At 60.9% G+C, this 57,478-nt stretch carries 48 protein-coding genes and 1 pseudogene (1 of these 49 only partly in view); 27 read left to right on the forward strand and 22 right to left on the reverse strand.

What is annotated here, in order from left to right; all coding sequences use genetic code 11:
* Positions 1 to 322: 322 nt before the first annotated feature.
* The gene (thiI, locus tag ACP7D9_RS16205; protein ID WP_426158539.1) at positions 323 to 1,777 is read left to right on the forward strand and encodes a tRNA uracil 4-sulfurtransferase ThiI; all 1,455 of its coding nucleotides are present in this window, start codon (positions 323 to 325) and stop codon (positions 1,775 to 1,777) included.
* Between the two features lie 139 nt (positions 1,778 to 1,916).
* Positions 1,917 to 3,737, forward strand: a complete 1,821-nt coding sequence (typA, locus tag ACP7D9_RS16210) for a translational GTPase TypA (RefSeq protein ID WP_101156749.1) — start codon at positions 1,917 to 1,919, stop codon at positions 3,735 to 3,737.
* A gap of 154 nt (positions 3,738 to 3,891) precedes the next feature.
* Here typA and ACP7D9_RS16215 read toward each other — a convergent pair whose 3' ends face one another.
* Positions 3,892 to 4,329, reverse strand: a complete 438-nt coding sequence (locus tag ACP7D9_RS16215; RefSeq protein ID WP_045122258.1) for a YkgJ family cysteine cluster protein — start codon at positions 4,327 to 4,329, stop codon at positions 3,892 to 3,894.
* 259 nt (positions 4,330 to 4,588) lie between these two features.
* Between ACP7D9_RS16215 and ACP7D9_RS16220 the strand changes: the two genes are divergently transcribed.
* The 5 genes from ACP7D9_RS16220 (at position 4,589) to ACP7D9_RS16240 (ending at position 14,085) form a co-directional block, all read left to right on the forward strand.
* Positions 4,589 to 7,039, forward strand: coding sequence for a glycogen/starch/alpha-glucan phosphorylase (locus tag ACP7D9_RS16220; RefSeq protein ID WP_101156746.1), 2,451 nt, complete (start codon positions 4,589 to 4,591; stop codon positions 7,037 to 7,039).
* A gap of 171 nt (positions 7,040 to 7,210) precedes the next feature.
* Positions 7,211 to 10,798, forward strand: coding sequence for a DUF2339 domain-containing protein (locus tag ACP7D9_RS16225; protein ID WP_426158542.1), 3,588 nt, complete (start codon positions 7,211 to 7,213; stop codon positions 10,796 to 10,798).
* A complete protein-coding gene (locus ACP7D9_RS16230) occupies positions 10,795 to 12,165 on the forward strand; it encodes a DUF3999 domain-containing protein (RefSeq protein WP_426158544.1) in 1,371 nt (456 codons plus the stop codon). Before ACP7D9_RS16225 ends, ACP7D9_RS16230 begins: the two co-directional genes overlap by 4 nt.
* A 303-nt stretch (positions 12,166 to 12,468) precedes the next feature.
* On the forward strand, positions 12,469 to 13,479 hold the full coding sequence (locus ACP7D9_RS16235; protein ID WP_426158546.1) for a class 1 fructose-bisphosphatase: 1,011 nt from the start codon (positions 12,469 to 12,471) through the stop codon (positions 13,477 to 13,479).
* Positions 13,480 to 13,482: 3 nt separating this feature from the next.
* Positions 13,483 to 14,085, forward strand: a complete 603-nt coding sequence (locus ACP7D9_RS16240; protein ID WP_426158548.1) for a DUF924 family protein — start codon at positions 13,483 to 13,485, stop codon at positions 14,083 to 14,085.
* Between the two features lie 89 nt (positions 14,086 to 14,174).
* Here the strand turns inward: ACP7D9_RS16240 and ACP7D9_RS16245 are convergent, their stop codons facing one another.
* Complete coding sequence (locus ACP7D9_RS16245) at positions 14,175 to 16,067, reverse strand: methyl-accepting chemotaxis protein (protein ID WP_426158550.1); 1,893 nt, start codon at positions 16,065 to 16,067, stop codon at positions 14,175 to 14,177.
* 281 nt (positions 16,068 to 16,348) lie between these two features.
* Here ACP7D9_RS16245 and ACP7D9_RS16250 point away from each other — a divergent pair, with 281 nt between their 5' ends.
* Positions 16,349 to 16,603 carry a hypothetical protein gene (locus ACP7D9_RS16250; RefSeq protein ID WP_016772095.1) on the forward strand — a complete coding sequence of 85 codons (255 nt, stop codon included), beginning with the start codon at positions 16,349 to 16,351 and terminating at the stop codon, positions 16,601 to 16,603.
* A gap of 29 nt (positions 16,604 to 16,632) precedes the next feature.
* Complete coding sequence (locus ACP7D9_RS16255; protein WP_101156732.1) at positions 16,633 to 17,202, forward strand: lipocalin family protein; 570 nt, start codon at positions 16,633 to 16,635, stop codon at positions 17,200 to 17,202.
* 119 nt (positions 17,203 to 17,321) lie between these two features.
* On the opposite strand, the gene ACP7D9_RS16260 is transcribed toward ACP7D9_RS16255, so the two are convergent.
* Positions 17,322 to 18,686, reverse strand: coding sequence for a formimidoylglutamate deiminase (locus tag ACP7D9_RS16260; protein WP_426158553.1), 1,365 nt, complete (start codon positions 18,684 to 18,686; stop codon positions 17,322 to 17,324).
* 146 nt (positions 18,687 to 18,832) lie between these two features.
* Here ACP7D9_RS16260 and hutC point away from each other — a divergent pair, with 146 nt between their 5' ends.
* The 15 genes from hutC to mdoH all read left to right on the forward strand — a co-directional run bounded on the left by hutC (position 18,833) and on the right by mdoH (position 38,477).
* Complete coding sequence (hutC, locus tag ACP7D9_RS16265) at positions 18,833 to 19,543, forward strand: histidine utilization repressor (RefSeq protein ID WP_178081150.1); 711 nt, start codon at positions 18,833 to 18,835, stop codon at positions 19,541 to 19,543.
* Positions 19,540 to 20,112, forward strand: a complete 573-nt coding sequence (locus ACP7D9_RS16270) for a HutD/Ves family protein (protein WP_426158555.1) — start codon at positions 19,540 to 19,542, stop codon at positions 20,110 to 20,112. The genes hutC and ACP7D9_RS16270 overlap by 4 nt, the downstream gene beginning before the upstream one ends.
* Before the next feature lie 445 nt (positions 20,113 to 20,557).
* Positions 20,558 to 22,246 (forward strand): urocanate hydratase, encoded by a 1,689-nt coding sequence (gene hutU / locus ACP7D9_RS16275; RefSeq protein ID WP_426158557.1) that lies wholly within the window; start codon positions 20,558 to 20,560, stop codon positions 22,244 to 22,246.
* Between the two features lie 141 nt (positions 22,247 to 22,387).
* Positions 22,388 to 23,860, forward strand: a complete 1,473-nt coding sequence (locus tag ACP7D9_RS16280; protein WP_101156713.1) for a purine-cytosine permease family protein — start codon at positions 22,388 to 22,390, stop codon at positions 23,858 to 23,860.
* 71 nt (positions 23,861 to 23,931) lie between these two features.
* A complete protein-coding gene (locus tag ACP7D9_RS16285; RefSeq protein WP_426158559.1) occupies positions 23,932 to 24,900 on the forward strand; it encodes an ABC transporter substrate-binding protein in 969 nt (322 codons plus the stop codon).
* 69 nt (positions 24,901 to 24,969) lie between these two features.
* Positions 24,970 to 25,821 (forward strand): ABC transporter permease, encoded by an 852-nt coding sequence (locus ACP7D9_RS16290; protein ID WP_101156706.1) that lies wholly within the window; start codon positions 24,970 to 24,972, stop codon positions 25,819 to 25,821.
* Positions 25,818 to 26,648, forward strand: coding sequence for a quaternary amine ABC transporter ATP-binding protein (locus tag ACP7D9_RS16295; RefSeq protein WP_016772086.1), 831 nt, complete (start codon positions 25,818 to 25,820; stop codon positions 26,646 to 26,648). Before ACP7D9_RS16290 ends, ACP7D9_RS16295 begins: the two co-directional genes overlap by 4 nt.
* A 162-nt stretch (positions 26,649 to 26,810) precedes the next feature.
* Positions 26,811 to 28,334, forward strand: a complete 1,524-nt coding sequence (locus ACP7D9_RS16300; protein ID WP_426158562.1) for an HAL/PAL/TAL family ammonia-lyase — start codon at positions 26,811 to 26,813, stop codon at positions 28,332 to 28,334.
* Between the two features lie 116 nt (positions 28,335 to 28,450).
* Positions 28,451 to 29,983, forward strand: coding sequence for a histidine ammonia-lyase (hutH, locus tag ACP7D9_RS16305; RefSeq protein WP_426158564.1), 1,533 nt, complete (start codon positions 28,451 to 28,453; stop codon positions 29,981 to 29,983).
* A gap of 131 nt (positions 29,984 to 30,114) precedes the next feature.
* Positions 30,115 to 31,320 carry an imidazolonepropionase gene (gene hutI / locus ACP7D9_RS16310; RefSeq protein WP_426158566.1) on the forward strand — a complete coding sequence of 402 codons (1,206 nt, stop codon included), beginning with the start codon at positions 30,115 to 30,117 and terminating at the stop codon, positions 31,318 to 31,320.
* Between the two features lie 10 nt (positions 31,321 to 31,330).
* Entirely contained in the window at positions 31,331 to 32,134 is an 804-nt protein-coding gene (gene hutG, locus ACP7D9_RS16315; protein WP_426158568.1) for an N-formylglutamate deformylase, read from the forward strand.
* 242 nt (positions 32,135 to 32,376) lie between these two features.
* Entirely contained in the window at positions 32,377 to 33,348 is a 972-nt protein-coding gene (gene pip, locus ACP7D9_RS16320) for a prolyl aminopeptidase (protein ID WP_101156690.1), read from the forward strand.
* Complete coding sequence (dtd, locus tag ACP7D9_RS16325) at positions 33,345 to 33,782, forward strand: D-aminoacyl-tRNA deacylase (RefSeq protein ID WP_101156687.1); 438 nt, start codon at positions 33,345 to 33,347, stop codon at positions 33,780 to 33,782. The genes pip and dtd overlap by 4 nt, the downstream gene beginning before the upstream one ends.
* 350 nt (positions 33,783 to 34,132) lie before the next feature.
* Positions 34,133 to 35,914, forward strand: a complete 1,782-nt coding sequence (locus ACP7D9_RS16330; RefSeq protein ID WP_426158571.1) for a glucan biosynthesis protein — start codon at positions 34,133 to 34,135, stop codon at positions 35,912 to 35,914.
* Positions 35,907 to 38,477, forward strand: coding sequence for a glucans biosynthesis glucosyltransferase MdoH (gene mdoH, locus ACP7D9_RS16335; RefSeq protein ID WP_426158573.1), 2,571 nt, complete (start codon positions 35,907 to 35,909; stop codon positions 38,475 to 38,477). The genes ACP7D9_RS16330 and mdoH overlap by 8 nt, the downstream gene beginning before the upstream one ends.
* A 253-nt stretch (positions 38,478 to 38,730) precedes the next feature.
* Here mdoH and ACP7D9_RS16340 read toward each other — a convergent pair whose 3' ends face one another.
* The 11 genes and pseudogenes from ACP7D9_RS16340 to ubiE all read right to left on the reverse strand — a co-directional run bounded on the left by ACP7D9_RS16340 (position 38,731) and on the right by ubiE (position 46,968).
* Positions 38,731 to 39,603: a methyl-accepting chemotaxis protein gene (locus ACP7D9_RS16340; protein ID WP_397479480.1), complete on the reverse strand. Its 873-nt coding sequence runs from the start codon at positions 39,601 to 39,603 to the stop codon at positions 38,731 to 38,733.
* Positions 39,586 to 40,647, reverse strand: a pseudogene (locus tag ACP7D9_RS16345) (methyl-accepting chemotaxis protein); the annotation flags it as partial. The pseudogene ACP7D9_RS16345 and the gene ACP7D9_RS16340, both read right to left, overlap by 18 nt.
* A 223-nt stretch (positions 40,648 to 40,870) precedes the next feature.
* Complete coding sequence (locus ACP7D9_RS16350) at positions 40,871 to 41,578, reverse strand: 16S rRNA (uracil(1498)-N(3))-methyltransferase (RefSeq protein ID WP_397479469.1); 708 nt, start codon at positions 41,576 to 41,578, stop codon at positions 40,871 to 40,873.
* Complete coding sequence (gene tatC, locus ACP7D9_RS16355; RefSeq protein ID WP_426158575.1) at positions 41,575 to 42,366, reverse strand: twin-arginine translocase subunit TatC; 792 nt, start codon at positions 42,364 to 42,366, stop codon at positions 41,575 to 41,577. The genes ACP7D9_RS16350 and tatC overlap by 4 nt, the downstream gene beginning before the upstream one ends.
* Positions 42,363 to 42,809: a Sec-independent protein translocase protein TatB gene (gene tatB / locus ACP7D9_RS16360; protein WP_312997883.1), complete on the reverse strand. Its 447-nt coding sequence runs from the start codon at positions 42,807 to 42,809 to the stop codon at positions 42,363 to 42,365. The genes tatC and tatB overlap by 4 nt, the downstream gene beginning before the upstream one ends.
* Positions 42,810 to 42,819: 10 nt before the next feature.
* On the reverse strand, positions 42,820 to 43,101 hold the full coding sequence (locus ACP7D9_RS16365; RefSeq protein WP_016772073.1) for a twin-arginine translocase TatA/TatE family subunit: 282 nt from the start codon (positions 43,099 to 43,101) through the stop codon (positions 42,820 to 42,822).
* 25 nt (positions 43,102 to 43,126) lie between these two features.
* Positions 43,127 to 43,459, reverse strand: coding sequence for a phosphoribosyl-ATP diphosphatase (locus ACP7D9_RS16370; protein ID WP_003220849.1), 333 nt, complete (start codon positions 43,457 to 43,459; stop codon positions 43,127 to 43,129).
* Positions 43,452 to 43,853, reverse strand: coding sequence for a phosphoribosyl-AMP cyclohydrolase (gene hisI, locus ACP7D9_RS16375; protein WP_397479470.1), 402 nt, complete (start codon positions 43,851 to 43,853; stop codon positions 43,452 to 43,454). The genes ACP7D9_RS16370 and hisI overlap by 8 nt, the downstream gene beginning before the upstream one ends.
* A 120-nt stretch (positions 43,854 to 43,973) precedes the next feature.
* On the reverse strand, positions 43,974 to 45,578 hold the full coding sequence (gene ubiB / locus ACP7D9_RS16380) for a ubiquinone biosynthesis regulatory protein kinase UbiB (RefSeq protein ID WP_426158579.1): 1,605 nt from the start codon (positions 45,576 to 45,578) through the stop codon (positions 43,974 to 43,976).
* Entirely contained in the window at positions 45,575 to 46,198 is a 624-nt protein-coding gene (locus tag ACP7D9_RS16385; protein ID WP_101156667.1) for a ubiquinone biosynthesis accessory factor UbiJ, read from the reverse strand. The genes ubiB and ACP7D9_RS16385 overlap by 4 nt, the downstream gene beginning before the upstream one ends.
* Complete coding sequence (ubiE, locus tag ACP7D9_RS16390; RefSeq protein WP_016772069.1) at positions 46,198 to 46,968, reverse strand: bifunctional demethylmenaquinone methyltransferase/2-methoxy-6-polyprenyl-1,4-benzoquinol methylase UbiE; 771 nt, start codon at positions 46,966 to 46,968, stop codon at positions 46,198 to 46,200. The genes ACP7D9_RS16385 and ubiE overlap by 1 nt, the downstream gene beginning before the upstream one ends.
* A gap of 154 nt (positions 46,969 to 47,122) precedes the next feature.
* Here ubiE and ACP7D9_RS16395 point away from each other — a divergent pair, with 154 nt between their 5' ends.
* The 3 genes from ACP7D9_RS16395 to ACP7D9_RS16405 all read left to right on the forward strand — a co-directional run bounded on the left by ACP7D9_RS16395 (position 47,123) and on the right by ACP7D9_RS16405 (position 48,955).
* Positions 47,123 to 47,398: a polyhydroxyalkanoic acid system family protein gene (locus tag ACP7D9_RS16395; RefSeq protein ID WP_056787308.1), complete on the forward strand. Its 276-nt coding sequence runs from the start codon at positions 47,123 to 47,125 to the stop codon at positions 47,396 to 47,398.
* Between the two features lie 230 nt (positions 47,399 to 47,628).
* Positions 47,629 to 48,051 (forward strand): phasin family protein, encoded by a 423-nt coding sequence (locus ACP7D9_RS16400; protein ID WP_101156663.1) that lies wholly within the window; start codon positions 47,629 to 47,631, stop codon positions 48,049 to 48,051.
* Between the two features lie 10 nt (positions 48,052 to 48,061).
* The gene (locus tag ACP7D9_RS16405; protein WP_426158582.1) at positions 48,062 to 48,955 is read left to right on the forward strand and encodes a phasin family protein; all 894 of its coding nucleotides are present in this window, start codon (positions 48,062 to 48,064) and stop codon (positions 48,953 to 48,955) included.
* Between the two features lie 195 nt (positions 48,956 to 49,150).
* On the opposite strand, the gene ACP7D9_RS16410 is transcribed toward ACP7D9_RS16405, so the two are convergent.
* The 8 genes from ACP7D9_RS16410 to ACP7D9_RS16445 all read right to left on the reverse strand — a co-directional run.
* Positions 49,151 to 49,771: a TetR/AcrR family transcriptional regulator gene (locus ACP7D9_RS16410; protein ID WP_397479474.1), complete on the reverse strand. Its 621-nt coding sequence runs from the start codon at positions 49,769 to 49,771 to the stop codon at positions 49,151 to 49,153.
* Positions 49,772 to 49,802: 31 nt separating this feature from the next.
* Positions 49,803 to 51,485, reverse strand: coding sequence for a class II poly(R)-hydroxyalkanoic acid synthase (phaC, locus tag ACP7D9_RS16415; protein WP_426158584.1), 1,683 nt, complete (start codon positions 51,483 to 51,485; stop codon positions 49,803 to 49,805).
* Between the two features lie 138 nt (positions 51,486 to 51,623).
* A complete protein-coding gene (gene phaZ, locus ACP7D9_RS16420; RefSeq protein ID WP_312997863.1) occupies positions 51,624 to 52,478 on the reverse strand; it encodes a poly(3-hydroxyalkanoate) depolymerase in 855 nt (284 codons plus the stop codon).
* A gap of 65 nt (positions 52,479 to 52,543) precedes the next feature.
* Positions 52,544 to 54,223, reverse strand: coding sequence for a class II poly(R)-hydroxyalkanoic acid synthase (gene phaC / locus ACP7D9_RS16425; RefSeq protein WP_426158587.1), 1,680 nt, complete (start codon positions 54,221 to 54,223; stop codon positions 52,544 to 52,546).
* A gap of 257 nt (positions 54,224 to 54,480) precedes the next feature.
* Positions 54,481 to 54,852, reverse strand: coding sequence for a gamma-butyrobetaine hydroxylase-like domain-containing protein (locus ACP7D9_RS16430; protein WP_041477560.1), 372 nt, complete (start codon positions 54,850 to 54,852; stop codon positions 54,481 to 54,483).
* 143 nt (positions 54,853 to 54,995) lie between these two features.
* A complete protein-coding gene (gene hslU / locus ACP7D9_RS16435) occupies positions 54,996 to 56,333 on the reverse strand; it encodes an ATP-dependent protease ATPase subunit HslU (RefSeq protein WP_090280386.1) in 1,338 nt (445 codons plus the stop codon).
* A 55-nt stretch (positions 56,334 to 56,388) separates the two neighbouring features.
* Positions 56,389 to 56,919, reverse strand: a complete 531-nt coding sequence (gene hslV, locus ACP7D9_RS16440; protein ID WP_090280391.1) for an ATP-dependent protease subunit HslV — start codon at positions 56,917 to 56,919, stop codon at positions 56,389 to 56,391.
* A gap of 232 nt (positions 56,920 to 57,151) precedes the next feature.
* Positions 57,152 to 57,478, reverse strand: the final stretch of a protein-coding gene (locus ACP7D9_RS16445; protein WP_016772059.1) for an SPOR domain-containing protein. 384 nt of this gene lie beyond the right edge of the window; only the last 327 of its 711 coding nucleotides appear in the window; its start codon lies off the right edge, out of view; its stop codon occupies positions 57,152 to 57,154.

A 57,478-nucleotide genomic window follows, 5' to 3' on the forward strand; every position in this document is an offset into this window, starting at 1 on the left:
CCTCCGGGTGAATTAGGGCGGGTAGTGGATGCCCTTAATAATGGTGATGCCGGCGCGAATACTCTGCCAAGGCAACCTGCCTCACAAGGGAGCAAATTGCATGCCAGTGCCCCAGCATGGGTTTTTTGCCCCGAATTCACGCTTATTAAGGTGCGTGAGGTACTGAATCGACAAATCTCGCCCCGTAATGTTGCGTTTAAATTGAGAAATGACCCGTTTTGGTGCGCGCAAAACCTTCTGCACATAAACTGGTTAAACCTTGAGCAATTTCCGCTATAATCCGCGCCCCCCTTTTTCGGCTGGCCGTTCGCGCGCTGTTTTCATGAAACTAATCGTAAAAGTCTTCCCCGAGATCACCATCAAAAGCCGACCTGTCCGGACGAAATTCATCCGCCAGTTGGCCAAGAACATCCGCACCGTGCTCCGTGACCTGGACCCGGCCGTGGTGGTGAACGGCGTGTGGGACAATCTCGAACTGGAAACCCGTGTAACCGACCCCAAAGCCTTGAAAGAGATGGGTGAGCGCCTGACCTGCATGCCGGGGATCGCGCACTTTCTGCAGATCGACGAGTACCCGCTGGGCGACTTCGACGACATCACCGAGAAGTGCAAGCAGCACTACGGCGATGCGCTGGCCGGGAAGATTTTTTCGGTGCGCTGCAAGCGTGCGGGCAAGCATGCATTCAGCTCGATGGACGTCGAAAAATACGTCGGCAGCAAGCTGCGTCGCGAGTGCGGAGCGGCCGGAATCGACCTGAAAACGCCGGAAATCGAAGTCCGAATCGAAGTTCGCGACAAACGGTTATTTGTCATTCACAGCCAGCACAACGGCATCGGCGGCTACCCGCTCGGTGCCCTGGAGCAGACGCTGGTGCTGATGTCCGGCGGCTTCGACTCCACCGTAGCGGCTTACCAGATCATGCGCCGCGGCCTGATGGCGCACTTCTGCTTCTTCAATCTCGGCGGGCGTGCCCACGAATTGGGCGTGATGGAAGTCGCGCACTTCATCTGGAAGAAGTACGGCAGCTCGCAACGCGTGCTATTTGTCAGTGTGCCGTTCGAGGAAGTGCTGGGCGAAATTCTCGGCAAAGTCGATAACAGTCATATGGGCGTGGTTTTGAAGCGTATGATGTTGCGCGCCTCGTCCGAGATCGCCGAACGCCTGCATATCGATGCGCTGGTGACCGGTGAAGCGATCTCCCAGGTGTCGAGCCAGACGCTGCCGAACCTGTCGGTGATCGACTGCGTGACCGACAAGCTGGTGCTGCGTCCGCTGATCGTCGCGCACAAGCAGGACATCATCGACACGGCCAACGAGATCGGCACTGCCGATTTCGCCCGGCACATGCCGGAATACTGCGGCGTGATTTCGGTCAATCCCAAGACCGCCGCCAAACGCGGTCGGGTAGAGCACGAAGAGAAAGAATTCGACATGGCGGTGCTCGAGCGTGCGCTCGCCAACGCCAAACTGGTGCCGATCGATCGGGTGATCGACGAATTGGGCCAGGATTTGCAGATTGAAGAAGTCAGCGAAGCGCTGGCCGGTCAGATCGTGATCGACATCCGTCACCCGGATGCCGCCGAGGATGACCCGCTGGAGCTCGCCGGCATAGAGGTACAGACGATGCCGTTCTATGCAGTGAACGCACGTTTCAAGGAACTGGACCCTACTCGCCAGTACCTGCTGTATTGCGACAAAGGCGTGATGAGTCGCCTGCATGCCCACCATTTGCTCAGTGAGGGGCATGCCAATGTGCGCGTTTATCGACCGAGCTAAGTGCCCGGGGCTGTTTGCCTGTGGCCTGCGTCACCGGCCCCCCGACACCGCCGTCAAGCTGTAACGGCCATGCCGGACACTACTGCTAATCGCTGCCATGACTTGTCAGCAAACCGAATCCTCTGATCGAGATACACAAGTGATCGAAAATCTACGCAACATCGCCATCATTGCCCACGTTGACCACGGTAAAACCACCCTGGTAGACAAACTCCTGCGTCAATCCGGCACCCTGGAGCGCAACGAGCTCAACGACGAGCGCGTGATGGACTCCAACGACCAGGAAAAAGAGCGCGGTATTACCATTCTGGCGAAGAACACCGCCATCAACTGGAACGGCTACCACATCAACATCGTGGACACCCCGGGCCACGCCGACTTCGGCGGCGAAGTTGAACGCGTAATGTCGATGGTCGACTCCGTTCTGCTGCTGGTTGACGCTCAAGACGGCCCTATGCCGCAAACCCGTTTCGTGACCAAGAAGGCTTTCGAAGCCGGCCTGCGTCCAATCGTGGTGATCAACAAGGTTGACCGTCCAGGCGCGCGTCCGGACTGGGTTCTGGACCAGATCTTCGACCTGTTCGACAACCTCGGTGCGACCGAAGAGCAACTGGACTTCCAGGTTGTTTACGCTTCGGCCCTGAACGGTATTGCCGGTCTGGACCACACCGCCATGGCGGAAGACATGACTCCGCTGTACCAGGCAGTAGTCGACCACGTTCCGCCTCCGGCCGTTGACCGTGATGGCGCGTTCCAGATGCAGATCTCCGCGCTGGACTACAACAGCTTCCTGGGTGTTATCGGCGTTGGCCGGATCGCTCGTGGCCGCGTCAAGCCGAACACCCCGGTTGTGGCGATCGGTGCCGACGGCAAGCGCCGTAACGGCCGTATCCTGAAACTGATGGGTCACCACGGTCTGCACCGCATCGACGTTGAAGAAGCTGCAGCAGGCGACATCGTTTGCATCAGCGGTATGGATTCGCTGTTCATCTCCGACACTCTGTGCCACCCGGACACCGTCGAGGCGATGAAGCCGCTGACCGTTGACGAGCCAACTGTTTCCATGACCTTCCAGGTCAACGACTCGCCATTCTGCGGTAAAGAAGGCAAGTTCGTGACGTCCCGTAACATCAAGGACCGTCTGGACAAAGAGCTGCTGTACAACGTTGCACTGCGCGTTGAAGAAGGCGACTCGGCTGACAAGTTCAAGGTTTCCGGCCGTGGTGAGCTGCACCTCTCGGTACTGATCGAAACCATGCGTCGCGAAGGCTTCGAACTGGCCCTGGGCCGTCCTGAAGTAATCATCCGTGAAGTTGACGGCGTGAAGCAGGAACCGTTCGAAAACGTCACCATCGACATCCCTGAAGAAGCTCAGGGCAAGGTGATGGAAGAGATGGGTCTGCGTAAAGGCGACCTGAGCAACATGGTGCCGGATGGCAAGGGCCGTGTTCGTCTGGAATACAACATCCCTGCTCGCGGTCTGATCGGTTTCCGTAACCAGTTCCTGACCCTGACCAACGGTGCTGGCATCCTGACCTCGATCTTCGATCGTTACGACACCGTCAAGTCGGGCCACATGTCCGGTCGTCAGAACGGCGTTCTGGTTTCGGTTGAAACCGGCAAGGCACTGACCTACTCGCTGGAAACCCTGCAGGCTCGCGGCAAGCTGTTCGTAGAACACGGCCAGGAGATCTACAACGGTCAGATCGTTGGTCAGAACAGCCGCGACAACGACCTGGGTGTAAACCCGACCAAAGGCAAGAAGCTCGACAACATGCGTGCTTCGGGTAAAGACGAAACCATCGCTCTGGTCCCACCTGTTCGCTTCACCCTGGAACAGGCTCTGGAATACATCCAGGAAGACGAGCTGTGCGAAGTCACGCCTAAGTCGATCCGTCTTCGCAAGAAGATCCTCGACGAAAGCGAGCGTACCCGCGCTGCCAAGAAAGCCAAGGCGTAATTCAGCCCTGGAATAGAAAACGCCCCCGGTCGCGAGACCGGGGGCGTTTTTGTTTGCCCGGCAATCAAGGCAAAAAAGATCGCAGCCTTCGGCAGCTCCTACAGGGATACGCATTCCCCTTTAGGAGCTGCCGAAGGCTGCGATCTTTTGATCTTCAGAATTTCTCGATCGAGCGGGAATTCTGCACGCGCTCAACTTCTTTGGGCTTGTAGGCGCAATACCCCGGCCGCGGGCCGATTTTCGGGTGGTTGCGGCAGGTGTCCGGGCGTTTGTCATAAATGGTGCACAGGCGGCTTTTACGATCCAGGTAATAGCAGTCGTTGTTGCTCATGCGCTGCAGGGTGAAGATCCCCGATTTCTGATTGAAGCGCTCGACCAGACCTTCCTTCTGCAGACGTTTGGCGATGTTCTTCGGCGGATCGCCCAGTTCGAACTCGTCAACCACACCGATGCGCACCAGGTCCTTGATCTTGACCTCGACCGGCAGCGTGCAGCAGCTGGAGATACAGGAGCCGCACATCGGCGCCGAGTATTTGGCCCACGTATCGAGACGATCAATCTCGGCGGCGGCGATCAGGTTGGGCTTCATCATCGGGAGTTACCAGGCGTGTGTGCATCAGGGCGCGCGATCATACCGGGAGCGGTGGAATTTTGAACAACCTTTCGCCGGATATTTTCACAGCAACCGCATTTTGCCCGACAGGACGGCACGGCCCCTGCATTCACTGGCTCATCCGCCAAGGTTATGTCGCACTGGCGCACAGTCCGGGCAAATACTGCCGAACCAGAGCCGATACCGCCGGTCAGACCGTCTAGGCTCAGAAAATTCCCGCTCGCTCGAGGTCCTGTTGATGACTCAAGAACCACTAGTTCGCGAAGCAGAGGTGGCCGCATTCCGCGACGCCGTCCTGACCAAACTCACCTACGCCGTGGGCAAAGACCCCGATCACGCGTTCGACCATGACTGGTTCGAAGCCATCGCCCTGGCGGCGCGTGATCACATGGTCGAACACTGGATGGACCACACCCGCCAGATCTACCGCAAAGGCCAGAAGCGGGTTTATTACCTCTCGCTGGAATTTCTCATCGGTCGCCTGCTCTACGACAGCCTGAGCAATCTTGGCCTGCTCGACGTTGCCCGTGAAGCGCTGACAGAGCTGGGCGTCGATCTGGAGCGCATCCGCCTGCTTGAGCCTGATGCGGCGCTCGGCAACGGCGGCCTCGGACGCCTGGCGGCGTGCTTCATGGAAAGCATGTCGACCCTCGGCATCGCCGGCCATGGTTATGGCATTCGTTATGAACACGGCTTGTTCCGTCAGGCGATCGTCGATGGCTGGCAACAGGAGCAAACCGAACACTGGCTGGATTTCGGTAACCCATGGGAATTCGAACGCCCTGAGGTTGTGTACCCGATCGGCTTCGGCGGCAGTGTCGAAACCGTCACCGATGCCTCCGGCAAGACCCGTCAGGTCTGGTCGCCGGCGGAAACCGTGCGGGCGATTGCCTACGACACGCCGGTCGTCGGCTGGCGCGGGGCGAGCGTCAATACTTTGCGCCTGTGGCGCGCGCGGGCGATGGAAGATTTGCATTTGGAGCGCTTCAACGCCGGAGACCACTTGGGCGCCGTGGCGGAAGTGGCCCGCGCCGAAAGTATTTCCCGCGTCCTCTACCCGGCAGACAGCACTGAAGCCGGGCAAGAGCTACGCCTGCGCCAGGAATACTTCTTCGTCGCCGCTTCGCTGCAGGATCTGCTGCGCCGTCACCGCAACATGCACACCTCGGTGCTGACCCTCGGTGATCACGCGGCGATCCAGCTCAACGACACTCACCCATCGATTGCGGTGGCCGAGTTGATGCGCCAGCTCGTCGACGTTTACGACGTCGCATGGGACGCGGCATGGCAAGTCACCGTCGACACGCTGTCGTACACCAACCACACGCTGCTGCCGGAAGCGCTGGAAACCTGGCCGGTCGGGCTGATGGAACGCATGCTGCCACGGCACATGCAGATCATTTACCTGATCAACGCGCAGCACATCGATTCGCTGCGGGCCAAGGGTATCCACGATTTCGACGTGTTGCGCGCGGTGTCGCTGATCGAAGAAGACAACGGCCGCCGCGTGCGCATGGGCAACCTCGCGTTCCTCGGCTCGCACAGCGTCAACGGCGTGTCCGGTCTGCATACGCAACTGATGCGCAAAACCGTATTCGCCGAACTGCACAAGCTCTACCCGGAGCGGATCAACAATAAAACCAACGGCATCACTTTCCGCCGCTGGCTGTATCAGGCCAATCCTGAACTGACCTCGATGCTGGTCGATGCCCTCGGCCCCGATGTGCTCGACCATCCCGAAGAGCGCCTGCCCGAACTCGAACCGTTCGCCGAAAAAACTGCATTCCGCAAAGCCTTCGCCGAGCAGCGTTTGCACAGCAAGAAGGCGCTGGCCTATCTGATTCACGAGCGCCTGGGGATTGCGGTCAATCCGGCGGCGATGTTCGACGTGCAGGTCAAACGTATCCACGAATACAAACGTCAGCTGCTCAACCTGCTGCACACCGTGGCGTTGTACCAAGCGATTCGTGCCGAGCCGGAAGTCGACTGGGTGCCACGGGTGAAGATCTTCGCCGGTAAAGCAGCGGCGAGTTATCACCAGGCCAAGCTGATCATCAAGCTGACCAACGACATCGCCCGAGTTGTGAATAACGACCCGACGGTGCGCGGTCTGTTGAAAGTAGTGTTCCTGCCCAACTACAACGTCAGCCTCGCTGAGAGCATCATCCCGGCGGCGGACTTGTCCGAGCAGATTTCCACCGCCGGATTCGAGGCGTCGGGTACCAGCAACATGAAGTTCGGCCTCAACGGCGCGCTGACCATCGGCACCCTCGACGGTGCCAACGTGGAAATGTGCGAGCGCATCGGTGCCGAGCACATGTTCATCTTCGGTCTCAGTGCGCAACAGGTTGAAGCGCGCAAGCAGAACCACGAGTTCAGCGCCGTGCCCGACATCGCCGCGTCCCATCGTTTGAACGATGTGCTGCAAGCGATTCGCAGCGGCGTTTTCTCACCGGACGACACCTCGCGTTACACCGGGCTGATCGACTCGCTGATCGACTATGACCGCTTCCTGGTCTGTGCCGACTTCGACTCCTATTGGGAAGCGCAGAAGCGCGTCGATGCGCACTGGCACGATTCGCAGAACTGGTGGCGTTCGGCGGTGCTCAACACTTCGCGAATGGGCTGGTTCTCTTCCGACCGGACGATACGCGAGTACGCCACGGATATCTGGAAAGCGCTGGAGTAACTTCCTGCCTGGCTCGATATAATCGGCGCGCCGGAAAAGATCGCAGCCTTCGGCAGCTCCTACACAAAGTGTTCGCATAAACCTTTGTAGGAGCTGTCGCAGGCTGCGATCTTTTTGCGACAGGCTGCGCTAATCTTCCCGGATTGGCCTTTGCGCTCAGGGATATCGACCATGCAATGGATGTTCATGTTGATCGGGCTGGTGCTCGGTGGACTGCTCGACGAGTCATTCAGTGGCGCGCTGTTGGGCGCCCTGCTAGGGCTGGTCATCGGCCAGGCGCTACGCATTGCGCGCCTCGGCGCGCAAACGGCGGAGCAACAGCGCCAGCTCGAGCAGGTGCGCGAAGCCTTGCAAGGCGTGGCTCAGCGGCTGTTTGTGCTGGAGGGGTCGCCCTCGCATGCGCCGACACCGACACCGACACCTGAAGCCGAGCCAGTCGTCGAACCCGTCAACGTGGCTGAGCAGGCCGCCCCTACCCCTGAGCTGATCTGGGAACTGCCGCCCGAACTCGAACCGATTTCCGCCGTCGCCGGCGAAACCAGTCAGCCGCTGCCCGTCGATGCCTGGCGTGCCGAACCGGCTCCTGCTGCGCCAGCACAACAACCTGCCGAACCCCGTGGCCCGAACCTGATCGAACGTGGCATCAGCGCTGCGCGCAACTGGCTGTTCGGCGGCAACACTGTGTTGCGCGTGGGTGTGGCGCTGCTGTTTTTCGGTCTGGCGTTTTTGCTGCGTTACGCCACCGAAGGCATGGTGGTACCGATCGAGTTGCGTTACGCCGGCGTCGCGGCAGCGGCGTTGGCCCTGCTGGCGCTCGGTTGGTGGCTACGCCGACGGAACAGCCACTATGCATTGATGCTGCAAGGCACCGGGATCGCGGTGCTGTACCTGACGGTGTTTGCGGCGATGCGTTTGCATCCGTTGCTTGATCCGTCCGCCGCGCTGGGCTTGCTGGTCGCGGTGACGGTGTTCTCGGCAATTCTGGCGATCACTCAGGATGCACTGGGGCTGGCGGCAGCCGCGGCATTGGGCGGTTTCGCCGCGCCGATTCTGACGTCTACCGGCGAAGGCAATCATGTCGCGTTGTTCAGTTATTTCGCTTTGCTCAACGCAGGCATTCTGGCCATCGCCTGGTTCAAGGCCTGGCGTCTGCTCAACCTGATCGGCTTCGTCAGTACGTTCGGCATCGGTTTCGCCTGGGGCCTGCGCTCCTACACGCCGGAACTGCTGTGGAGCACCGAGCCGTTTCTGATCCTGTTTTTCCTCATGTACCTCGCCATCGGCCTGCTGTTCGCCCGGCGCAAGTTGCGCGACATGCCGGACGCGCCGGCGGAGGCCGACCGTGAAGCGTTGCTGCAATGGTCGGCGCGCAAGGGCGATTACGTCGACGGCACGATGTTGTTCGGCCCGCCGATCATTGGCTTCGGTTTGCAGTTCGCGCTGGTCCAGCACCTCGAATTTGCCGCGGCCTTCAGCGCTTTGGCGCTGGGCATGATCTACATGGCGCTGGCCAAAACGCTGATGGGCGGGCGCGCGATGCTGCTGGGCGAAACCTGTCTGGCGCTGGGGGTGATTTTTGCCAGCCTGGCGATTCCGCTGGGGCTCGATGCGCGCTGGACTTCAGCGGCGTGGGCCGTGGAAGGCGCGGGGATTTTCTGGCTCGGGTTGCGTCAGCATCGTCCGTTCGCCCGGGCTTTTGCCTTGTTGCTACAACTGGGTTCAGCGCTGGCGTTTCTCAGCCAATTGCAGCTCGGCGAGAGCAGCCTGCTCGACGGCGCACCGTTGGGCGCGCTAATGCTTGGCGCCGCGTTGCTGTTCAGTTTCCTTCAGCTGCGCAAGGCTACGCCTGAGCTGACATCGCCGTGGGAAAGGCACGGCCTGCCAGTGCTGGCATGCCTGGGCCTGACGTTCCTTTATCTGCTCGCACCGTTGTTCCTGTTCATCCAGGGCACGGCGATCAGTTGGGCCTTGGCCGGGTTGGCGACGTTGTTTGTTGGCTTGCGAATTCAATCGCGCACGTTCCTGTTTACCGCGTTCGCCGTGCAGTTGCTGGGCGGTGCGTTGTTCCTGTTACGCCTGCAAACTGGCGGTGAAGATTCGGCGGCGGTGTTCAGCGCTGGCTGGAGTGGTTTGCTCAGTGCGTCGTTGATTGGCGTGGCGTTGATCGCCGGCATGCTGCTGGCGGCGCGGGACGAGATGGTGCGCAGCGACGTGCGCCTGCTGCGCGGCTTGTCGGTGGTGCTGCTGGCCGGCTTGGTACTGATCAATCTGGCGGTGCTGTTCGTGCTGCCGTGGCAAACCGCGAGTGCGGTATGGGCGGCCAGCGGTTTGCTGATCATCTGGCTGAGCCTGTACCTGCAACAGCGTCTGAGTTTCGTTTTCGGGCTGCTGTTGCAACTGGTCGGCGGCGCGGCGTTTCTCCTCGCCGGCCCCGAATTGTTCGGGCCGCTGTCCAGCGAAGGGCTGAAACCGCTGGCCCATGGCGGCTTCTGGACGCCGCTGGTGCTGGGGCTGGCCGCGCTGATCGGTGCGTGGCGCTTGCAACTGGGCAACCATGTCACTGCTTTCGATGCCTTGGGTTTGCAGCGCTTGTCGCAGGTGCTGCTGGTCTGGGGCGCCGGTTGGTGGACGCTGGCGTGGGTCAGCGAAATCCTGCGTTTCGTCTCGCCGAACCTGCAAGGCACATTGTTGCTGCTGGTTGCTGCGATCAGTGTGGCGCTGTGGACGCTGTTGTCACTGCGCTTGAAATGGCCGGCGCTGGGGTTGCTCTGCACCTTACTGATTCCTGCGGCGGCGCTGGTTTTGCTCGGCGCTTGGCATTCGCGCTACCACCCGGCCGCCGACTTCGGCTGGCTGGCGTGGCCGGTGCTGTTCGCGGTGCATTTCTTCAGCCTGCGTCGCCTGGCGTGGATGCTGCCGGTGCGCGCGTTGAGCGCCGCCCATGTGCTCGGTTGCTGGCTGCTGATCGGCGTGCTGGCGCTGGAGTTGCGTTACGGCTTGCTGCTGTTGTCCGAGCAGTACAACGCCTGGCGCTGGCTGGGTTGGGCGATTCTGCCGAGCCTGTATTTGCTGTTGATGGCGGCACCGCGCAGCTGGCCGTGGCCGGTCGCCGCGTTTGGTCGCGAGTACCGCTTGTACGCAGCGGCACCGCTGGCGGTGCTGATGCTGGCGTGGTTCTGGCTGGCCAATGGCGTCAGCGATGGCAATGCCGAGCCGTTGCCTTACGTGCCGCTGCTCAATCCACTGGAGTTGGGACTGCTGTTCGCGCTGTTCGGCGTTTATGTCTGGTCGCGGAGCGCGGTTGCGCAGCTGTCGATCCGCCAGGACTACGCCGACCACGCCACGCAATTGATCGCCGGGGTCTCGCTGTTCGCCTTTTGCACCGCGCTGGTCACCCGCGCTGCGCATCACTGGGCCGGCATCCCGTTCGAGCTCGATCAGCTGCTCGCGTCGATGCTGGTGCAGGCCGGCCTGTCGATCGTCTGGACGTTGATGGCGCTGGGGCTGATGATCGGCGGCCATCTGCGCCATCGACGCGAAGTCTGGCTGATCGGTGCGGCGCTGATTGCGCTGGTAGTGGCGAAACTGATTTTTGTCGAATTGAGCAACCGTGGCGGCCTCGCCCGGATCGTCTCGTTTATCGGCGTCGGCGTGTTGCTGCTGGTGGTTGGCTACTTTGCGCCGCTGCCACCCAAACGCGTCGAGGCTGAACCGGCGGCGGACAAGCCCGCGCCGGAAACCGAAGGAGTTGCCTCGTGAGTCGCATGCTGAATCTGGGATGGTTGGTGCTGGGCGTGGTAATGGTGGCCGGCGCTCAGGAAAAACCGGCGGACTTCGCCACGCAGGTGCCGTTGTCGGTGAGTGGCAATGGCCCGTGGTATCGCCTCGAATTGCCGCTGAGCGTGCAATTGCAGGCGCGCCAGACCGATCTCAGCGACTTGCGTGTGTTCAACGCCGCCGGCGAAGCGCAGGCCTATGCCTTGGCTCGCGAATCGGCGCAGACCCGCGACGACGGCAAGCTGCACGAGGTCAAATGGTTCCCGCTGTACAACGCCGCCGACGCCAGCGAGCGCGCGCCCAATGTGCGCGTGCAGTCGACCACCAACGGCACGCTGGTTGAAGTGCAGCCGTCCTCGCAACTGGAGGCGGGCGAAGAAGTGCTGCGCGGTTGGCTGCTGGATGCCAGTGCGATCAAGGCACCGTTGCAGCAGTTGATCCTCGACTGGACCAGCGAGCGCGACGGTTTCCAGCGTTTCAGCATCGAGGCCAGCGACGATCTGCAGCACTGGCAATCCTGGGGCGAGGGCCAGGTGGCGCGGCTGACCTTTTCCGATGAGCGCATCGAACAGCACGAAGTGACTTTGCCGGGGCAGACCGCGCGCTACGTGCGCCTGCTGTGGGAGTCGCCGGGTTCGGCGCCGATCCTGACTTCGGCACAACTGAAGAGCAGCGACCCGCGCAATCTGCCGCTGCCACTGGTCTGGTCGTCGAGCGTGGCCGGCAGCAGCACCAAGGCCGGGGAATACATCTGGCAGCTGCCGATGGGGCTGAATGTCGAGCGGGTGCAGGTTGAGCTGAAACAGCCAAACAGTCTGGCCCCGGTTACGTTGGCCGGCCGGCGCGAGAGCCACTTGCCTTGGCAGACATTGAGCAGTGGCCTGCTGTATCGCCTGAGCCAGAACAATCAGGACGTGATGCAGAACGAAATCCCGCTGTCCGGGCAGACCGTGCAGCAACTCAAGCTGACCGTGGATGAGCGCGGCGGCGGGCTGGGTGAGCAGGCGCCGGATCTGAAATACGCAGTGCGCGCCACGCAGGTGATTTTCCTCGCCCGAGGCGATGGGCCGTACAGTCTGGCCTTGGGCAATGCCACGGTGAAAACGGCGAACCTGCCGTTGACCACGCTGATTCCGGATTTCAAACCGCAGATGCTGGCGACGCTGGGCAAGGCCTCGGTGCAAAGCGAAGCCGTGGTGACGCAGACTTCGACGACGACCGCAGCCGCGGTGGCCGGGACCAACTGGAAGAAAATCGGGCTGTGGGCGGTATTGCTGTTGAGCGTGGTGTTTCTGGGGGCGATGGCGTTCAGCCTGTTGCGCAAGCCGCCCGCCAATACCGGAGCATGAGCGGCTGCGCGCCATTCGCGAGCAAGTCCGCCTCCCATAATGGATCTGTGCACTATGCAGATCGAATGTGGGAGCGGGGCTTGCTCGCGAAGGCGGCTCCTCAATCAATACATTTGCCAAGCCAATCACCTTCGTCCGATTTCGAACTACGCTCAATCCGACACCTGAACTCTCCACCGACAATCACGTCTCATACAGGCAAATACACCCAGGCGCACGTTAGCCGGCGTCTTCGCTCGCTAGGTTTTCAGACTCCCTGTAAACTGCGCGGGTTTTCAGCCCCCCATTCCACCGGAGCCGTCCATGTCCCGCGTTACCTTGAGTCGCTATTTGATTGAGCAGACCCGCAGCAACAACACTCCTGCCGATCTGCGCTTTTTGATCGAAGTGGTGGCGCGTGCCTGCAAGGAGATCAGCCACGCCGTATCCAAAGGCGCCCTGGGTGGTGTTCTGGGCAGCATGGGCACCGAGAACGTGCAAGGCGAAGTGCAGAAGAAGCTCGACGTGATCTCTAACGAGATCCTGCTCGAAGCCAACGAATGGGGCGGTCACCTGGCCGGTATGGCGTCCGAAGAAATGGACAATGCCTACCAGATCCCGGGCAAATACCCGAAAGGCGCGTACCTGCTGGTGTTCGACCCACTCGACGGCTCGTCGAACATCGACATCAACGCCCCGGTCGGCACTATTTTCTCGGTATTGCGTTGCCCGAACGAATACCTGAGCCAGAACGAGCCGCTGAACGAAAAAGCCTTCCTGCAGCCAGGCACCCAGCAAGTGGCCGCCGGTTACGCCATCTACGGCCCGCAGACCATGCTGGTGCTGACCTTGGGCGACGGCGTCAAAGGCTTTACGCTGGACCGCGAAATGGGCAGCTTCGTCCTGACTCACGAAGACATCACCATCCCGGAAACCACCCAGGAATTCGCCATCAACATGTCCAACCAGCGTCACTGGGAAGCCCCGGTGCAGCGCTATGTTGGCGAACTGCTGGCCGGTGAAGAAGGCCCGTTGAAGAAGAACTACAACATGCGTTGGGTCGCGGCGATGGTTGCCGACGTGCACCGCATTCTGACCCGTGGCGGTCTGTTCATGTACCCACGCGACAGCCGCGAGCCGTCGAAACCGGGCAAACTGCGTCTGATGTACGAAGCCAACCCGATGTCGTTCCTCGTCGAACAAGCCGGTGGCGCGTCCACTGACGGTCACCAGCGCATTCTCGACATCCAGCCGGAAGGCCTGCACCAGCGCGTTGCGGTATTCCTCGGCTCGAAAGAAGAAGTCACCCGCGCCACGGCCTACCACAAGGAATAAACCATGCACGCGCCCTGGCAGCCGTTGCTCGACTGGTGGTTCGGACACGCCGAATCAGCCAGCGAAGTAGCGGCCGCAAAGGGCAAGTTGTGGTTCGGCAAGCGAAACAGCCAGGACCTCGAAGCGCAGACGCGTTTCGGGGTCTTTGTCGATCAGGCCCTGGCCGGCGAATTGGCCGAGTGGACGCAATGTCCCGAAGGTTGGCTGGCGGTAGTGCTGCTGCTTGATCAACTGCCGCGCATGATCTATCGCGACACTCCCAAAGCCTTTTCCGGTGATCTGCGCGCACAGAAGCTTGTCGCGCAAGGGGTGGCGGCGGATTTTGATCGGCGCCTGAAGCCGATTCAGCGGGTATTCATTTATCTGGTATTCGAACACTGCGAAAACCTCGCGGTGCAGAACGAAGCCGTTTCCAGATTTATTGGATTGGTGGCTGAACAGCCAGAGTCGGAGCGGGCAGTGTTTGCCGATAACCTGGACTATGCCGAGCGGCATCGGAAAGTGATTGCGCAGTTTGGAAGATTTCCGCATCGCAATGCGGTGTTGGGGCGGGAGTCCACTGCTGAAGAGTTGGTATTTCTTTCGAAGCCTGGGTCGCGGTTCTGAACGCAGAAAAGATCGCAGCCTTCGGCAGCTCCTACATGAGTAACGCGTTCATTCTGTAGGAGCTGCCGAAGGCTGCGATCTTTTGATCTTTATATACGGAAGCTGCCAACCAGCTGCTTGAGACGCGCCGCCTGCTGCTCAAGATCCGAACAGGCGCGCAACGTTGCCTGCAAGTTCTCCACGCCTTCCTGATTCAGCGTGTTGATCTCGTTGATGTCAACGTTGATCGACTCGACCACGGCCGTTTGTTCCTCGGTCGCAGTGGCCACCGACTGGTTCATGCCGTCGATCTCGCCGATGCGCTGGGTCACGCTGCCCAGGCGCTCGCCGGCCTGATTGGCGATGCCGACGCTGCTTTCGCTCTCGCGCTGGCTCTCGGTCATGATGGTCACCGCCTGGCGGGCACCGACCTGCAACTCTTCGATCATCTTTTGCACTTGCTGCGCCGAATCCTGGGTGCGGTGCGCGAGGTTGCGCACCTCGTCAGCGACCACGGCGAAACCGCGTCCGGCTTCACCGGCGCGCGCGGCTTCGATGGCGGCGTTGAGCGCGAGCAGGTTGGTCTGCTGGGAGATGCTGGTGATCACTTCGAGAATCTGGCCGATGTTCACCGTGTTGCTGTTCAGCGTTTCGATGTTGCCGCAGGAGTCGCTGATCTTTGCCGACAGCTGTTGCATGGCGTGGATGGTTTTATTCACCACTTGCTGGCCGTCGACCGCGAGGCTGCGCGCATCGCTGGAATGCTGCGAGGCGAGGGCGGCGTTCTGGGCGATTTCCTGGGCGGCGGCGCCGAGCTGATTGATCGCCGCGGCGACGCTGTTGGTGCGGCTGGCCTGCTGGTCGGAGTTGTACATCGACGAGTTCGAGGCAGCGACCACACGCAGGGCGACCTCGTTGACCTGGCCGGTGGCCGACGACACTTCGCGGATCGAAGTGTGAATGCGTTCGACGAAGCGGTTGAACGACGTGCCCAGTGCGCCGAATTCATCGTTGCCATGAATCACCAGACGCTTGGTCAGGTCGCCTTCGCCTTCAGCGATGTCATGCATTGCACGGCCCATGGTCAGCAGCGGCTGCATCAACACACGAATGAGCATGCCGAGCAGGCCGATGATGATCAGCACGGCGATGACCATGGCGATCAGTGCCGAGGTGCGGAATTCGCTGAGCATCGAGAACGCGGTGTCTTTGTCGAGCACCAGCGCCACGTACCAGTCAGCCGACGGCACGCCGTTGACGTGGGTGAAGGAAATCAACTGGGTATTGCCGTCAAACTCGACTTCTTTCAGGCCCGGGCTGACGTGTGGTGCGCCGTTTGGATAAGCCTCGGCGAGCGTCTTGAGCACCAGTTTGCTGTCCGGGTGGATGAGGATCTTGCCTTCTGCGCTGACGATGAATGCGTGCCCGTGGCCGCCGAAGTTCAGCGAGTTGATGATCGCGCTGACGCTGCTCAAATCAATGTCGGCCCCGGCCACGCCGAGCATCTGGCCCTGACGCTGTACCGGGGTGGCGACGGTGATCACCAGTTTGCCTGACGAAGCGGCGATGTACGGTTCGGTGACGATGGTCTGTTGTGCGCTGTTGGCCGCTTTGTACCAGCCACGCGCGCGTGGGTCGTAGTCCGGCGCGCGGTTGCCCGCTGGCACCGAGAACATCACGCCGTCAGCACCACCGAAGTAGCTCAGCTGGAAATTGCCGGTGTACGCAGGCAGGTCAATGATGCGCTTGAGGCTGGCGGGCGCATTGCCGTCGACGGCGACCTGCTGCGACAGCGATTGCAGCAGTTGGATACGGCTTTCCAGCCAGGTCTGGATGTTGCTGGTGGTCAGGCTGCCCAGCTCCTGCATGGTCGCTTCGGTGCTGCTGCTCAAGGCCTGACGCTGGCGATAGTCGTTGAAAAAGATGAAACAGGCGAACGCAACGGCCACCACAAGGGCGGCAGCCAACAGGATTTTGTGGCTGAATTTCATGTTTCTGGTCATCGAGTGAACTACCGCGAATGGGCTGGTCAGGAAAGGGCGGCAATTTGCCATATTCGGCAGCGTTGCGCTGCTCTTATTTCGACCGCGCCGCGCCAAAGATTAGGCGCGTGTGCGCAAAGTCGACGAAATGCTCGACGGCTTCACAAAGTTTTTGATTTATCGGCAAAAGCCAGACGGGCGGGCTGATAAATAGGCGTTCGCTCACGGAACCAGATGACACTTTGCTCTTCTAAGCTTCTGGTTGGCACCATGCCATCCCCCCTCGTTTCAGGAGTTTCACCATGTCGCTGCGATCTATCGCCCTGCTGTCGTTTTGCGTGCTGTTGGCCGCATGCAGCAAGGTCAATCAGGAAAACTACTCGAAGCTCTCGGCCGGCATGGCCAAGTCCGAAGTGGAAACCCTTCTCGGCAAGCCCACCGATTGCTCGGGCGCGCTCGGTATGTCCAGCTGCACCTGGGGCGACAAGAACAGCTTTATCAGCGTGCAGTACGCCGGTGACAAAGTGCTGATGTTTTCCGGCCAAGGCCTGAAGTAAACCGGGGCTTCGCGCCCACGGAGAAAAAAATGAAGCGGTTATTGCTGATCCTTTTTGCTGGCCTGGTACTGGCTGGCTGCGCCACTTCCGGCGTCGACCCGTTGGCGCCGAAGACCGTCGACAGCGTCAATCTCAAGCGTTATCAAGGCACCTGGTATGAACTGGCACGCTTGCCGATGTACTTCCAGCGCCACTGCGCGCAATCCGAAGCCCACTACAGCCTCAAGCCTGACGGCAACATCGGTGTGCTCAACCGTTGCCTGACCCCGCAGTGGCAGTGGGAAGAAGCCAAAGGCACGGCTTATCCACAGGTGCCGGGCAAGACCGACAAACTCTGGGTCGAATTCGATAACTGGTTCTCGCGCCTGGTGCCTGGCGTGGCGAAGGGCGAGTACTGGGTGTTGTACGTCAGCGACGATTACAAGACCGCCATCGTCGGCGATCCGAGTCGCAAGTACCTGTGGCTGCTGTCACGCACGCCGACCGTCAACGGCGTAGTGCGCGAAGAGCTGCTGAGCAAGGCGCGGCAGCAGGGTTACGACACCACACGCCTGATCTGGCGCGCGTCGGATCGGCAGATGGCGAAGACTTCGAATTAAGCTTCGATACACATCAAATGTGGGAGCGGGCTTGCTCGCGAAGAGGGTGTATCAGTCGAGATGAATATTGACTGATGCACCGCTTTCGCGAGCAAGCTCGCTCCCACAGTCGTTTTGGGTCAGCCTAAAAGATCGCGCAAAACCTGGGTGAAGGCTCGGGCGCTATCCTCTTCGCCGGCATGCCGGCCATCGCGCACCACCCACTGGCCATTGACCAGCACATCACGCACTTGCCGATCGCCACCGGCGAACAGCCAGCGATTCAGAATCCCGTCCCCCGAAGCCGTCGCCAGATACGGATCGTTGCCGTCAAGCACGATCCAGTCCGCGCGCTTGCCCACTTCCAGCGCGCCGATCGGCTGCCCCAGCGCCTGCGCGCCGCCGTCCAGCGCCGCGTCATACAGGGTGCGACCGACCATCGGTTGCTGCGCGCCATACAAGCGATTGCGCCGCTGATCGCGCAGGCGCTGGCCATATTCCAGCCAGCGCAACTCTTCCACCACGCTCAGCGAGACATGGCTGTCGGAGCCAATACCCATGCGCCCGCCCTGGGCGAGAAAATCCACCGCCGGGAAAATCCCGTCGCCAAGATTCGCCTCAGTGGTCAGACACAACCCGGCGATTGCGCGACTGTCGGCCATCAGCGTGACCTCTTCGGAATTGGCGTGCGTCGCATGGACCAGGCACCAACGCTGGTCGACTTCGATGTTCTCGTACAGCCATTGCAACGGACGACGACCGCTCCAGCTCAGGCAGTCGTCGACTTCCTTTTGCTGTTCGGCGATGTGGATATGCACCGGGCAGTGTTTGTCACTGGCCGCCAACACCTCGCTGATCTGCTGCGGGGTGACTGCGCGAAGCGAATGGAAACACAGACCCAGCGACTGCGCTTTTTGCTGCGCCAGTATCGGCTGCAAACGCGCTTGCAGATTCAGATAGTTTTCAGTGCTGTTGATAAAGCGACGCTGGCCATCGTTTGGCATCTGGCCACCGAAACCGGAATGGCTGTAGAGCACCGGCAGCAGGGTCAGACCAATGCCGCTTTCGCTGGCGGCCTGGCTGATGCGCACCGCCAGCTCGGCCGGATCGGCGTAAGGCTGGCCGTTGCTGTCGTGGTGCACGTAGTGAAATTCGGCGACCGAGGTGTAACCGGCCTTGAGCATTTCGATGTACAGCTGACGGGCAATGATGCCGAGCTGGTCGGGGCTGATTTTTCCGACGAGGCGATACATCAGATCGCGCCAGGTCCAGAAACTGTCGTTGGGGTTGCCGGCCACCTCGGCCAATCCAGCCATGGCGCGCTGGAAGGCGTGGGAGTGCAGATTCGGCATCCCAGGCAGCAACGGCCCGCAGAGCCGTTCGGCGCCGTCTGCAGTGGAATCGGCCTGGATTCGGGTCAACAGGCCGTCGGCACTGACGTCGAGACGTACATTGTTGGCCCATCCATCAGGCAGCAGCGCGCGTTCGGCAAAGAAGGCGGACATCGTTCGGCACCCCATCGTGTGTAATTTGTATATACATATACAGACGTTTGCCTGCCCGGTAAACTCCGGCAAGCTAGTCACTTTCATCCAATGAACAGGGATCAACCGTGCCGACTCCGCCTCCAGTTTCTCCGTTGGCCGCGAACATGGGCGACAGTCCGGCGCCCTTGTACGCCCGCGTCAAACAGATGATCACCCAGCAGATCGACAGCGGTAACTGGCCGCCACACTACCGCGTGCCGTCCGAAAGCGAACTGGTCAGCCAGCTCGGCTTCAGCCGCATGACCATCAACCGCGCCCTGCGCGAGATGACCGCCGACGGCCTGTTGGTGCGCATGCAAGGCGTCGGCACGTTTGTCGCCGAGCCGAAGAGCCAGTCCGCGCTGTTCGAAGTGCACAACATCGCCGATGAAATCGCCTCGCGCGGCCATCGCCACACCTGCCAGGTCATCACCCTGGAAGAAGAGGCCGCCGGCTCCGAGCGCGCGTTGGCACTGGACATGCGCGAAGGGCAGAAGGTCTTCCACTCGCTGATCGTGCATTACGAAAACGACATTGCGGTGCAAATCGAAGACCGTTTCGTCAACGCCCTGGTCGCGCCGGAATACCTCAAGCAGGACTTCACCCTGCAAACGCCCTACGCCTATCTCAACCAGGTCGCGCCGCTGACCGAGGGCGAGCACGTGGTCGAGGCGATTCTCGCTGAGCCGTCCGAGTGCAAATTGCTGCAGATTGAAAAGGGTGAGCCGTGCCTGCTGATTCGTCGTCGGACCTGGTCGGGGCGTCAGCCTGTGACTGCGGCGCGACTGATTCACCCGGGTTCGCGCCATCGACTGGAAGGGCGGTTCCATAAATGAATTTCGAACTGAAGGTTCTGCGCGCCACAGGCTACCCGCGCATGCCGTGGAAAAACGGCGGCGGCAGCACCGAAGAAATCACCCGTGACGCCGGTGCCAGTCTCGACGGTTTCGGCTGGCGCCTGTCGATCGCCGACATTGCCGAATCCGGCGGTTTTTCGACGTTCGCCGGTTATCAGCGGGTCATCACCGTGTTGCAAGGTGACGGCATGACCCTGTGCGTCGACGGTGACGATACCCGCCCACTGTTACCGCTCGACCCGTATGCCTTCAGCGGCGAAAGTCAGGTGTCGTGCACGCTGCTGGGCGGTGCGATTCGCGACTTCAATCTGATCTACGCGCCGCAGCGTTACAGCGCGCGGTTGCAGTGGCTGGAGGGTAAGCAGCGGTTTTTCAGCTCGGCATCGACGGTGCTGGTGTTCAGTGTCAGTGACTTGCTCCAAGTGCGGGTTGGTGACGGCGCGTCTAAATTGGGGCGGCATGATTGTTTGCAACTGGACGGTAATTCGGGGCTTATTGAAGTCTGCGTTGATGCTGGCTGTTGTGTCATTGAACTGACTGCACGCTGATTCGAAAATCCAAAAGATCGCAGCCTTCGGCAGCTCCTACAGTGGGATTGAGTACACCCTGCAGGAGCCGCCGAAGGCTGCGATCTTTTGATTTTGGTTGTTCCCAAAATCCGCACCAACTTGTTACCGAACGCCCCAGCGTGGCGCAAAACCACGTTCGCTTGGCCATATCGCATCGCCTCGTAATACCCATCCAGAAAATTTCATCCACGCCAGAACCCGCGACTCAGGCGCTCTCCAGCCTTGCCTGTGATTTTTCCTGAACGCCCATTCAGCGAGTTGGCCGCTTGATTGCATATGCTTGTATGTACAAGTAAAGACGTATGCGTATGAGTCGTCCGAGACTCTCCGCAGCGTCCACTGATTCGCTTGTCGCGCATCGAGGCGCGCAGGCTGCTGCCCACTGCCAGGGTTGGTTTGAATTGATCGCTGAGGAGTCTTTTTCGTGACTGACAATACCCAGAACAGCAACAAGTTTCGTGATGTGCAGATCCGCGCCGCCCGCGGTAACACGCTGACCGCCAAGAGCTGGCTGACCGAAGCGCCGCTGCGCATGCTGATGAACAACCTCGACCCGGAAGTCGCCGAGAACCCGAAAGAGCTGGTGGTTTACGGTGGCATCGGTCGCGCCGCGCGTAACTGGGAGTGCTACGACAAAATCGTCGAGAGCCTGACCAGCCTGAACGACGACGAAACCCTGCTGGTGCAATCGGGCAAACCCGTGGGCGTGTTCAAGACTCACGCCAACGCGCCACGCGTGCTGATCGCCAACTCCAACCTGGTGCCGCACTGGGCGAGCTGGGAGCATTTCAATGAACTCGACGCCAAAGGCCTGGCCATGTACGGCCAGATGACCGCCGGCAGCTGGATCTACATCGGCAGCCAGGGCATCGTTCAGGGCACCTACGAAACCTTCGTCGAGGCCGGTCGCCAGCATTACAACGCTGACCTCAAGGGTCGCTGGGTACTCACCGCCGGCCTCGGTGGCATGGGCGGCGCGCAACCGCTGGCCGCCACCCTGGCCGGCGCCTGCTCGTTGAACATCGAATGCCAGCAGGTGAGCATCGACTTCCGTCTGAAAAGCCGTTACGTCGACGAGCAGGCCAAAGACCTCGACGACGCCCTGGCGCGTATCGACAAATACACCAAAGAAGGCAAAGCGATCTCCATCGCTCTGCTGGGTAACGCCGCAGAAATCCTCCCGGAACTGGTCAAGCGTGGCGTGCGCCCGGACATGGTCACCGACCAGACCAGCGCCCACGACCCGCTCAACGGTTACCTGCCGGCGGGCTGGAGCTGGGACGAATATCGCGCTCGCGCCAAGACCGAACCGGCCGCTGTGATCAAAGCCGCCAAGCAATCGATGGCGGTGCATGTGAAAGCCATGCTGGAGTTCCAGAAACAAGGCATTCCGACCTTCGACTACGGCAACAACATCCGTCAGATGGCTCAGGAAGAAGGCGTCGAAAACGCTTTCGATTTCCCGGGCTTCGTGCCGGCCTATATCCGTCCGCTGTTCTGCCGTGGCATCGGCCCGTTCCGCTGGGCGGCGCTGTCGGGTGATCCCCAGGACATCTACAAAACCGACGCCAAGGTCAAAGAGCTGATCCCCGACGATGCGCACCTGCACAACTGGCTGGACATGGCCCGCGAGCGCATCAGCTTCCAGGGTCTGCCGGCACGTATCTGCTGGGTCGGTCTGGGCCAGCGCGCCAGGCTCGGTCTGGCCTTCAACGAAATGGTCCGTAGCGGTGAGCTGTCGGCGCCGGTAGTGATCGGTCGCGACCACCTCGACTCCGGCTCGGTTGCCAGCCCGAACCGCGAAACCGAATCGATGCAGGACGGTTCCGACGCCGTCTCCGACTGGCCGCTGCTCAACGCGCTGCTGAACACCGCCAGCGGCGCGACCTGGGTGTCGCTGCACCACGGCGGCGGCGTCGGCATGGGCTTCTCGCAGCATTCGGGGATGGTGATTGTCTGCGACGGCACGGACGAAGCCGCCGAACGCATTGCTCGCGTGCTGCACAACGACCCGGCGACCGGCGTCATGCGCCATGCCGATGCCGGTTACCAGATAGCGATCGACTGCGCGAAAGAGCAGGGGCTGAATCTGCCGATGGTCACCGGTAAATAACGCAAAAGCACTGTAGGAGCTGCCGAAGGCTGCGATCTTTTGATGTTGATTTTTAAGATCAAGAGATCGCAGCCTCGTTTCACCCGACAGCTCCTACAGGTGTGCGAACCAACCCAAATAACAATCCACAGAGGTTGAATCATGGCGGTTAACAACGAACGTGCAGGCAGTACACCGTTGATCGAAAGGCGTTCGATCGACTACATCCCGGAAGCGGAAAGACACGGTCGTCTGTTCAGTCAGTTCACCCTGTGGATGGGCGCGAATTTGCAGATTACCGCGATCGTCACCGGGGCCCTGGCCGTGGTGCTGGGCGGTGATGTGTTCTGGTCGTTGATCGGTCTGCTGATCGGGCAATTGCTCGGCGGTGGCGTGATGGCGCTGCATGCTGCGCAAGGGCCGAAACTCGGTCTGCCACAGATGATCTCCAGTCGCGTGCAATTCGGCGTTTATGGCGCGGCGATTCCGATCGTGCTGGTGTGCCTGATGTACCTGGGCTTCACGGCTACCGGGACGGTGCTCTCCGGGCAAGCGCTGGGTCAGTTGTTCGGTGTCAGCGACAGCGTTGGCATCCTGATTTTCGCCAGTGTCATCGTGCTGGTCACAGTGCTCGGCTATCGCGTGATCCACTGGATCGGCCGCGTCGCCAGTGTCATTGGCGTGATCGCTTTCGTGTTCCTGTTCTGGCGGTTGATGAGCCAGACCGACGTCGGCGCGCTCCTGCAGATCCGCCACTTCAGCTGGAGCAGCTTCCTCTTGGCGGTATCGCTGGCGGCGTCCTGGCAGATCGCTTTCGGCCCGTACGTGGCGGACTACTCGCGCTACCTGCCGAGCGCCACTTCATCGGTGAAAACCTTCTTCGCCGCCGGTGCCGGTTCGGTGATCGGCGCCCAGGTCGCGATGATTCTCGGCGTGTTTGCCGCCGCATCGGCCAACGGTCAATTCGCCGGTCATGAGGTCGCCTACATCGTCGGCCTCGGCGGTACCGGCGCCACCGCCGCGCTGCTGTATTTCAGCATCGCGTTCGGCAAGGTGACCATTTCGACGCTCAACTCCTACGGCAGCTTCATGTGCATCGCCACCGTCATCAGTGGCTTCAAAGGGCACCTGACGGTGACTCGTATGCAGCGGCTGGTGTTCGTGCTGTTCATTGTCGGCGCGGCGACGCTGATTGCCCTGCTCGGGCAACACTCGTTCCTCGGTGCGTTCAAGTCGTTCATCCTGTTTCTGCTCGCCTTCTTTACGCCGTGGAGCGCGATCAACCTGGTCGACTACTACTGCATCACCCGCGAGCGCTACGACGTGCCGGCGCTGGCCGATCCAAACGGTCGATACGGCCGCTGGAACCTGCTCGGCATCAGCGTTTATGTGTTCGGCGTGCTGGTGCAGTTGCCGTTCATCTCGACCAAGTTCTACACCGGGCCGCTGGTCGCCGCTCTCGGTGACGTGGATATCTCCTGGATCATCGGTCTCTTGCTGCCGGCCGTCGTCTATTACCTCTGCGCGAAAAAGTGGCACAGCGCAGTGCCCGATCGCCTGATTCTGCCGGTCGAGCAGAACAGCACCCAACAAGCAAAAACGAGCGGGGCCGGTCGCGCTGCGGCGCAGGCCTGATCTGGACGTGGACCGGGCTGGATGCCTCTTGAACTGCCGTAAGCCCATTCATGATTAGGAGCGTCACGACAATGAAATCGAACAAGACCCTGCTGACCACATTGCTGTCCATGGGCCTGTTGGCCAGTGCCGGTGCGACGCAAGCCGCCGGCTGGTGCGAATCGGGCAAACCGGTGAAATTCGCCGGGCTGAACTGGGAGAGCGGCATGCTCCTGACCGACGTGCTGCAAGTGGTGCTGGAGAAAGGTTACGGCTGCAAGACCGACAGTCTGCCGGGCAATTCCATCACCATGGAAAACGCCCTGAGCAGCAACGACATTCAAGTGTTCGCCGAAGAGTGGGTCGGCCGCAGCGAGGTCTGGAACAAGGCCGAGAAGGCCGGCAAGGTCGTTGGTGTCGGCGCACCGGTAGTCGGCGCGGTCGAAGGCTGGTACGTGCCGCGTTACGTGATCGAAGGCGACGCAAAGCGCAAGCTTGAGGCGAAAGCCCCGGACCTGAAAAACATCGCTGATCTGGGCAAGTATTCCGCCGTGTTCAAGGACGCTGAAGAGCCATCCAAGGGCCGTTTCTATAATTGCCCGGCCGGCTGGACCTGCGAGCTCGACAACAGCGAAATGCTCAAGAACTATGGCCTCGAAAACAGCTACACCAACTTCCGTCCGGGCACCGGCCCTGCGCTGGATGCGGCGGTGCTGTCGAGTTACAAGCGTGGCGAGCCGATCCTTTTCTACTACTGGTCGCCAACCCCGCTGATGGGCCAGATCGATGCGGTCAAACTGGAAGAGAAACCTGGCGTCGACAAGACCGTGAGCATCAAGGTCGGCCTGTCGAAAACCTTTCACGACGAAGCTCCAGAGCTGGTCGCCGTGCTGGAAAAGGTCAACCTGCCGATCGACTTGCTCAACCAGAACCTCGGGCGCATGGCCAAGGAACGTATCGAGTCGGCAAAACTGGCGAAAATCTTCCTCAAGGAACATCCTGAAGTCTGGCATGCGTGGGTCAGTGCAGACGCAGCCAGGAAAATCGACGCGGCCTTGTAGGTCAGGATTCCCCGGCTGCCAGCTACGGCAGCCGGACGCTGATCGCAACCCCTTGATTGAGAGTCCCTTATGTTTCCCGAAAGCTTTACCTTTTCCATCGCCGACTGGGTCAACGGTTGGGTCGATTCGCTGGTGACCAATTACGGCGACGTATTCCGCCACATCTCCGACACGCTGCTGTGGGCCATCGTCAGTCTCGAAGGCCTGCTGCGTGCGGCGCCGTGGTGGCTGATGCTGGCGATTGTCGGTGTGATCGCCTGGCACGCCACGCGCAAAGTCGTCACCACCGCCGTGATTGTCGGTTTGTTGTTTCTGGTGGGCGCGGTCGGTCTCTGGGACAAACTCATGCAGACCCTGGCGCTGATGATGGTCGCGACGATCATTTCAGTGCTGATCGGCATTCCGCTCGGGATCCTCTCGGCGCGCAGCAATCGCTTGCGTTCGGTGCTGATGCCGCTGCTCGACATCATGCAGACCATGCCGAGTTTCGTTTACCTGATTCCGGTGCTGATGCTCTTCGGCCTGGGCAAGGTGCCGGCGATTTTCGCCACGGTGATCTACGCCGCACCGCCGCTGATTCGTCTGACCGATCTGGGTATTCGCCAGGTCGATGGTGAAGTGATGGAGGCGATCAACGCCTTTGGCGCCAACCGCTGGCAGCAACTGTTCGGCGTGCAACTGCCGCTGGCGCTGCCAAGCATCATGGCCGGGATCAACCAGACCACGATGATGGCCCTGTCGATGGTGGTGATCGCCTCGATGATCGGCGCCCGTGGCCTGGGTGAAGACGTGCTGGTGGGCATTCAGACCCTCAACGTCGGTCGTGGTCTGGAGGCCGGGCTGGCGATCGTGATTCTCGCTGTGGTCATCGACCGCATTACTCAAGCCTACGGTCGGCCACGCCACGAGGTGAACAAATGAGCAACGCAAGCGTGAGCAAGATCGAAGTGCGCAACGTCTTCAAGATTTTCGGCAACCGCGCCAAGGATGCGCTGGCCATGGTCGGCCAAGGCAAAAGCAAAGACCAGGTGCTCAACGAAACCGGTTGCGTGGTCGGCGTGAACGACTTGTCGCTGAGCATCGGCACCGGCGAAATCTTTGTGATCATGGGCCTGTCCGGCTCGGGCAAATCCACCCTGGTGCGCCACTTCAATCGCCTGATCGATCCCACCAGCGGGGCGATTCTGGTTGATGGCGAGGACATCCTGCAGTACGACATGGACGCCCTGCGCGAATTTCGCCGACACAAGATCAGCATGGTGTTCCAGAGTTTCGGCCTGCTGCCGCACAAAACCGTACTCGATAACGTCGCCTATGGTTTGAAAGTGCGTGGCGAGAGCAAGCAGGTCTGCGCCGAACGCGCGCTGCACTGGATCAACACCGTCGGCCTCAAAGGCTACGAAAACAAATACCCGCACCAGCTCTCCGGCGGCATGCGTCAGCGCGTCGGCTTGGCCCGCGCTTTGGCGGCGGACACCGACATCATTCTGATGGACGAAGCCTTCAGTGCACTCGACCCGCTGATCCGTGCCGAGATGCAGGACCAATTGCTGGAGCTGCAAAAGACCCTGCACAAAACCATCGTCTTCATCACCCACGACCTCGATGAGGCGGTGCGCATTGGTAACCGCATTGCGATTCTCAAGGACGGCCGGTTGATTCAGGTCGGCACGCCGAGAGAGATCCTGCATTCACCGGCGGATGAGTATGTTGACCGGTTTGTGCAGCGGCGGGCGGCGGTGGTTTAAAGAGATTTGCGGTGATAGTGCCGGCCTCTTCGCGATCAAGCCCGCTCCCACATGTGTTCGGCGTTGTGCCGAAAATTTGTGAACACCACAAATCTAATGTGGGAGCGGGCTTGCTCGCGAAGGCGGCGGTGAAGCTGCATCGATATTTGGATGAGGTTAAAGATGTCCCAGGCTGAAAAAATCATCATCACTGGCGACCACCTGCATTGGCAGGAGGTGGTCGCTGTCGCCCGTCACGGTGCGCCGCTGGAATTGTCCAGCGACACGTGGGCGCGCATCGACAACGCTCAGGCCATCGTCCAGCGCATCGTCGCCAGCGGCGAGCGCGCCTATGGCGTCAACACCGGTCTGGGCGGCCTGTCCAACGTTTCGCTGCAAGACGAACAGCTCAGCCAGCTCTCGCGCAACACCTTGCTCAGCCATGCCTGCGGGGTTGGCCCGGTCCTGAGTGATGAGCAGACCCGCGCAATCATCTGCGCCGCGGTCCACAACTACAGCCACGGCAAATCCGGCCTGCATCGGCGCGTAGTCGAAGGGCTGCTGGCGCTGCTCAATAGCCGTATCACCCCGCAGGTGCCGTCGCAAGGTTCGGTGGGTTACCTGACGCACATGGCGCACATCGGTATCGCGCTGCTGGGCGTGGGCAATGTCAGCTATCGCGGGCAGATCATTTCGGCGCAACAGGCGTTGGCCGAAGAAGGCCTGGAGCCCATGCATTTGGGGGCAAAAGACGGTTTGTGTCTGGTCAATGGCACGCCGTGCATGACCGGTCTCAGTTGCCTGGCGATTGCCGATGCAACGCACCTGCTGCAATGGGCCGATGTCATCGGTGCGATGAGTTTCGAAGCCCAGCGCGGCCAGATCGATGCGTTCGATGCCGAGATCATCGCGCTCAAGCCGCATCCGGGCATGCAGCAGGTGGGCAACAACCTGCGCGCCTTGCTCGATGGCAGCGAAGTGATCGCCGCGAGCAAGGGCATTCGCACGCAGGACGCGCTGAGCATCCGCTCTATCCCGCAGGTGCACGGCGCCGCGCGTGATCAACTGGAGCATGCGATCAATCAGGTCGAAGCCGAACTCAATGGCTGCACGGACAATCCGCTATTGCTCGGCACGCCGGACAATTTCCGGGTGATGTCGCAGGCCAACCCGCACGGCCAGTCGGTGGCGATGGCGGCAGATCTGCTGGCGATTGCCATGGCTGAAATCGGCTCGATTGCCGAGCGTCGTCTCGATCGCCTCGTCAACCCGCACGTCAGCGGTCTGCCGGCGTTTCTGGTGGCCAATCCGGGGGTCAATTCCGGGATGATGATCGTGCAATACGTCGCCGCTTCGCTGTGTGCGGAAAACCGCCAATTGGCGCAACCGGCGGTACTCGACAACTACATCACCTCGGGCCTGCAGGAAGATCACCTGAGCATGGGCACTAACGCTGCGCTGAAGCTGCATCGCGCGCTGGAAAACTGCACGCAGATCCTCGCCATCGAATACCTGCTGGCGGCGCAGGCGCTGGAATTCCTCAAGGAGCAGCGCTTTGGCGTGGGCACTGACCGCGCCTGGCGCCTGCTGCGCGAAACGGTCCCTGCCTACGATGAGGATCGCTGGTTGGCGCCGGATATCGCTGCCGCTGCGACCGTGCTGAAAGACCCGAATCTGCTGCACAACGTTCTACCGAATCTGCACTGACAACTACCCATACCAGCGTGCCAAGGCGTGGATCGTTCACGAGACGAAAAACGACGGATAACGGAATGCTCCGGAGCGACTGGTAGTTAATAACAATGCCTAACAGGAGCATTTTAATGACTGTGCTGAACCTGATCCCCGGCCAACTGAGCCTGGCCCAACTGCGTGACGTCTACCAGAACCCGGTCACCTTGACCCTCGACAACAGCGCCAGTGCGCAGATCGAGGCCAGCGTTGCCTGCGTCGAGCAGATCCTCGCCGAGAACCGCACCGCCTACGGCATCAACACCGGTTTCGGCCTGCTGGCCTCGACGCGCATCGCCAGTGAAGACCTGGAAAACCTCCAGCGTTCGCTGGTGCTCTCGCACGCTGCCGGCGTCGGCCAGCCGATCAGCGATGAGCTGGTGCGACTGATCATGGTGCTCAAGGTCAACAGCCTCAGCCGCGGTTTTTCCGGCATCCGTCGGCAGGTGATCGATGCGCTGATTGCGCTGATCAATGCCCAGGTCTATCCGCATATTCCGCTGAAAGGTTCGGTCGGCGCATCCGGCGATCTGGCGCCGCTCGCGCACATGTCGCTGGTGCTGCTGGGCGAGGGCAAGGCGCGCTACAAGGGCGAATGGCTTGAAGCCACCGAAGCACTGAAAGTCGCCGGCCTGACGCCGCTGACTTTAGCGGCTAAAGAAGGTCTGGCGCTGCTCAACGGCACTCAGGTTTCCACGGCATTTGCCCTGCGCGGTTTGTTCGAAGGTGAAGACCTGTTTGCCGGTGCCCTGGCGCTCGGCAGTCTCACCGTAGAAGCCGTGCTCGGCTCGCGCTCGCCGTTCGACGCGCGCATTCATGCAGCGCGTGGGCAGAAAGGTCAGATCGATGCCGCTGCGGCCTACCGCGATCTGCTCGGTGAGCGCAGCGAAGTCTGCGCCTCGCACCAGAACTGCGACAAGGTCCAGGACCCGTATTCGCTGCGCTGCCAGCCGCAAGTCATGGGCGCCTGCCTGACCCAGTTCCGTCAGGCCGCTGAAGTGCTGGCGGTCGAAGCCAACGCGGTTTCCGACAACCCTTTGGTATTCGCCGCTGAAGGCGACGTGATTTCCGGCGGTAACTTCCACGCCGAGCCGGTGGCCATGGCCGCTGACAACATGGCCTTGGCCATCGCTGAAATCGGCTCGCTGAGCGAACGGCGCATCTCGCTGATGATGGACAAGCACATGTCGCAACTGCCGCCGTTCCTCGTCGCCAATGGCGGGGTGAATTCCGGGTTCATGATTGCCCAGGTCACCGCAGCGGCACTGGCCAGCGAAAACAAGGCGTTGTCCCATCCGCATTCGGTAGACAGCCTGCCGACCTCGGCCAACCAGGAAGACCATGTGTCGATGGCCCCGGCGGCGGGCAAGCGTCTGTGGGAAATGGCCGAGAACACTCGCGGCATTCTCGCCGTGGAATGGCTGGCGGCGGTGCAGGGGCTGGACCTGCGCAATGGCCTGAAAACCTCGCCGAAGCTGGAACAGGCGCGGGCGATCTTGCGCAAGGAAGTGCCGTTCTATGAGAAGGATCGGTTCTTTGCGCCGGACATCAATGCGGCGACTGAGTTGCTGGCGTCGCGGTGTCTGACCGAGCTGGTGCCGGCGAAGCTTTTGCCGAGCCTTTAACCCTACCCACTGATCTTTCCCACGCGCAGCAAAGGAATGCCTCAAGGGACGCTCCGCGTCCAGTGACGCGGAGCGTCACGGGCTGCATTCCTTTGCTGCGCGTGGGAACGATCACTATAAGAGGAACCGGGATGAAAACCCTCTGGCAACACTGCCAAGTCGCAACCATGGCCAACGGCGCCTATTCGATCATCGAGGATGCCGCGATCGTGACGTCCGGCACGCTGATCGAATGGATCGGCCCGCGCGCTCAATTGCCGTCCGGCGAATTTCCGGCGGTCAATGACCTGCAAGGTGCTTGGGTCACCCCCGGTCTGATCGACTGCCACACCCACACCGTATTCGGCGGCAACCGCAGCGGTGAGTTCGAGCAGCGTCTGCAAGGCGTCAGCTATGCCGAGATCGCCGCGCAGGGCGGCGGCATCGCCAGCACCGTGCGCGCAACCCGTGAAGCGAGCGAAGACGAGCTGTTCGCCAGCGCCGCCAAACGTCTGAAAAGCCTGATGCGCGACGGCGTGACCACGGTGGAAATGAAATCCGGCTACGGTCTCGATCTGGCCAACGAACGCAAGCTGCTGCGGGTCATCCGGCGCCTGGCCGAAGAGCTGCCGATAAGCGTGCGCAGCACTTGCCTGGCGGCGCACGCGTTGCCGCCGGAGTACAAGGATCGCGCCGACGATTACATCGATCTGGTCTGCGAGCAGATGCTCCCGGCCCTTGCCGCTGAAGGTCTGATCGATGCCGTGGACGCGTTCTGTGAATACCTGGCGTTTTCGCCGGAGCAGGTCGAGCGGGTCTTCGTCGCCGCGCAACAACTCGGACTGCCAGTGAAACTCCACGCTGAGCAGTTGTCCTCGCTGCACGGCTCCAGCCTCGCCGCACGCTACAAAGCCTTGTCCGCCGATCACCTGGAGTTCATGGACGAGGACGATGCCATCGCCATGGCCGCTGCCGACACCGTCGCCGTGTTGCTGCCGGGCGCGTTCTATTTCCTGCGCGAAACCCAATTGCCGCCGATGGATGCGCTGCGCAAGCACAAGGTGAAGATTGCCATCGCCAGCGACCTCAACCCCGGCACCTCGCCGGCGCTGTCGTTGCGCCTGATGCTGAACATGGCTTGCACCTGTTTGCGCATGACCCCGGAAGAAGCTCTGGCCGGGGCGACCATCCATGCCGCGCAGGCGCTGGGCATGGCGCAGACCCATGGCTCGCTGGAGGTTGGCAAGGTCGCTGATTTCGTGGCGTGGGACATCGAGCGTCCGGCGGATCTGGCCTATTGGCTCGGTGGCGATCTGGACAAGCGCGTCGTGCGTCACGGCGTTGAATCGAATTTCTAGGAGGGCGGTTGTGGACAAGGTTCTGAGTTTCAAACAAGGTCGCGTGCCGCTGCTGATCAGCATGCCCCACGCCGGTGTGCGTCTGACCCCGGCGGTTGAAGCCGGGCTGATCCCGGCGGCGAAGAGCCTGCCGGACACTGACTGGCATATTCCGCAGCTCTACGACTTTGCCGAGGAGCTGGGCGCCAGCACCCTGGCGGCTGAGTATTCGCGCTTCGTCATCGACCTCAACCGGCCGTCCGACGACAAGCCGTTGTATGCCGGGGCGACCACCGGGTTGTATCCGGCAACGTTGTTCGACGGCATCGCGTTGTTTCAGGCAGGTCTGGAGCCGTCGACACAGGAGCGGGCGACTTATCTGCAGCAGATCTGGACGCCATACCATCGCACGCTTGAGCAAGAGCTGGCGCGATTGAAAGCCGAGTTCGGCTACGCGCTGCTGTTCGATGCGCACTCGATCCGCTCGATCATCCCGCACCTGTTCGACGGCAAGCTGCCGGACTTCAACCTCGGCACCTTCAATGGCGCCAGTTGTGATCCGCAACTGGCGACTCAACTGGAAGCGATCTGTGCGCAGCACGCGCAGTTCACCCATGTGCTCAACGGTCGGTTCAAGGGCGGGCACATCACCCGCCAGTACGGCGACCCGGCGCAGAACATCCACGCCGTGCAGCTGGAACTGTGCCAGTCCACCTACATGGAAGAGTTCGAACCGTTCCGCTACCGCGCCGACCTGGCCGAGCCGACGCGGGTGGTGCTCAGGGAATTGCTGCAGGGCTATCTGGCCTGGGCAAAATCTCACTACAGCGCGTAACCCTTGTGGGAGCGGGCTTGCTCGCGAAGGCGGTGTATCAGTCACTGTTCATGTCGACTGACACGGACCCTTCGCGAGCAAGCCCGCTCCCACAGGTCGATGCATTTGATCGTTCCCACGCTCCGCGCGGGAACGATCAGGCCCCGGGGCATGCTCATTGACGCAAATCGGGTTTATGATGCCCAACGGCAGAATAATACGAGTCCCCCCAGGGATGACCTCGACCCCTTACGGAGCGCGCAATGCAGACTTTGTTTCCGCAGATCAAACCCCACGCCCGGCACGATCTGGCTGTCGATGACACCCATACGCTGTACGTCGATGAAAGCGGCTCGCCGGAGGGATTAGCGGTCGTGTTCATTCATGGTGGCCCAGGCGCCGGCTGCGACGCCCAGAGCCGGCGCTATTTCGATCCGAATCTGTATCGCATCGTCACCTTCGACCAGCGCGGCTGCGGTCGCTCCACCCCGCACGCCAGCCTGGAAAACAACACCACCTGGGATCTGGTCGAGGATCTGGAGCGCATTCGCAAGCACCTTGGCATCGAAAAATGGGTGCTGTTCGGCGGCTCGTGGGGTTCGACCCTGGCCCTGGCGTACGCACAAACCCACCCGGAACGGGTCCACGGTCTGATTCTGCGCGGGATCTTTCTCTGCCGTCCGCAGGAAATCGAATGGTTCTATCAGGCCGGCGCCAGCCGCCTGTTCCCCGATTACTGGCAGGACTACATCGCGCCGATCCCGCTGGACGAACGCGACGACCTGCTCAGCGCTTTCCACAAACGCCTGATCGGCAACGACCAGATCGCCCAGATGCATGCGGCGAAAGCATGGTCGACCTGGGAGGGGCGTACCGCGACCCTGCGGCCGAACCCGCTGGTGGTCGATCGTTTCTCCGAGCCGCAGCGCGCACTGTCGATCGCGCGGATCGAGTGTCACTACTTCACCAACAATGCGTTCCTTGAGCCAAACCAGTTGATCCGCGACATGGGCAAGATCGCCCACCTGCCCGGCGTGATCATCCATGGCCGCTACGATGTGATCTGCCCGCTCGACAACGCCTGGGAATTGCATCAGGCCTGGCCGAACAGCGAATTGCAGGTCATCCGAGACGCCGGCCACGCCGCATCCGAGCCGGGCATCACCGATGCGCTGGTGCGCGCCGCGAGCAAAATGGCCCAGCGCCTGCTCGACCTGCCGCTCGAAGAAGCATGAAGGCGCTGTTGCAACGCGTACGCGGTGCGCGGGTAGAGGTCGCCGGCGAGGTAGTCGGCGCGGTCGATCAGGGTTTGCTCGTGCTGGTGGCGGTAGAACCCGACGACACGCCTACCAGCGCCGACAAACTTCTGCATAAGCTGCTTAACTATCGGGTATTCAGTGATGCCGAGGGCAAGATGAATCTGTCCCTGGCGGATGTGGGTGGCGGGTTGCTGCTGGTCTCTCAGTTCACCCTCGCCGCCGATACCAAAAGCGGCCTGCGTCCGAGCTTTTCCACGGCCGCACCGCCGGCGCTGGGTGAGGAATTGTTCGACTATCTATTAAGCAAAGCGAAACAGATGCATGGCACTGTGGCATCAGGTAGATTCGGCGCCGATATGCAGGTGCACCTGGTCAACGACGGCCCGGTAACCTTCCTGTTACAGACCTGACAGTGCCTGAAACACCTTTTTCGGAAATTTCGACTGTTTTTAGGCTGTTTTCGCGATAAATACTTTGTTACCCCTGATGCGTTGTCATCCGGGCTACTAGATAATCGCGCGCTGCGGGGATCGACATTCGTTGATCCGTTTTGACTTAGGTAGAGACTTGTCTGGATCCGATTGGGGAATCATTTTGCCCCGGCGGAGTCGGAACATTGCTCGCCAACTTGGCAAGGGTGCCCTGAAAGGTCGGTTTTTTACTGCCGAAAACCCTACAGGCACTTCATCTGGCCGTTGGTTTATTGATCTGTTTTCGGCGAGGGTTGCTCGTGATTGTTAGTCCCTGTAATGCAGCAAAAATGTCTGCCAAACGCATGCGAAGTGCTCTGGTAGCGGGTTCGGCGCTCCTGTGCCTGCTCAGCGCCGGTCAGCTTTGGGCGTTCAATCTTGACGACGTATCGGCCAAGGCCAAAGAGCTGGCCGGGCAGAAGTTCGAAGCCCCGCGCAGCAACCTGCCGAACGAATTTCGCGAAATGAAGTTCGCGGACTATCAGAAGATCCGCTTCCTCACCGAAAAGGCTGAGTGGGCCGATCAGAAGACGCCGTTCAAGCTCTCCTTCTATCACCAGGGTATGCATTTCGATACGCCGGTGAAAATCAACGAAATCACCGCGAATACTGTCTCGGAGATCAAATACGATCCGAGCCGCTTCGATTTCGGCGACCTGAAATTTGATCCGAAAGCCACTGAACAACTGGGCTACGCCGGTTTCCGTGTGCTGTACCCGATCAACAAGGCCGACAAGCAGGACGAAATCATGACCATGCTGGGCGCGAGCTATTTCCGCGTCGTCGGCAAAGGGCATACCTACGGTCTGTCGGCCCGTGGTCTGGCGCTCGATACCGCGCTGCCGTCGGGCGAAGAATTCCCGCGTTTTCGCGAATTCTGGATTCAGCAGCCCAAGCCTGGCGACAAGCACCTGGTGATCTTCGCTCTGCTCGATTCGCCACGCGCCACCGGTGCCTACCGCCTGATCCTGCGTCCGGGCAGCGACACCATCGTCGACGTCAAGGCGCAGATGTTCCTGCGTGACAAGGTCGGCAAACTGGGCATCGCGCCGCTGACCAGCATGTTCCTGTTCGGCGCCAACCAGCCGTCGAAAGTCCTCAACTACCGTCGTGAACTGCACGACTCCAGCGGTCTGTCGATCCATGCCGGCAACGGCGAGTGGATCTGGCGTCCACTGAACAACCCGAAACATCTGGCCGTGAGCAACTTCAGCGTCGAGAACCCGCGTGGTTTCGGTCTGCTGCAGCGTGGCCGTGACTTCAGCCACTACGAAGACCTCGACGACCGCTACGACAAGCGCCCAAGCGCCTGGATCGAGCCGAAGGGCGAGTGGGGCAAGGGCACTGTCGATCTGGTAGAGATTCCGACCGCTGACGAAACCAACGACAACATCGTTGCGTTCTGGAGCCCGGAAAAAATGCCGGAGCCAGGCCAGCCGCTGGACTTCGCCTACCGCATGCACTGGACCATGGACGAAGCAGCGATCCACGCGCCGGACAGCGCCTGGGTGGCACAGACTCTGCGTTCGACCGGTGACGTCAAGCAATCGAACCTGATCCGTCAGCCGGATGGCAGCGTTGCCTATCTGGTCGACTTCGAAGGCCCGTCACTGGCAGCCCTGACGCCGGATGCCGACGTGCGCAGTCAGGTCAGCGTTGGCGACAACGCCGAGCTGGTCGAGAACAGCGTGCGCTACAACCCGGAAACCAAGGGCTGGCGCCTGACTCTGCGGATGAAGATCAAGGATCCGAGCAAGGCAACCGAAATGCGCGCCGCCCTGGTTCAGCCTGTCGTGACAGCCGATCTGGGCAAATCCGTGCCGGCCTCCAACTCGTCGGTCGCCAAGGCTGACAAGGTGGCCGCCAAGCAACAGGAAAAACTCGACAAGGAAGCCAAGGCCGCCGAAGCCAGACAGGCTGAAGCCAAGCCTGCCGCCGATGCCAAGGACCAGGCCAACAAAGACGCCAAGCAGCCAGTCGCTGCCGACGCGGCCCCAGCCACACCGGAATCGGCACCGACTGAAGAAGTCCTGACCGAGACCTGGAGCTATCAGTTGCCTGCCGATGAGTAACTCTCAAGTACAGCCAGAGACTCTGTCCGAGTATCTGGCGCATCTGCCGATGACCGACGAGCAACGCGCGGAACTCGCGGGTTGCCGGTCGTTCAGCGAGCTGCATGAACGCCTGTCGTCCTCGACATTCGACGCTCCTGCCGAAGCCGCCCAGGCTTCGGTGGGCAAGCGTCTGACCCTGAGCACGGCCGAAGAACTGGCCGAAGCGGAAATGCTGGTGCTCGACGCCAGTGGTCGGGTCAGCCTCAAGGCCACGCCGCCGATCCACCGTACCAAGGTTGTGCCTGAACCATGGCGCACCAATATTCTGGTGCGTGGCTGGCGCCGTCTGACCGGGCGCACCAACCCGCCGCAGCCGCCGAAGGACGCCAATGTACTGCCGGCCGCACGCTGGCGCACCGTCGGTTCGATCCGCCGCTACATTCTGTTGCTGCTGATGCTCGGCCAGACCATCGTCGCCGGCTGGTACATGAAAGGGATCATGCCGTACCAGGGCTGGTCGTTCGTCGATCTGGAAGAAGTTCTGCATCAGCCGCTGCTGCAAACCGCCACGCAAGTGCTGCCGTACGCGCTGCAAACCAGCATCCTGATCCTGTTCGGGATTCTGTTCTGCTGGGTCTCGGCCGGTTTCTGGACCGCGCTGATGGGCTTCCTCGAGTTGCTCACCGGTCACGATAAATACCGTATCTCCGGGAAAAGCGCCGGTAACGAGCCGATCCCGAAAGATGCGCGTACTGCGCTGGTGATGCCGATCTGCAACGAGGACGTACCGCGGGTATTCGCCGGTCTGCGTGCGACGTTCGAATCGGTGGCCGCGACCGGTGATCTGGATCGCTTCGACTTCTTCGTTCTCAGTGACAGTAACGACACCGATATCTGCGTCGCCGAGCAACAGGCCTGGCTGGATGTCTGCCGTGAAGCCAAGGGCTTCGGCAAGATTTTCTATCGTCGCCGTCGCCGGCGTGTGAAACGCAAGAGTGGCAACCTCGACGACTTCTGCCGTCGTTGGGGCGGTGACTACAAATACATGGTGGTGCTCGATGCCGACTCGGTGATGAGCGGCGAGTGCCTGACCAGTCTGGTGCGTTTGATGGAAGCCACGCCGGACGCCGGGATCATCCAGACCGCGCCGCGTGCCTCGGGCATGGATACGCTGTATGCACGCATGCAGCAGTTCGCGACCCGCGTGTATGGCCCGCTGTTCACGGCCGGTCTGCACTTCTGGCAGTTGGGTGAATCCCACTACTGGGGTCACAACGCGATCATCCGCATGAAGCCGTTCATCGACCACTGCGCCTTGGCGCCGTTGCCGGGCAAAGGTGCGTTCTCCGGTGCGATCCTGTCCCACGACTTCGTTGAAGCTGCGCTGATGCGCCGTGCCGGTTGGGGCGTGTGGATTGCCTACGACCTGCCGGGCAGTTACGAAGAACTGCCGCCGAACCTGCTCGACGAACTCAAGCGTGACCGGCGCTGGTGCCACGGCAACCTGATGAACTTCCGCCTGTTCCTGGTCAAGGGCATGCACCCGGTGCACCGCGCGGTGTTCCTCACCGGCGTGATGTCGTACCTGTCGGCGCCGTTGTGGTTCTTCTTCCTGGTGTTGTCGACCGCGCTGCTGGCGGTGAATACGCTGATGGAGCCGCAGTACTTCCTTGAACCGCGCCAGCTCTATCCGCTGTGGCCTCAATGGCACCCGGACAAGGCCATCGCGCTGTTCTCGACGACCATCGTGCTGCTGTTCCTGCCGAAACTGCTGAGCATCATCCTGATCTGGGCCAAGGGCGCGAAAGAGTTCGGCGGCAAGTTCAAGGTGACCCTGTCGATGCTGCTGGAGATGCTGTTCTCCATGTTGCTGGCGCCGGTGCGGATGATTTTCCACACCCGCTTCGTCCTCGCCGCGTTCCTCGGCTGGGCTGCGACCTGGAACTCGCCGCAGCGTGATGACGACTCGACGCCGTGGAGCGAAGCGGTCAAGCGCCACGGGCCGCAGACGTTGCTGGGCTTTCTCTGGGCATTGTTGGTGATCTGGCTGAACCCGAGCTTTCTCTGGTGGCTGGTGCCGATCGTCGGTTCGCTGATGCTGTCGATCCCGGTGTCGGTGATCTCCAGTCGTGTCGGCCTTGGTCTGAAGACCCGTGACGAGAGCCTGTTCCTCATCCCTGAGGAATACAATCCGCCACAGGCGCTGCTGGCAACCGACCAGTACACCCACGAAAACCGTTACCACGCACTGAATGACGGCTTCGTCCGCGCAGTGGTCGATCCGCAGCAGAACGCCCTGGCGTGCTCGCTGGCGACCTCCCGCCACGGTCAGGCCGAGCCGATCGAATGGCTGCGCCAGGAACGTGTGCGTCACGCGATCAAGGTCGGCCCGGCCGGGCTGAACAACCATGATCGCCTGCAACTGCTCAGCGACCCTGTTGCGCTGGCACGCCTGCACGAGCAGGTCTGGGCCGAAGGTCACGCCGAGTGGCTGGATGCCTGGCGCGCTTCGATGAAAGCCGATCCGCATGCGCCGTTGCTGCCGCTGCGACCGGTGAGCCTGCAGGCTCAGCCGGCCTGATGAGAAAACCCCGCTGAGTCAGCGGGGTTTTTTTATGTCCGCTGTTGAGCTGCCAACAAACACCGATCAAACCTAAAACCAGTGCAAAGCATCCGTCGCCGAATTGGCGCGCCCGTTAACTAGGACGCGCAGACCGCGCCGCTGCCTTCGCGAGCAGGCTCGCTCCCACCTTGGAATGCGTTTCCCTGTGGGAGCGAGCCTGCTCGCGAATGGCGTCACCTCGGTTACAGGCGAACCGAGGTTGTGCATCAACTCAGACTTTAAAGCGGCCCACCAGCATCTGCAGATGCGTGCCCAACCGCGCCAGCTCAACGCTGGACGCCGCCGTCTCCTCACTGGCCGCCGAGGTCTGATCCGACACATCGCGCACGTTCAGCACGCTGCGGTTGATCTCTTCGGCCACGGCGCTCTGCTGCTCGGCGGCTGCGGCGATCTGCTGGTTCATTGCCTGAATCGCCGAGACGGTGCGGGTGATGCTTTCCAGTGAGCCGCCGGCACGACGGGTCAGTTCGACGCTGCTGTCGGTAAGGCTGCGGCTGTTGTCCATGATCGTCGCCACTTGCTGGGTGCCGTTTTGCAGGCCGACGATCAGCTCTTCGATTTCTTCGGTGGACTTCTGCGTGCGCTGGGCGAGGCTGCGCACTTCATCGGCCACCACGGCGAAACCACGTCCGGCCTCACCGGCACGGGCGGCTTCGATGGCAGCGTTGAGCGCCAGCAGGTTGGTTTGTTGGGCAACCGATTTGATCACGTCGAGGACGCTGCCGATCTTGTCGCTTTCGCGCTTGAGCTCGCCCATGGCTTCGGTGGAGTGACTGACCTCGACCGCCAGACGCTCGATCTGCGCGATGGCTTCGCCGACGACCTTGTCACCTTCACGCGCCTGTTGGTCAGCGGCGACAGCGGCCTCGGAAGCTTCTTCAGCGTTGCGCGCGACTTCCTGTACGGTGGCGGCCATTTCGTTCATGGCGGTGGCGACCTGATCGGTCTCGACCTTTTGATTGTTGACCCCGGCGCTGGTCTGCTCGGTCACGGCCGACAGTTCTTCAGCGGCACTGGCGATCTGCGTGACGCCGTCGCTGATACCGCCGATCAACTCGCGCAGGCCTTGGGTCATGCTTTGCATCGAGCGCTGCAACTGGCCGAGTTCGTCGCGGCGCAGGGACACCAGGTTGTGGGTCAGGTCGCCGGCGGCCACGCGCTCGGCGACTTTGAGGGTCTGGGTCAGCGGAATGATGATTTGCCGAGTGATCGCCCAAGCGGCGATCAGACCGAAGGCCAATGCCAGCGCAGTGGCGACCAGCAGCATGTTCTTGGCATGGGCGGCATCGGTGTCGCGCACCACGGTTTGCGATTCGGTGAGTTTTTTGCTGAGTGAGATCAGGATGTCGCCCTGAGCGGACATGCTGGCCAGCGATGCAGCGTTCTTCACCTGGGAGTCACGGAATTGGGCGACGGCGGCGCGGTAAGCCTTGAGCGAGTCGGTGGCTTGCTGCAGGTTGGTAATGTGTTGCTCCGGCACGCGGCTCGGCAGGCTCTCGAGGTTTTTCAGGGCATTGTCGATAGCTGTCAGCGCTGGTTGCTCGGCGTCGGCCTTGCCGCTGTAGGTGTAGCCGCGCACCTGATAGCGCGCCTGCTGGAGCAATTTGCTCAGTTCGATCACTGCGTTGTATTGCGCGACGCTGTCGCCTTGCAGCAGCGCACTTTCGACTTCGCCGACCTTGGCCACGGCGTTGTCGGCATTGGCGCCAAGCTTGCTGCGCGCATCTTCACGCTGCATGGTGGCCTGGGTCATTTCGCCGAAGGCACGTTTGTATTCGGCAACGGCCGCCAATTGCTGGTCGACCATCGCCACGTCGGACGGCTGCTCGATCATGCCGCGGGCCGATTGCAGACCGCTGTCGAGTTTGTTGAGGTATTCATTGACCGCGCCCGGGCCCTGTTCGCCACGACGCATGTCGTAGTCCATGCGCGCCAGGCGCAGGTCTTTGGTCAACTCGTTGAGGCTGGAAATGAAGCCGAGCTTGTCGCCACGGCTGATGATGCCGCTCATGCCGGTCCAGCCGGTGAAAGTGATCAACAGTGTCAGCAACAGCACCAGGCCGAAACCGATGCCCAGCTTGCGTTTGACGCTGACGTTTCCAAGACTCTCGGCTAACCAACGGTACATGCGACCACTCCCTTCGGACCACTAATTGGACTTATAGGGGTTGTATCGGCTGGGTGATGGCAATCTGTAACGCCACTTGTCCGCGACCGTAGGACTTGTAGGAGCTTGTAGGAGCTGACGAGTGCAACGAGGCTGCGATCTCTTGATCTTGTTTTTTTAGAGGCAAGATCAAAAGATCGCAGCCTCGTTGCACTCGGCAGCTCCTACAGGGATCGGTGTCGCGCTAGAACAGGCGTGCAAGCAGGGCGGTGACAGCGGTTTCGACGCGCAGGATGCGCTCGCCCAATTGCACCGGTTGCAGGCCGGACTTGGTCAGCAGATCGATTTCGTAAGGAATCCAGCCCCCCTCCGGGCCGATGGCCAAGGTCACTGGCTCGCTCAGCGCGCGCGGGCAGGGCGGGAAATTACCGGGATGGCCGACCAGGCCAAGGGTGCCCTCGGTGATCGCCGGCAAACGATCTTCAACGAAAGGCTTGAAGCGCTTTTCGATGACGATTTCTGGCAGCACGGTATCGCGAGCTTGTTCAAGACCAAGAATCAACTGCTCACGAATCGCTTCCGGCTCCAGAAAGGGCGTCTGCCAGAAGCTTTTCTCGACGCGGTAGCTGTTGACCAGGATCACCTTGGCCACGCCCATGGTCGCGACGGTCTGGAACACGCGGCGCAGCATTTTCGGCCGGGGCAGGGCCAGCACCAGGGTCAGCGGCAACTTGGCCGGCGGTGGTTGATCGAGGCTGACACGCAGTTCCGCTTCGCCCGCTTCCAGGCGCAGCAGCTCGGCCGAACCCATCAAGCCGTTGATGCGCCCCACACGCAGGCTGTCGCCCACTTCCGCGCGATGCACTTGCTGCATATGGGTCAGGCGCCGATCACGCAGGATCACGCGGTCGGCCGCAATGAAGTCGGCCTCTTCGAGCAGCAGCAGATTCATGCCTGGGTCGCTGGCGGCTGGTCGTTATGGTCGTCGGCCGGGGTTTCTTCCGGGCGTTCACGCTTGCTGACCAGCGCGCCGAAAAGAATGCCGATCTCGAACAGCATCCACATCGGCACGGCCAGCAGAGTCTGCGAGAAGATGTCCGGCGGGGTGAGGATCATGCCGACCACGAAGCAGCCGATGATCACGTACGGGCGGATCTTCTTCAGGTATTTGACGTCGACCACGCCGATCCACACCAGCAGCACCACGGCCACCGGAATTTCGAACGCCACGCCGAAGGCGAAGAACAGTGTCATGACGAAATCGAGGTAACTGGCGATGTCGGTCATCATTTCCACGCCAGCCGGGGTGGCGGCAGCGAAGAACTTGAAGATCAGCGGAAACACGAAGTAATAGGCGAACGCCATGCCGACGTAGAACAGCAGGATGCTGGAGATCAGCAGCGGTACCGCGACACGTTTTTCGTGCTTGTACAGGCCCGGTGCGATAAAGCCCCAGATCTGGTGCAGGATCACTGGAATCGCGAAGAACAGCGAGACCATCATCGTCAGCTTCAGCGGCGTCAGGAACGGCGACGACACATCGGTGGCGATCATCGTCGCGCCGACCGGCAGGTACTGGCGCAACGGCGTCGAGACGAAGGTGTAGATCTGCTGGGTGAAGGCGAACAGCCCGGCAAAGATGATGAAGATCGCCGCCACACAACGCAGCAGGCGGGTGCGCAGCTCGGTGAGGTGCGAAACCAGCGGCATGTGCTGGTCGTTTTCCGGAAGATCGCTCATGGGGCTCGCGGCGGCAAAGTAGGATCGTGAGGCGCTGGTGTAGTAGGCGCGGCAGTTGGTGCTACGTGTTCAACCGGAGAGTCTGCTACGGCGGGCGTCGGTACTGTCGGCGCGACGGGTGCAGGCGTCGGAGCAGGTGCAGCAGGTGCATGAATTGTCTGCTCACCGACAGGCTCAACCGGCGTCGGCTCCTGCTGGTTCGGATTGAAGATTTTCCGCGCCTCTTGCTCCAGCGACAGAATATGTTCGTTATGCAGTTGCCGACGGATCTCGTCGGCACCGATTTCACGTTCAACTTCCTGTTTGATCGCGTTGAAGCTGCGCTTCAGGCGGCCGACCCACAAACCGGCGGTGCGCGCAGCGCCCGGCAGACGCTCGGGGCCGAGCACCAGCAGGGCAACGAGGCCGACGAGCAGCAGTTCAGAGAAACTGATACCAAACATTAGTCAGTGCTCACACGTCTTTGCGGATCGGCTCTTCGACTTTCTGCGCCTGCACGTCGATCGTGTGCGGCGGGTTGGCCTGCGCGGTGGTCTGCGGCTGCACTGGTGGCACAGGCTGCGCTGGCGGGGTCACGCTCGGCTCGGCGGGTTTTTCGTCGTCGTTCATGGCTTTGCGAAAGCCCTTGATCGATTCGCCAACGTCAGTGCCGAGGTTTTTCAGTTTCTTGGTACCGAACACCAGCACCACGACAATCAGAATGACGACCCAGTGTTTCCAGTCAAAAATGCCCATGTGGCGGTTCCTCTCTAAAAGTTGTTCAGGCGGACGGACGCGAGGCTTTCTCGACGTGTCCGGACAGGCCGAAGCGACGGTCCAGTTCATCCAGCACGGCCTGCGGATGCTGCCCCAGTTGGGCAAGCATGACCATGCTGTGAAACCACAGGTCGGCGGTCTCGTAGATGACATCGCTGCAGTCACCGCTGATCGCGGCATCCTTGGCGGCAATAATGGTTTCGACCGACTCTTCGCCGACTTTCTCCAGAATCTTGTTCAGCCCCTTGTGATACAGGCTGGCGACATACGAACTGTCGGCGGCTGCGCCTTTGCGCTCCTCAAGTACCTGAGCGAGGCGGGTCAGGGTGTCACTCATGTGTGTGTCCTGCGCAATAGATGGCGTGCGGGTCTTTCAGTACCGGGTCGACCGTCTTCCAGTCGCCGTTTTCGAAGACCCGGTAAAAGCAGCTTTGACGGCCGGTGTGGCAGGCGATGTCGCCGACCTGTTCGACCATCAGGATGATCACGTCGGCGTCACAGTCCAGACGCATCTCATGCAGAGTTTGCACATGGCCGGACTCTTCGCCCTTGCGCCACAGCTTGCCACGGGAACGTGACCAGTAGATTGCACGATTCTCTGCTGCGGTCAGTTCGAGCGCTTCGCGGTTCATCCAGGCCATCATCAATACGCGCCCGGTCTTGTGATCCTGGGCAATTGCCGGCACCAGGCCGTCAGCGTCCCACTTGATCTCGTCCAGCCAGTTTTTCATCTTCAGTTCCTGAAAAGCAGCTTCGAGTTTCAAGCTTCAAGCTGCAAGTAAAAGCAGGTTGCGGTGTGTCTGTGTCGCCTTGCATGCAGCTTGCAGCTTATAACTTGCAGCTGATTCGTGCTATCGGCGAACGACCAGATACAAACCGACCGCGATCATGATTCCGGCGGGCCAGTGCGACCAATCGGTCAGCGGGCCACCTGCGGCGAGGATCGCACCGCCGGCTAGATGCGCGCAGCCGAGCAGGCGCAGGAACCAATCGTCCTTGCGTTTGCGCCACGGCGGCGGCGGGTCTTTGGCGTGAGGCTGCGACATGCGTTCGAGCAGATCGCGGGCCATGTTCGACAGGTGCGGAATCTGCTCCAGCTGGCTCTGCACATTGCCCAGCAAGGCTTTCGGGCTGACGCGTTCGCGCATCCAGCGCTCGAGAAACGGCTGCGCGGTGTTCCACAGGTCCAGGTCCGGATACAGCTGACGGCCAAGGCCTTCGATGTTCAACAGGGTCTTCTGCAACAGCACCAGTTGCGGCTGCACTTCCATGTTGAAGCGGCGTGCGGTCTGGAACAGGCGCATCAGCACCTGGCCAAATGAAATATCTTTCAATGGTTTTTCGAAGATCGGTTCGCACACCGTACGGATCGCCGCTTCGAATTCGTTGAGCTTGGTTTCCGCCGGCACCCAGCCCGAATCGATGTGCAACTGCGCGACACGGCGGTAGTCACGCTTGAAGAAGGCGAACAGGTTGCGCGCCAGATAATCCTGGTCTTCCGGGGTCAGGCTGCCGACGATGCCGCAGTCGATCGCGATGTACTGCGGGCTCCACGGGTTGACGGTGCTGACGAAGATGTTGCCCGGGTGCATGTCGGCGTGGAAGAAACTGTCGCGAAACACCTGGGTGAAGAAAATCTCGACGCCGCGCTCGGCGAGCATTTTCATGTCGGTGCGCTGGTCGGCGAGGGTTGCCAGATCGGTGACCTGAATCCCGTAGATGCGCTCCATGACCAATACTTTCGGCCGGCACCAGTCCCAGTAGACTTGCGGCACGTACAGCAGCTGCGAGCCCTCGAAGTTGCGGCGCAACTGGCTGGCGTTGGCCGCCTCGCGCAACAGATCGAGTTCGTCGTAAATGGTCTTCTCGTAATCCTGCACTACGTCGACCGGGTGCAGCAGGCGCGCATCGGCGGAGAATTTCTCGGCAGCGCGGGCGAGGATGAACAGCCACGCCAGATCCTGCGCGATCACCGCTTTCAGGCCCGGGCGAATAACCTTGACCACGACTTCCTCGCCGCTTTTGAGCTGCGCCGCATGCACCTGCGCCACCGAGGCCGAGGCCAGTGGTGCGACGTCGAAGCGGCTGAAGACTTCGCTGATCGTCTTGCCCAGCTGTTCTTCGATCAGCTTGATCGACACTTGCGAATCGAACGGTGGTACGCGGTCCTGCAGGAGCATCAGCTCATCGGCGATGTCTTCGGGCAACAGGTCGCGACGGGTCGAAAGGATCTGCCCGAACTTGATGAAGATCGGCCCAAGATCCTGCAACGCCAGGCGCAAGCGCGCGCCACGGTTGAGCTCCAGCGGCTTGCGCGGCAGCCAGCGCCACGGCAGCAAAAAGCGCACGGCCAGAAGAAACCAGGGCAGTGGCAGATCGAACAGCAGGTCATCGAGGCGGTAGCGGATCACGACGCGCTGGATGCGCAACAGACGGCGGACGGCAAGCAGCTTCATGCGTTATCGCTTGGGTCGAGGGATCGGGAGAGGCGCTCGAAACGCGCCTCGAGTCGTTCCAGATCAAGTTTGATCCGGTCCAGTTCGCTGAATCGCGCTTGCGCTTCGCGTTGCCCGACGAGGGTGCGCGATTCTTCGGCGAGGTATTCGGCAAGATTCTGGTTGAGGCTGGCAAATCCTTGTTGATACCAGCGCGCGCGGCTGCGCAGGTGGCCACCGAGCAGTTGCGTGGCGACCGGGCCGAGCCAGCGCGAGAGTTCGTACTCCCAGTCCAGCTCGAGGTCTTGCAGCACGCCGGCCAGTTCCAGCAACACACCGCTGTCGCCATCGAGTTCGACTTCCGGTGCGTGCAGCACGGCGGTCTTGTTTTTGCTCAGGGCCAGTTTCACCAGGCTCGAAGCCGGTGCGCGCAACGTGCAATCGACGTCCGCTGCCCACTGCGATGCCAGCATCAGGCCTTCGTCACTGGGCAAGATGAACAGTTGCAACGCCGGGCTGCGGCAGTCGACCGCGATCACTTTGCCGGTCAGATGCGCCAGGCGCGGCAGCGCCGTGCTGTCGAGACGCAGCACCCGGTTGAGGCCGAGTTCGACGCTGGCGAGCAGCCCGGTGAGCAACATCAGGGCTTGATGCCGCGGTGCAGGGCGACGATGCCTGCAGTCATGTTGTGATAGGTCACGCGGTCGAAACCGGCCTCGACCATCATCGACTTCAGGGTTTCCTGATTCGGGTGCATGCGGATCGATTCGGCCAGGTAGCGATAGCTTTCCGAGTCGTTGGTGATCAGCTTGCCCATCAGCGGCATGAAGGCGAACGAGTAGGCGTCGTAGGCTTTGGACATCAGTGCGTTGGTCGGCTTGGAAAATTCCAGCACCAGCAGGCGTCCGCCGGGCTTGAGCACGCGCAGCATCGAACGCAGCGCGTCCTCTTTGTGCGTCACGTTGCGCAGGCCGAAGGCGATGGTCACGCAGTCGAAATGGTTGTCCGGGAATGGCAGTTTTTCCGCATCCGCCTGGACGAATTCGACGTTGCCGGCGACACCCAGATCGAGCAGGCGATCACGGCCGACCTTGAGCATCGATTCGTTGATGTCGGCCAGCACGACCTGACCGGTCGGGCCGACGAGGTTCGAGAACTTGCGTGTCAGATCACCAGTGCCACCGGCGATGTCGAGCACGCGGTTACCGCTGCGCACGCCGGACAGTTCGATCGCGAAACGCTTCCACAGACGGTGCATGCCGCCCGACAGAAGGTCGTTCATCAGGTCGTATTTAGCGGCAACGGAATGAAAAACCTCAGCGACTTTTTCCGCTTTCTGGCTTTCCGGAACGTTTTTGAAGCCGAAGTGAGTGGTGGGTTCGGCATCGCTGCCTTTGCGCTGATCAGTCATATCGCTGTCACCAAAAGAGAATGCGCGACATTCTAATCCCCAAGCCATGCTTTGTCTTGGAATGGCTAAAGGTAAGATGGGCAACCTTCGGGACGATTTGCCGCAGATGCGGTCAAGATTCACCGTCAGCCATTCAATCATCAGGAGTTATTCCATGGCCAAAATCAGTGTTGAGCGTGCCCACACCCTGGGCAAGGAAGCCGCCCGCGAGAAGGCCGACAAGCTGGCCAAAAAGCTCAATGAACAATACGGCCTGGAGCCGCAGTGGTCGGGCGATACCCTGAACCTCAAGCGCTCAGGCGTAAAAGGCGAAGTGCATGTCGCGGACGATTCGATCAGGGTCGACGTCGAGCTTGGCCTGATGATGTCGGCCATGAGCGGCATGATCAAAGCCGAGATCGAGAAAGCCCTCGACAAAGCTTTGGCCTGACTCCAGATTGAAATCCGATCCCCTGTGGGAGCGGGCTTGCTCGCGAAAGCGGTGTGTCAGCCGACTTGAAAGTTGTCTGGCACGACGCCTTCGCGAGCAAGCCCGCTCCCACATTTGTTTTGTGATGCTCCCGCTGGTTAGGGTGCCCTTTCTAATTTTTCTACCTACTTTGTGCCTGAGCCCGACACTCGTCCGGCAGTTCCTCAAACCTTCTGCGCGTGAGGTGCACCATGGCCAAAGTCATTTTGAAGAAAAAAATCGACGCTCCGACTTCGACGTTGAGCGACGTCAAATCCTATGCCCGCAAGATCTGGCTGGCAGGCCTGGGTGCTTACACCAAGGTCGGTCAGGAGGGCAGCGAGTACTTTCAAGAGCTCGTCGCCGCCGGTCAAACTGTTGAAAAGAAAGGCAAAAAAGTGGTCAGCGAAAAACTCCTCGCGGCCAACGCCGAGATCGATGACGCGGCCACCCAAGTCAGCTCGTTCAAGGGCCGCGTTGAAGTTCAGCTGGACAAGGTCGAGAAGGCCTTCGACAACCGTGTGGCCAGCGCCTTGAATCGGATCGGCATTCCGTCTAAACATGACGTTGAGGCACTCTCTGCTAAGCTCGATGAGCTGACGGCATTGCTCGAACGCGTCGCGCGAAAATCTTAAGGAGAACGGGATGGCTGGCAAAAAGAACACCGATAAAGAAAGCAGCTCGTGGGTCGGGAAGGTCGAGTCTTACTCCCGCAAAATCTGGCTGGCTGGTTTAGGCGTGTACTCGAAGATCGACACTGACGGCAGCAAACTCTTCGATGCATTGGTCAAAGATGGCGAGAAGGCCGAGAAGCTCACCAAGACTGCAGTCGGCAAGAAAGTCGAGGACTCGACCTCTTCGGCCAAGTCGCGTATCAGCGGTGTGAAAGACCGCGCCATGGGCAAGTGGGACGAACTGGAAGGTGCATTCGACAAGCGCCTGAACAGCGCGATTTCACGCCTGGGGGTGCCGAGCCGCAATGAGGTCAAGGCACTCAATGCCAAGGTCGATACGCTGACCAGACAGATTGAAAAGCTCACCGGTCAGAAGGCTCAGCCTGTGGCGGCGAAAACCGCTGCGGCGAAGCCCGCCATTAAAACTGCAGCGGCCAAACCTGCGGCGAAAACCGCAGCCAAGCCACTGGCCAAAGCGGCGGCTAAACCTGCTGCGAAAGCTGCAGCCAAACCGGCCGCAAAAACCGCTGCTGCCAAACCTGCAACCAAGGCTGCCGCCAAACCGGTTGCTGCTAAAACCGCAGCGAAACCTGCGGCTAAAACGGCAGCGAAACCAGCGGCCAGGCCAGCAGCGAAAGCCGCTGCCGCCAAACCCGCTGCGAAGCCTGCGACCAAACCGGCTGCGGCGAAAAAGCCTGCAGCGAAAAAACCGGCCGCGCCGAAAGCCGCTGCGCCAAAACCGCCCGCCGTGCCATCAACTGCTCCAACCGCTCCGGCCAGCGCGGCAAACTCCGCTGCGGCGCCAACGGCAGCCGCCACCCCGACTGCAGCATCGACACCGTCGACGCCATCCAGTCAGTCCTGATTCCAGGGCAAATCAAAAACGCCCGGCCTGTGAAGGTCGGGCGTTTTTGTGTCTCAACAATGCCATCGATCCCTTGTGGGAGCGGGCTTGCTCGCGAAGGGGGCGTGTCCGTCAACTCAAATGTCGACTGACAAGACGCCTTCGCGAGCAAGCCCGCTCCCACAGATGAAATTTGCATTCACAGGAACATTTCGTTCAGTCGTGATCCTCAAGGTACTGCAGCGCCATCCGCTCTGTCGCCACTTTCACCGGCGGCAACAGATGCGGCGCCACCAGCATCATGATCTGGTACACGACCAACCTGACCTCGCCCTCCCGGTCAAGAATCCGCTGATAATCCAGCGAGAACAGCAACGTCATGGTCACCTGCTCCACCAGTTGCCCCAGCGCCTGCGTATCGCTGACCAGTTGACCGGCAGCCTTCAACCGCGCCAGTAGCGACGCCAGCGTTCTCTTCAACGCGTTGAGCAGATTGCGAATCCCCTTGGCCAGTTTCGGCAGGCGTCCGGCAAGGTTCGACAGGTCCTGGAAAAGAAACCGGTATTGCGCCAGTCGCTCGACGATCAAATGCAGAAACAGCCAGTAATCCTCCGGCGCCAGCTCCACTTCCGGCGGCGGGTCGAGCAGCGGTGCGAGTTCATGCTGGAAGCGTTCGAACAGACCGAGAATCAGCGGTTCCTTGCCGTGAAAGTGGTAGTAGAGATTGCCGGGGCTGATCCCCATTTCGTTGGCCACCTCCATGGTGGAAACGTTCGGCTCGCCCTTCTGATTGAACAGTTGCAGCGCACATTCGAGAATCCGGTCGCGGGTTTTCATCCAGTCTTCTTAGCAAAAATTCGGTTAAGCTTCAGCGCACATGCACATAGGTGCCGGGTGCCGCTTCCATCGGTGGATAATTCGGATTGCCGAGCGTGGTGCGGGTTTCGTGCAGGGCGCCGGAGCGCTGGGCTACCCACTCCAGCCACTGCGGCCACCAGCTGCCGTCGACATGTTTGGCGTCGTAATACCAGGCGCGCGGGTCGCTGCTCAGTTTGGCGTTTTCGACGTAGGTGGCTTTAGGGTTGCTCGGCGGATTGAGGATGCTTTGCACGTGGCCGCTGTTGGACAGCACGAAGCGCCGCTCGCCGCCCAGCAGCAGGGTTGAGCGGTACACCGCGTCCCACGGGGTGATGTGGTCGTTCATGCCGGCGACGCTGAAGCTGTCAACGTTGACCTTCTGCAGATCGATCGGCGTGCCGCAGACTTCAAGACCGCCAGCGTGGATCAGCGGGTTGTGCTTGAAGAAATCCAGCAAGTCGCCGTGCAGTGCCGCAGGCAGGCGGGTGTTGTCGTTGTTCCAGTAGAGAATGTCGAAGGGCGGCGGCTCTTTGCCTAGCAGGTAGTTGTTGACGAAGTAGCTCCAGATCAAATCGTTGGGGCGCATCCAGGCAAAGACCTTGGCCATGTCGCGACCGTCGAGCACGCCTTTCTGATACGAACGCCGCTTGGCTGCTTCGAGTGTCTGTTCATCGGCGAACAGCGTGGCCGGGCTTTCGATCTGGCTGTCGAGCAGGCTGACCAGATACGTCGCGCTGGCGACCCGACGCAATTGCCTTTTGGCCTGCAGATGGCCTTGCAGGGCGGCGATGGTCAGGCCGCCGGCGCAGGCTCCCATGAGATTCACTTCCCGCGCGCCGGTGATCGCCCGGCAGATATTCATCGCTTCTTCCACCGCTTCGACGTAACTCGACAGGCCCCATTCGCGATGGCGTACATCGGGGTTGCGCCAACTGATCATGAACGTCTGCAGGCTGTTTTTCAGGGCGTACTGGACGAAGCTGTTCTGTGGGCTCAGATCGAAAATGTAGTACTTGTTGATTTGCGGGGGCACCACCAGCAACGGCTTGGCGTACTGCTTTTCGCTCATCGATTTGTACTGGATCAACTCGAACATTTCGTTGCGGAACACCACCGCCCCGGTAGTGGTCGCCACGGTCTTGCCGACCTCGAACGCCTGCTTGGTCACTTGCCGCGGCAGGCCGTCGTTGTGCAAAAGGTCATCGAACAGATGGCTGAGACCACGCACCAGACTCTGCCCGCCGGAATTGAACAGCTCTTTGACCGCCAGCGGATTGAGCAGGGTGTTGGACGGCGCCACGGCGTCATTGAGCAGGCTGAAAGCGAAGTGCGCGCGGGCGCGATCGTCAAAGCTCATGTCGCCTTCATCGATCCAGCTTTTGACCTGTTTCTGCCAGGCCAGATATGCCTGCAGGCTGCGCCGGTAAAACGGATTGAGGCTCCACGCCGGATCCGCGAAGCGGCTGTCTTGCGGATTGGTCGGGTGCAGGGTTTCGCCGAGCAGTACGCGGCCCAGTTGTCCGCCGAATTTCAACGCGTGTTTGGCGCTGTGCAACGGGTTGCGCAAGCCGTGGGCGGCGACGCTGCGCAGTGTCGACAGCAGATCCCTGCCACGCAGGCCTGCTATCGCGCTCTGGGCGTTGATAAACACGGCGGGGCTGGGCACCACGCCCGTCGCTGGTTTTTCGCGCATGACTCAACACTCCTTCGTCTTCAGGGCAAACACACTCACCGAACCAGAACACCATAGACGCTGTTGCCGGTTGCTGCCTGCGTGGCGTCCTGCCGCGCACTTGCTGGAAAAATCACTGCATAAAGTCTGCCGCCGGACTCAGCCGCCCAGCGGCGTCGGATGCGGGTGCATCACCGCGCGCTGACGCTCCTGCTCAAGAAACTTCATGATGATCGGCGCTACCGCTTCGGCGCGGGTAATCAGGAACAGATGACCGTCATCGATGATGTGCAACTGCGCGTTGGGAATGCGCCAGGCGAGCACACGCATGTTGATCAGCGGGATCAGCGGATCGTCGTCGCCGGCCAATACCAGCGTCGGCTGATGGATCTTGTGCAGCCAGTGAATACTGGTCCAGCCGAGGCCGGCGAACAGTTGCCAGTAGTAACCGAGTTTGCCCGCCGAGCGCACTTTCGCCGCATGGCTGGCAGCCAGCGTCGGATCACGACGGAACGAGCCGCCGTAGATCATCGGGGCGATGCGAATCACATGGGATGGCTGGATGTAGCGGCGCGGGCTGGCCATCATCCACAGCACTTTCGGTTTGCCCGGCACCATCACTGCACCGGCAGCGGTCGCGGCCAGGACCAGTTTCTTGCAGCGCTCGGGATAGTCGTAGGCGAACTGCTGCGCCAGGGCGCCGCCCCATGAGACGCCGATCACATTGACCTGACCGTAGTCGAGATAATCGAGCATCCGCGCCGTCAGTTTGGCCAGCCCTGGAAAGCGATACGGCCGGTTCGGCGTCGACGAACCGCCGACCCCGGGAACATCGAAGGCGATCACTTCCAGGTCCGGATCGAGCGCTGCGACGAACGGAAACACCAGCTCCAGGTTGGCGCCGATGCCATTGAAAATCAGCAAGGGCGTCAAATGAGGCTTGCCGGGGCGCACCGCTGTGCGAAGGGTCTGGCCATCCAGATCGACGGTGCGGAATATGAACGGTTGCGGCATGCTTCAGGCCCTGTAGATCAATCTCGATTCACCGCGGGCTCCCACAAGGGGACGCGGTGTGTCAGTTACCGCTCGTGAACATAAGTGCCCGGCGAAGCCTCGCCCGCCGGATACGCCTTGTTGCCCAGTTTCGTCGGCGCTTTTTTCAGATTGCCCGAGCGTTCGGCCAGCCATGCCTGCCAGTACAGCCACCAGGAATCAGTGTGCTTGGTCGAGTTTTCCTGCCAGTCATCGGCGGTTGCCGCCATCTCTTCGCCGGTCATGTAGCGTGACTTCGGGTTGCCCGGCGGGTTGAGGATGCTCTGGATATGGCCGCTGCTCGACAGCACAAATTCAACTTTTCCGCCAAACAGCTGCGCCGACTTGTAGCAGGACTTCCACGGCGTGATGTGATCGTTGGTCCCGGCCAGGGAGAAGATATCGGCGGTGACCTGCTTGAGGTCGATCGGCGTGCCGCACACTTCCAGTGCATTGGGGCGGATCAGTGGATTGTTTTTGAACATCTCGATCAGGTCGCCGTGGAACGCAGCGGGCAGACGAGTGGTGTCGTTGTTCCAGAACAGGATGTCGAATACGGGCGGCTCGTTGCCGAGCAGATAATTGTTGACCCAATAGTTCCAGATCAGGTCGTTGGGGCGCATCCAGGCGAAGACCTTGGCCATGTCTTTGCCTTCGAGCACGCCGGCCTGGTAGGAGTGGCGCTTGGCGGTCTCCAGGGTCTGCTCATCGACGAACAGCGCGACGTCGCTGTCCAGGGTGGTGTCGAGCACGCTCACCAGCAGAGTGAGGGCATTGACTTTGTTCTCGCCAAGCGCGGCGTAGTGGCCGAGCAGGGCGGTGCAGGTGATGCCGCCGGAGCAGGCGCCGAGCATGTTCACATCTTTGCTGCCGGTGATCGCCGTGACTACGTCAACGGCTTCTTTCAGCGCTTCGATGTAGGTCGACAGGCCCCATTCGCGCTGGGCCTTGGTCGGGTTGCGCCAGCTGATGATGAAGGTTGGCACGTTGTTGCGCAGACAGAAGCGCGCCAGGCTCTTGTCCGGGCTCAAGTCGAACACGTAGAACTTGTTGATCTGCGGCGGCACCACCAGCAAGGGCCGTTCGTGGACCTGCTCGGTGATCGGCCGGTACTGGATCAGCTCCAGCACATCGTTGCGAAACACCACCGCGCCTTCGGTCACGCCGAGGCTCTTGCCGACTTCGAAGGCACCCATGTTGACCTGGCTCGGCATGCCGCCGTTATGCACCAGGTCCTTGGCCAGATGGGACAGGCCATCGAGCAGGCTCTTGCCGCCGGTTTCGAAGAAGCGTTTGACTGCCGCCGGGTTGGCCGCGCTGTTGGTCGGCGCCATGGCTTCAGTCATCAGGTTGATGACGAAGTGCCCGCGGGCAATGTCCTTGGGTGACAGGCTGCTGTCATCGATCCAGGCATGCAGTTCCTTGCGCCAGGCCAGATAGGTTTGCAGATAACGCTTGTACAGCGGGTTCTGGCTCCACGCCGGGTCGGCAAAGCGACGATCGTCGCCGGCCGGTTGCAGGGCGGATTTGCCCAGCAGCACGTTCTTCAGTTCGAGGCCGAAATGAGTCACGTGCCTGACGCTGTGAATCGGTTGTCTGATGGCTTGTTTCAGCACCATTCGAGCAGAGGCCAGCAGATCCTTTCCGCGCAGCCCGACGACGGGGTTCAGCCCCAGGGTGTTCTCCGAGGCTTGGTACTTCAGGTCATCGTTGTTCTTGTCACTCATCTACGACGCTCCATTGTCCTGAGACGAGTACCCGGTCTTGCGCTGTCGTTTCCACAGCCAATGCCGGGTACTACTGCTCGGGTGACCGTTGATTCTGCATAGCTGCTTTACAGTCGTAGAGCACTGCAGGGAACTTGCCAGCTCCATTGGTTACCCGAGTTTAATTTTTTTCGCAAGCAGCCGATCCTCGGCCGCTCAGGCGCAGCATTCAAACAGATGAAGTTAGAAAATGCCCTCTAAAGAGCAAGAACCACGGGCTAGAGCATCAGCTTGACGAACGACTCGTTCGGATCACGGGATTTTCCGGCAGCGCGCAACTCGGCAAGATAATCGTCCCAGAGTTCGTTCTGGCGTTTGCCGAGTTCGTAGAGGTATTCCCAGGTGAACAGGCCGCTGTCGTGACCGTCGTCGAAGGTCAGTTTCAGTGCGTAATTGCCGGCAGGTTCCAGCTTGCTCAGGCCTACGTTGAGCTTGCCGAATTGCAGGATCGGTTTGCCGTGACCCTGGACCTCGGCAGAGGGGGAGTGCACGCGCAGAAACTCGGCGGGCAGGGTGAACTCCTCGCCGGACGCGTAGGTGAGCGTCAGGGTTTTCGAGGCTTTGTGCAGTTTGATGTCGGTGGGAATCATGCTCAGGTATCCGTCTTGTGCGGAACCTTGTGGGAGCGGGCTTGCTCGCGAAAGCTTCGGGTCAGCCAACACAAGTGTTGAATGTGCCACCTTCTTCGCGAGCAAGCCCGTTCCCACAGTTCCATTACATCTGTAAGAGAGGCTTACAGGATATAACGGGACAGGTCTTCGTTCTGCGCCAATTCGCCGAGGTGGCTGTTGACGTATTCGGCGTCGATCAGGATCGGCTTGTCGTCATGGGCGCTGGCCAGATCGCCGGCACTGAACGATACCTCTTCGAGCAGGCGCTCGAGCAGCGTGTGCAGGCGACGGGCACCGATGTTCTCGGTCTTCTCGTTGACCTGCCAGGCGATCTCCGCCAGACGCTTGATGCCTTCCGGCTGGAACTGGATGTGCAGGCCTTCGGTTTTCAGCAGCGCGCAGTATTGCTCGGTGAGCGAGGCGTGCGGTTCGCTGAGGATGCGCTCGAAGTCTTCCGGGCTCAGGGCCTTGAGTTCGACGCGGATCGGCAAACGGCCTTGCAGTTCAGGCACCAGATCGCTCGGCTTGCTCAGGTGGAACGCGCCGGAGGCGATGAACAGGATGTGGTCGGTCTTGACCATGCCCAGCTTGGTGTTGACGGTGCAGCCTTCGATCAGCGGCAGCAGGTCGCGCTGCACACCTTCACGGGAGACATCGGCGCCGCCGACATTGCCGCGTTTGGCGACTTTGTCGATTTCGTCGATGAAGACAATGCCGTGCTGTTCAACCGCTTCCAGCGCCTTGGCCTTCAGTTCTTCTTCGTTGACCAGACGCCCGGCTTCTTCGTCGCGCACCAGTTTCAGGGCTTCCTTGACCTTGAGCTTGCGCGACTTCTTCTTGCCTTTGCCCATGTTGGCGAACAAGGACTGCAACTGGTTGGTCATCTCTTCCATGCCCGGCGGCGTGGCAATTTCGATGCCGGAGACTTCGGCGACTTCGATTTCGATTTCCTTGTCATCCAGCTGACCTTCACGCAGACGCTTGCGGAACAGCTGACGGGTATTGGAATCGCTCGCCGGCGCCTCTTCGTTGCTGAAACCCATGCGTGCCGGCGGCAACAACGCGTCGAGGATGCGGTCCTCGGCAGCGTCTTCGGCGCGGTGGCGCACGCGGGTCATTTCCTGCTCGCGGAGCATCTTGATCGCCGCGTCAGCCAGATCACGGATGATCGACTCGACGTCGCGGCCGACATAGCCGACCTCGGTGAATTTGGTCGCTTCAACCTTGATGAACGGCGCATTCGCCAGTTTCGCCAGACGCCGGGCGATCTCGGTTTTACCGACACCGGTCGGGCCGATCATCAGAATGTTCTTCGGGGTCACCTCAACGCGCAGCTCTTCAGGCAGCTGCATGCGGCGCCAGCGGTTGCGCAGGGCAATCGCGACGGCGCGCTTGGCATCGTCCTGGCCGATGATATGGCGGTTGAGTTCGTGGACGATTTCGCGGGGAGTCATGGACATAATATTTGACGGTCCTCAAGCACAAACAAGCCGTGGCACACAGGCCGCGACAGGCTTATTCGGCGAGGTCCTGCTCCTCAATGGTCTGGGTGTGGTTGGTGAATACACAGATGTCGCCGGCGATGCCGAGTGCGGTCTCGACGATCTCGCGAGCTGACAGGTCAGTCTTTTTCAGCAGGGCGCTGGCCGCGGCCTGGGCGAAAGCACCGCCGGAACCCATCGCGATCAGGCCGTCTTCGGGTTCGACCACGTCACCGTTGCCGGTGATGATCAGCGAGGCGTCCTTGTTGGCGACCGCGAGCATCGCTTCGAGGCGGCTCAGGGAGCGGTCGGTGCGCCATTCTTTGGCGAGCTCGACGGCGGCGCGGATCAGGTGGCCCTGATGTTTCTCGAGCTGGCCTTCGAAACGTTCGAACAAGGTGAAGGCGTCGGCGGTGGCACCGGCGAAACCGGCGATGACCTGGCCGTGGTACAGGCGACGAACCTTTTTGGCGTTGCCTTTCATCACGGTGTTGCCGAGAGAAACCTGGCCGTCGCCGCCCATGACGACTTTGCCGTGGCGGCGGACTGAAACGATGGTGGTCAAGGGAAGAGTCTCCACGCAGCGGGGCGAAAATGCCTTATGCCCATTCATATGGGGGTGCTGGAGGGGATTTCAACCTTGGTGCGGGAGAGGGGACGAGCGGTGTCTGTCAACTGATCGTTCCCACGCTCTGCGTGGGCATGCAGCCCGGGACGCTCCGCGTCCCTTCACTGCCGGGGACGCAGAGCGTCCGTTGAGGCATTCCCACGCAGAGCGTGGGAACGATCAGCAGGTATCAGCGGCTCTGGCGTTGTTGTAACAACAGGTTGCTGAAGCCGGCGCCGGCCAGTTGTTTCTGCGCTGTGGTCAGCTGTTCGCGGTTGCTGAACGGGCCGACCAAAACGCGATACCAGGTTTCGTCTTTCACCGTGCCGGACTCCACCGCCACGGCTTGGCCGAGCAGAATGATCTGCGCGCGGACCTTGTCGGCATCTGTCTCTTTGCGGAACGAACCGGCCTGCAAGAAGAACTTGGTCACCGGCGCCGCTTTGCTCACCGGCGGTGCTGGCGGCGGGGTAATCCCGGCCAGGGCCGCCTGCGCCCGTGCGGTGTCGATCTTCGC

Source organism: Pseudomonas sp. TSRC2-2 (assembly GCF_049897785.1).
Lineage (GTDB): Bacteria > Pseudomonadota > Gammaproteobacteria > Pseudomonadales > Pseudomonadaceae > Aquipseudomonas.

What these genes read in the sequence shown, in the direction of transcription:
- thiI (WP_426158539.1), top strand. Translation starts at nt 323, where the DNA reads ATGAAACTAATCGTAAAAGTCTTCCCCGAGATCACCATCAAAAGCCGA.
- ACP7D9_RS16215 (WP_045122258.1), bottom strand. Translation starts at nt 4,329, where the DNA reads ATGATGAAGCCCAACCTGATCGCCGCCGCCGAGATTGATCGTCTCGAT.
- ACP7D9_RS16220 (WP_101156746.1), top strand. Translation starts at nt 4,589, where the DNA reads ATGACTCAAGAACCACTAGTTCGCGAAGCAGAGGTGGCCGCATTCCGC.
- ACP7D9_RS16225 (WP_426158542.1), top strand. Translation starts at nt 7,211, where the DNA reads ATGCAATGGATGTTCATGTTGATCGGGCTGGTGCTCGGTGGACTGCTC.
- ACP7D9_RS16235 (WP_426158546.1), top strand. Translation starts at nt 12,469, where the DNA reads ATGTCCCGCGTTACCTTGAGTCGCTATTTGATTGAGCAGACCCGCAGC.
- ACP7D9_RS16240 (WP_426158548.1), top strand. Translation starts at nt 13,483, where the DNA reads ATGCACGCGCCCTGGCAGCCGTTGCTCGACTGGTGGTTCGGACACGCC.
- ACP7D9_RS16245 (WP_426158550.1), bottom strand. Translation starts at nt 16,067, where the DNA reads ATGACCAGAAACATGAAATTCAGCCACAAAATCCTGTTGGCTGCCGCC.
- ACP7D9_RS16250 (WP_016772095.1), top strand. Translation starts at nt 16,349, where the DNA reads ATGTCGCTGCGATCTATCGCCCTGCTGTCGTTTTGCGTGCTGTTGGCC.
- ACP7D9_RS16255 (WP_101156732.1), top strand. Translation starts at nt 16,633, where the DNA reads ATGAAGCGGTTATTGCTGATCCTTTTTGCTGGCCTGGTACTGGCTGGC.
- ACP7D9_RS16260 (WP_426158553.1), bottom strand. Translation starts at nt 18,686, where the DNA reads ATGTCCGCCTTCTTTGCCGAACGCGCGCTGCTGCCTGATGGATGGGCC.
- hutC (WP_178081150.1), top strand. Translation starts at nt 18,833, where the DNA reads ATGGGCGACAGTCCGGCGCCCTTGTACGCCCGCGTCAAACAGATGATC.
- ACP7D9_RS16270 (WP_426158555.1), top strand. Translation starts at nt 19,540, where the DNA reads ATGAATTTCGAACTGAAGGTTCTGCGCGCCACAGGCTACCCGCGCATG.
- ACP7D9_RS16280 (WP_101156713.1), top strand. Translation starts at nt 22,388, where the DNA reads ATGGCGGTTAACAACGAACGTGCAGGCAGTACACCGTTGATCGAAAGG.
- ACP7D9_RS16285 (WP_426158559.1), top strand. Translation starts at nt 23,932, where the DNA reads ATGAAATCGAACAAGACCCTGCTGACCACATTGCTGTCCATGGGCCTG.
- ACP7D9_RS16290 (WP_101156706.1), top strand. Translation starts at nt 24,970, where the DNA reads ATGTTTCCCGAAAGCTTTACCTTTTCCATCGCCGACTGGGTCAACGGT.
- ACP7D9_RS16295 (WP_016772086.1), top strand. Translation starts at nt 25,818, where the DNA reads ATGAGCAACGCAAGCGTGAGCAAGATCGAAGTGCGCAACGTCTTCAAG.
- ACP7D9_RS16300 (WP_426158562.1), top strand. Translation starts at nt 26,811, where the DNA reads ATGTCCCAGGCTGAAAAAATCATCATCACTGGCGACCACCTGCATTGG.
- hutH (WP_426158564.1), top strand. Translation starts at nt 28,451, where the DNA reads ATGACTGTGCTGAACCTGATCCCCGGCCAACTGAGCCTGGCCCAACTG.
- hutI (WP_426158566.1), top strand. Translation starts at nt 30,115, where the DNA reads ATGAAAACCCTCTGGCAACACTGCCAAGTCGCAACCATGGCCAACGGC.
- pip (WP_101156690.1), top strand. Translation starts at nt 32,377, where the DNA reads ATGCAGACTTTGTTTCCGCAGATCAAACCCCACGCCCGGCACGATCTG.
- dtd (WP_101156687.1), top strand. Translation starts at nt 33,345, where the DNA reads ATGAAGGCGCTGTTGCAACGCGTACGCGGTGCGCGGGTAGAGGTCGCC.
- ACP7D9_RS16330 (WP_426158571.1), top strand. Translation starts at nt 34,133, where the DNA reads ATGTCTGCCAAACGCATGCGAAGTGCTCTGGTAGCGGGTTCGGCGCTC.
- mdoH (WP_426158573.1), top strand. Translation starts at nt 35,907, where the DNA reads ATGAGTAACTCTCAAGTACAGCCAGAGACTCTGTCCGAGTATCTGGCG.
- ACP7D9_RS16340 (WP_397479480.1), bottom strand. Translation starts at nt 39,603, where the DNA reads ATGCAAAGCATGACCCAAGGCCTGCGCGAGTTGATCGGCGGTATCAGC.
- ACP7D9_RS16350 (WP_397479469.1), bottom strand. Translation starts at nt 41,578, where the DNA reads ATGAATCTGCTGCTGCTCGAAGAGGCCGACTTCATTGCGGCCGACCGC.
- tatC (WP_426158575.1), bottom strand. Translation starts at nt 42,366, where the DNA reads ATGAGCGATCTTCCGGAAAACGACCAGCACATGCCGCTGGTTTCGCAC.
- tatB (WP_312997883.1), bottom strand. Translation starts at nt 42,809, where the DNA reads ATGTTTGGTATCAGTTTCTCTGAACTGCTGCTCGTCGGCCTCGTTGCC.
- ACP7D9_RS16365 (WP_016772073.1), bottom strand. Translation starts at nt 43,101, where the DNA reads ATGGGCATTTTTGACTGGAAACACTGGGTCGTCATTCTGATTGTCGTG.
- ACP7D9_RS16370 (WP_003220849.1), bottom strand. Translation starts at nt 43,459, where the DNA reads ATGAGTGACACCCTGACCCGCCTCGCTCAGGTACTTGAGGAGCGCAAA.
- hisI (WP_397479470.1), bottom strand. Translation starts at nt 43,853, where the DNA reads ATGAAAAACTGGCTGGACGAGATCAAGTGGGACGCTGACGGCCTGGTG.
- ubiB (WP_426158579.1), bottom strand. Translation starts at nt 45,578, where the DNA reads ATGAAGCTGCTTGCCGTCCGCCGTCTGTTGCGCATCCAGCGCGTCGTG.
- ACP7D9_RS16385 (WP_101156667.1), bottom strand. Translation starts at nt 46,198, where the DNA reads ATGTTGCTCACCGGGCTGCTCGCCAGCGTCGAACTCGGCCTCAACCGG.
- ubiE (WP_016772069.1), bottom strand. Translation starts at nt 46,968, where the DNA reads ATGACTGATCAGCGCAAAGGCAGCGATGCCGAACCCACCACTCACTTC.
- ACP7D9_RS16395 (WP_056787308.1), top strand. Translation starts at nt 47,123, where the DNA reads ATGGCCAAAATCAGTGTTGAGCGTGCCCACACCCTGGGCAAGGAAGCC.
- ACP7D9_RS16400 (WP_101156663.1), top strand. Translation starts at nt 47,629, where the DNA reads ATGGCCAAAGTCATTTTGAAGAAAAAAATCGACGCTCCGACTTCGACG.
- ACP7D9_RS16405 (WP_426158582.1), top strand. Translation starts at nt 48,062, where the DNA reads ATGGCTGGCAAAAAGAACACCGATAAAGAAAGCAGCTCGTGGGTCGGG.
- ACP7D9_RS16410 (WP_397479474.1), bottom strand. Translation starts at nt 49,771, where the DNA reads ATGAAAACCCGCGACCGGATTCTCGAATGTGCGCTGCAACTGTTCAAT.
- phaC (WP_426158584.1), bottom strand. Translation starts at nt 51,485, where the DNA reads ATGCGCGAAAAACCAGCGACGGGCGTGGTGCCCAGCCCCGCCGTGTTT.
- phaZ (WP_312997863.1), bottom strand. Translation starts at nt 52,478, where the DNA reads ATGCCGCAACCGTTCATATTCCGCACCGTCGATCTGGATGGCCAGACC.
- phaC (WP_426158587.1), bottom strand. Translation starts at nt 54,223, where the DNA reads ATGAGTGACAAGAACAACGATGACCTGAAGTACCAAGCCTCGGAGAAC.
- ACP7D9_RS16430 (WP_041477560.1), bottom strand. Translation starts at nt 54,852, where the DNA reads ATGATTCCCACCGACATCAAACTGCACAAAGCCTCGAAAACCCTGACG.
- hslU (WP_090280386.1), bottom strand. Translation starts at nt 56,333, where the DNA reads ATGTCCATGACTCCCCGCGAAATCGTCCACGAACTCAACCGCCATATC.